The sequence below is a fragment of the Pseudomonas sp. UME65 genome, assembly GCF_014170225.1.
Taxonomy (GTDB): Bacteria; Pseudomonadota; Gammaproteobacteria; order Pseudomonadales; family Pseudomonadaceae; genus Aquipseudomonas; species Aquipseudomonas protegens.
This window is the reverse complement of the sequence record NZ_LZZQ01000013.1, coordinates 592707-649477: the sequence shown is the minus strand read 5'-3', so window position 1 is coordinate 649477 and position 56771 is coordinate 592707. Positions and strand designations below refer to the sequence as shown.

Genomic DNA, 56771 nt, shown 5'->3' with positions numbered 1-56771 from the left:
TGATCATCGACCTGGAAGAAGTGCTGATCACTTCGCTGAGCACCGGCGGTTCGGGCAGCGATGACCGCCTGACCGAAAACATCACCCTGAACTTCGCTCAGGTGATGGTCGAGTACCAGCCGCAGAAAGCCGACGGCACCAAGGACGGCGGCCCGATCAAGTACGGCTGGAACATCCGCTCCAACACCAAGCGCTGATCCGCTTCGGTCGCCGCCCCGTGGCGGCGACCGGCCCGGCCCTCGCGTTGCGCCTGGCGCAACGCGGGGACGGTTGGCCAGGACCGCGTCCTCGTGAGTCTTTGGTTATGCCCCTTTTCGTGACGTCATGCCTGCGCAATCCGATCCTGGAGCGAACCCCTTGGTAACCGACATCGCCGCCCGCGATCGCTTGCAACCCTCCCTGCTGGATCGTCTGACCGACGATGAACCCGGCAACCTCAAAGAAAGCCCGGACAAACGCGTGCTGTCCCTGAGCCAGCTCAAGGCCTCGGTACTGCGCGACCTGGCCTGGCTGCTCAACACCACTTCCCTGCTGGAAGCCGACGCCACCCTGCACACCCCCGCCGGTACTTCGGTGGTCAACTACGGCCTGCCGGCCCTGGCCGGGTACAGCGCTTCGAGCATCGATATCCCGGCCCTGGAGGCGCTGATCCACCAGGCCATCGCCACCTTTGAGCCGCGCATCCTGCGCAGCACCCTGCGGGTACGCGCACGCACCGCGCCCGGGGAAATGAACCACAACGCCCTGAGCTTCGAGATCGAAGGCGACCTCTGGGCCCAGCCGATGCCCCTGCGCCTGCTGCTGCAAACCGACATGGACCTGGAATCGGGCCACGTACGAGTGGTGCACGCCGACTCCCGGAGGCGCTCATGAACCCGCGCCTGCTGGAGCTGTACAACCAGGAACTGCACCACGTGCGCGAAAGCGCCGCGGAGTTCGCCAAGGAATTCCCGAAGATCGCCAGCCGCCTGACCCTGTCGGGCATGGACTGCGCCGACCCCTATGTCGAGCGCCTGCTGGAAGGCTTTGCCTATCTAACGGCCCGGGTGCAGTTGAAGCTCGATGCCGAGTACCCGACCTTCACCCACAACCTGCTGGAGATCGCCTACCCGCACTACCTGGCACCGACCCCGTCGATGACCGTGGTGCAGTTGCAGGCCGATCCCGACGAAGGTTCCCTGAGCAGCGGCTTCACCCTGGAACGCGACACCAGCCTGCGCGCCGCCCTGGGCCGCGATACCCAGACCTGCTGCGAATACCGCACCGCGCACTCGGTGACCCTGTGGCCACTGCAAGTGGCCCAGGCCGAATACTTCGGCAACCCGTCGGCAGTGCTCGGGCGCCTGGCCGCCAGCGAGCCCAGGGCCAAGGCCGGGCTGCGCCTGACCCTGCGCACCGGCGCCGAACTGCCGTTCAACAGCCTGGCCCTGGACGAGTTGCCGCTGTACCTGAACGGCAATGACGAACAGCCGTTCCGCCTCTACGAACAACTGCTGGGCAACGTCTGCGCGGTGTTCGCCCGGGCCCCGGGCGGCGACTGGGTCGAGCGCCTGCCCCCGGACGCCCTGCGCTCGCGCGGTTTCGACGACCGCGACGCGGCGCTGCCGGTGGTGCCCCAGGCCTTCCAGGGCTACCGCCTGCTGCAGGAATACTTCGCCCTGCCCAACCGCTTCCTGTTCGTCGAATTCGCCCAGCTGGGGCGCGCGGTCCAGCGCTGCGCCGGCCAGGAGCTGGAGCTGATCGTGCTCTTCGAGCGCTTCGACCAGAGCCTGGAAGGCAGCGTCGGCACCGCTCAGTTCGTGCCCTTCTGCACCCCGGCGATCAACCTGTTTCCCAAGCGCCTGGACCGTATCCACCTGTCCGACCGGGTCAACGAGCACCATGTGATCGCCGACCGCACCCGACCGATGGATTTCGAGGTCCACTCGCTGACCGCCATCAGCGGCCACGGCACCGGCCCGGAACAGCCGTTCCTGCCGTTCTACGCCGTGCGCGATCCATCCCGCTACGGCCGCGACCAGTCCTACTACATCGTCCGGCGCGAGCCGCGGGTGCTGTCCAGCGACCAGCGTCGCAACGGCCCGCGCTCCACCTACATCGGCAGCGAATCCTTCGTCAGCCTGGTGGACAGCCAGCAGGCGCCCTATCGCCACGACCTGCGCCAGCTCGGGGTCAGCGCGCTGTGCACCAACCGCGACCTGCCACTGTTCATGAACACCGGCAACGGCAAGACCGACTTCACCCTGGCCGACAGCGCCCCGGTACAGGCCATCCGCTGCCTGGCGGGCCCGAGCCGGCCGCGCCCCAGCCATGCCCACGACGGCAAGGCCTGGCGCCTGATCAGCCAGCTATCGCTGAACTACCTGTCCCTGAGCGAACAGGGCCAGGGCGCGGCGGCCCTGCGCGAACTGCTGCGGTTGTACGGCGACAGCAACGACGCGGCCCTGCAGTTGCAGATCGAGGGCCTGCGGGAAGTCAGCAGCAAGGCGGTGACCCGGCGCCTGCCGATGCCCGGGCCGATCGTCTTCGGCCGGGGCCTGGAGATCACCCTGGAGTTCGATGAAAACGCGTTCCGCGGCACCGGGGTGTTTCTGCTCGGCGCGGTATTCGAGCGCTTCCTGGCACGTTATGTGTCGATCAACAGTTTTACCGAGACGGTGATCCGTACCACCGAACGCGGCGAGATCATGCGATGGAAAGCCAAGCCCGGACGTCGTCCGACTCTTTGAATACGCTGACGGCGATGCACGCCGAGCCCTGGGAGTACGACTTCTTCCAGGCCCTGCGGCGTATCGAATGCCTGTCGCCGCAACTGCCGCGCTTCGGTCACTCCGTGCGCCTGGCGGACGATCCGCTGCGCCTGGGACAGCAGGCAGACTGCAGCTTCGCCCCGGCCACCCTGGCCTCGGTCACCCCCGGCAGCGACGGCGCCGCGACCCGCCTGGAGCAGTTCTTCTTCGGCCTCGGCGGGCCCAACGGGCCGCTGCCGCTGCACATCACCGAATACGTGCGCGAGCGCCAGCGCAACAACGCCGACAGCACCAGCAAGCGCTTTCTCGATGTGTTCCACCACCGCCTGCTGAGCCTGTTCTATCGGGCCTGGGCCGAAGCCCGGCCGACGGTGAGCCACGATCGCCCGGACGACGACTACTGGTCGGCGCGGCTGGCGGCGCTGTCGGGCCGGGGCATGCCCAGCCTGCTCAAGCAGGGTCTGATAGCCGACACCGCCAAGCTGCACTACAGCGGCCACCTGGCGGCTCAGACCCGCTACCCGGACGGCTTGCGGGCGATCATCAGCGAGTATTTCGGCCTGCCGGTGCAGATCGAGGAATATGTCGGCCAGTGGCTGGAGTTGCCCGAACGCAGCCGGGTCGGGGTGCAATCCCATCAACTGGGGGTGGATTTCTGCCTGGGCAGCCACGTCTGGGACCGCCAGCACAAGTTCCGCATCCGCCTCGGCCCGATGAAACTGGACGACTACCTGGGGATGCTGCCCGACGGCCAGCAATTCCAGGAACTGGTGGCCTGGGCCGCCGAATACCTGGGCTTCGAGCTGGACTGGGACCTGAACCTGGTCCTGCTCAAGGACGAAGTGCCCAAGCTGCAACTCAACGGCCGCCAGCGCCTGGGTTTCAACACCTGGCTCGGCCAACCCGGCAGCGATGCCAAGGATCTAATACTGGCCCGGCACTACGCCGACCTGGCCACTACCTCACGTACACCAAGGAGCACAGAGCATGGGTGAAATCAGTCGCGCGGCGCTGTTCGGCAAACTCAACAGCGTTGCCTACAAAGCCATCGAAGCCGCCACGGTCTTCTGCAAATTGCGGGGCAACCCCTATGTGGAACTGGCCCACTGGTTTCACCAGTTGCTGCAACTGACGGACTCGGACCTGCACCGCATCATCCGCCAGTTCAACCTGGAGCCGGCGCGCCTGGCCAAGGACCTGACCGAGGCCCTGGACCGCCTGCCCCGGGGCTCGACCTCGATCACCGACCTGTCGTCCCACGTCGAGGAGGCGGTGGAGCGCGGTTGGGTCTACGGCAGCCTGATGTTCGGCGAAAGCCAGGTGCGCACCGGCTACCTGGTGATCGGCATCCTCAAGACCCCGAGCCTGCGCCATGCATTGCTGGGGCTGTCCCGCGAGTTCGACAAGATCAAGGTCGAGACCCTGTGCGAGCGCTTTGACGAATACATCGGCGACTCGCCGGAAAACGCCCTGAGCGCCAGCGACGGCTTCAGTGCCGGTGCGGTGCCCGGCGAAGCCAGCGGCGCCATGGCCCCCAGCGCCCTGGGCAAGCAGGAAGCCCTCAAGCGCTTCACCGTCGACCTCACCGAACAGGCCCGCAGCGGCAAGCTCGACCCCATCGTCGGCCGTGACGAAGAGATCCGCCAACTGGTGGACATCCTCATGCGCCGCCGGCAGAACAACCCGATCCTCACCGGTGAAGCCGGGGTGGGCAAGACCGCGGTGGTGGAAGGTTTCGCCCTACGCATCGTCGCCGGCGACGTGCCGCCGGCGCTCAAGGACGTTGAACTGCGCAGCCTCGACGTCGGCCTGCTGCAGGCCGGCGCCAGCATGAAGGGCGAGTTCGAACAGCGCCTGCGCCAGGTCATCGAGGACGTCCAGGCCTCGCCCAAGCCGATCATCCTGTTCATCGACGAAGCCCACACCCTGGTGGGCGCCGGTGGCGCCGCCGGCACCGGCGACGCGGCCAACCTGCTCAAGCCGGCCCTGGCCCGTGGTACCCTGCGCACCGTGGCCGCCACCACCTGGGCCGAGTACAAGAAGCACATCGAGAAAGACCCGGCCCTGACCCGGCGCTTCCAGGTGGTGCAAGTAGCCGAACCTTCGGAAGACAAGGCGCTGCTGATGATGCGCGGCGTGGCCTCGACCATGGAACAGCACCATCAGGTGCAGATCCTCGACGAAGCCCTGGAGGCCTCGGTCAAACTGTCCCATCGCTACATTCCCGCGCGCCAGTTGCCGGACAAATCCGTCAGCCTGCTGGATACCGCTTGCGCCCGCGTCGCCATCAGCCTGCACGCCGTGCCGGCCGAGGTGGACGATAGCCGCCGGCGCATCGAGGCCCTGGAAACCGAGCTGCAGATCATCGCCCGGGAACAGGCGATCGGCGTTGCCATTGGCAACCGCCAGGTCAACAGCGAGAACCTCCTGACTGCCGAGCGCGAGCGCCTGGCCGAGCTGGAAAGTCGCTGGGCACAAGAGAAGACCCTGGTGGACGAACTGCTGGCAACCCGCGCCCAATTGCGGGAAAACGTCGGCCTAGTGGACAGCGACGTCGGCGACGACAGCCACGGCCTGCGGGAAAAACTGGTGGACCTGCAACAGCGCCTCAGCACTCTGCAAGGCGAGACCCCGCTGATCCTGCCGACCGTGGACTACCAGGCCGTGGCCTCGGTGGTCGCCGACTGGACCGGCATTCCAGTGGGGCGCATGGCCCGCAACGAGCTGGAAACCGTGCTCAACCTGGACCAGCACCTGAAGAAACGCATCATCGGCCAGGACCACGCCCTGCAGATGATCGCCAAGCGCATCCAGACCTCCCGCGCCGGCCTCGACAACCCCAACAAGCCGATCGGCGTGTTCATGCTGGCCGGCACTTCCGGGGTGGGCAAGACCGAAACCGCCCTGGCCCTGGCCGAAGCCATGTATGGCGGTGAGCAGAACGTCATCACCATCAACATGAGCGAGTTCCAGGAAGCCCATACCGTGTCCACCCTCAAGGGCGCCCCGCCGGGCTATGTCGGCTACGGCGAAGGTGGCGTGCTCACCGAAGCGGTACGGCGCAAGCCCTACAGCGTGGTGCTGCTGGACGAAGTGGAAAAGGCCCACCCGGACGTGCACGAGATCTTCTTCCAGGTATTCGACAAGGGCGTCATGGAAGACGGCGAAGGCCGCATGATCGACTTCAAGAACACCCTGATCCTGCTCACCACCAACGCCGGCACCGAGCTGATCGCCAACGTCTGCAAGAACCCGCAGGCGGTGCCCGAGCCGGAGGAAATCGCCAAGGCCCTGCGCCAGCCACTGCTGGAGATCTTCCCGCCGGCACTGCTGGGGCGCCTGGTGACCATTCCCTACTACCCGCTGAGCGACGAGATGCTCAAGGCCATCACCCGCCTGCAACTGGGGCGGATCAAGAAGCGCGTGGAAAGCACCCACAAGGTGGATTTCGATTTCGACGACGAGGTCATCGACCTGATCGTCTCGCGCTGCACCGAGACCGAAAGCGGCGGGCGGATGATCGACGCCATCCTGACCAACAGCCTGCTGCCGGACATGAGCCGCGAGTTCCTCAACCGCATGCTCGAAGGCCGCGCCCTGGCCGGGGTGCGCATCAGCCAGCGCGACAACGAACTGCACTACGACTTCAGCGAGCCGGCCTGACCCCACGCCCTGCGCAGGAGCTGGCTTGCCAGCGAAGCGACCGCCACGGTGATGGACCTGGCGCCTTCGCGAGCACGCTCGCTCCTGCAGGGGGCTGACCTGGCACACCACGCATTCAACGAGACTGACGATGTTATTTCAGCAATCCACACGACTGGCACAGGTCAACTGCCCCCTGGGCCCGGACGTCCTGCTGCTCAAGAGCCTGGGCGGCGGCGAGGAGCTGGGGCGGCTGTTCGACTACCAGCTGCAACTGGCCTCCAGTGACGCCAACATCGACCTCAACCAGTTGCTGGGCAAGCCCATGGGCCTCAGCGTACAGCTGGACGGCGGCGGCCAGCGGTACTTCCACGGCATCGTCGCGCGCTGCAGCCAGAACATCGACACCGGCCAGTTCGCCAGCTACGAGGTGACGCTGCGCCCCTGGCTGTGGCTGCTGAGTCGCACCTCCGACTGCCGGATTTTCCAGAACCTGAGCATCCCGCAGATCATCAAGCAGGTGTTCCGCGACCTGGGCTTTTCCGATTTCGAAGACGCCCTGAGCCGCCCCTACCGGGAGTGGGAGTACTGCGTGCAGTACCGCGAGACCAGCTTCGATTTCGTCAGCCGGCTGATGGAACAGGAAGGTATCTACTACTTCTTCCGCCACGAGAAGGACCGCCACGTGGTGGTGCTGGCCGACGCCTATGGCGCTCACAGCAGCGTGCCCGGCTACGCCTCGGTGCCCTACTACCCGCGAGACGAGCAGCAGCGCGAGCGCGACCACATGTTCGACTGGCACCTGGCCCAGGAGGTGCAGCCCGGCTCGCTGGAGCTCAACGACTATGATTTCCAGCGCCCCAGCGCCCGGATCGACGTGCGCTCGGCCATGCCGCGGCCCCACAGCGCCGGCGACTACCCGCTCTACGACTACCCCGGCACCTACGTGCAGAGCAGCGACGGCGAGCACTATGCCCAGACCCGTATCGAGGCCCTGCAAAGCCTGCATGAGCGCATCGAGCTCAGCGGCAACGCCCGGGGGTTGGGGGTGGGCAACCTGTTCAGCCTCACCGGCTTCAGCCGCCAGGACCAGAACCGCGAATACCTGATCGTCAGCATCCGCTACTACCTGGTCCAGGAAAGCCTGGAGAGCGGCGCTGGCGGCGGTTCGGCGCAGTTCGAGAGCCACCTGACCTGCATCGACGCCCAGCAGAGCTTCCGCCCCCTGGCCACCACCCACAAGCCCATGGTCCAGGGCCCGCAGACCGCGCGAGTGGTGGGCCCGGCCGGGGAAGAGATCTGGACCGACCAGTACGGCCGGGTCAAGGTGCACTTCCACTGGGACCGCCACGACCAGTCCAACGAAAACAGCTCGTGCTGGATTCGCGTGTCCCAGGCCTGGGCCGGGAAGAACTGGGGCTCGATGCAGATCCCGCGCATCGGCCAGGAAGTCATCGTCAGCTTCCTGGAAGGCGATCCCGATCGCCCGATCATCACCGGCCGGGTCTACAACGCCGAACAGACCGTGCCCTACGACCTGCCCGCCAACGCCACCCAGAGCGGCATGAAGAGCCGTTCGAGCAAGGGCGGCAGCCCGGCCAACTTCAATGAAATCCGCATGGAAGACAAAAAGGGCGCGGAGCAGCTGTACATCCACGCCGAGCGCAACCAGGACATCGTGGTCGAGGTCAACGAAAGCCATTCGGTGGGCAACAACCGCAACAAGAGCATCGGCCACGACGAGTACGTGACCATCGGCAACAAGCGCACGCGCATCGTTCAGCACGTGGATGAGCTGCGGGTCGGCGAGAAGAAGCTCGACAGCGTCGGCCAGAGCTATGTGATCGAGGTCGGCGAGCGCCTGCGCCTGGTATGCGGGGCCAGCATCCTGGAGCTCAACGCCAGCGGCCAGATCAACCTGTGCGGGGTCAACATCAGCGTGCATGCCTCGGCCGATGCCCAGATCAATACCGGTGGCGTGCTGCACCTGAACAACGGCGGCGGCCCGGGCACCACCACCGAGGGCCAGGGTGTGCAGGGCGCCATCAGCGCCAAGGCCAAAGCCCCCTTTTCCGCCCCCAAAGGCTAATGAACGGACGCCCTTGTCATGACCTATCGCCTCAATGAATTGCAGTTCCAGCTGCCTGCCGGCGAACTGCAGGACGCCTCGATCAATATCCTCAAGTTCCCGGCCCTGGGCACTTCGCTGATCGTCAGCCGCAGCCTGCTGGGGGACGGCGAAACCCTGGAGAGCAACCTGGCCAGCCAGCTGCAGCGGCTGGAGCAGCAAGTCCAGGACCTGCGCTGCCAGGCTCCGCAACCGGTGCAGCTGGGCCCGGCCCAGGACATCCAGGGCCTGGAGCTGCGCAGCCAGTTCAACAAGGGCAAAGAACAGGTGTTCCAGTTCCAGCTGGCCCTGGTGCTGCCCGGCACCCGACAGATGCTCGCCATGAGCTACGTCAAGGCACAGAAGCTCGGCGACGCGGAAGCCGCCCATTGGGCGCAGATCAAGAACACCCTGGTGCTGGGCTGAGGCAGGGCCATGTCTGACGCACTGTGGGCCGCCCGCCTGGGCGACGGGCTGGAACACACCTCGATGATGGCCGACATTCTCGGCGGCGTGCTGGAGGTGGCGGCCAACGTTGCCATCGGCGCCCTGGCGACCATGGCAGTAGCCGCGGCGGCAGGCATCACCGTGGCCACCGGCGGCCTCGGCGCCTGTGTGCTGGGGCTGGTGGTGGGCGTCGTCGTCGGCGTGGTCATGAGCAAGACCGGAGCCGACAAGGGCCTGAGCAATTTATGCGAGGGCATCGCCAACGCCCTGTTCCCGCCCTCGATCCAGGCCACCATCGCCAGCGGCTCGAAAAAGGTCCTGACCAACAACAAGCCGGCGGCCCGCGCGGCCGGCATCGCACCGCCGACACAGATCAGCGGCGACGGCGCCGAAGAAGGCGAGGCCACCGACACCCCGTCGGCAACGCCCGAGGAAGGGCCCGGTTTCCTCGACATGGCCAAGGAGTTTTTCTCGCAGATGTGGCGGCCCACCGTGGCCTCCCCGGCGCCAGGCTCCCAGACCAAGGAACTGGACCTGGTGACCTGCACCAAGCACCCGCCGATGCCGGTGCAGTATCTGGCTGAAGGCTCGGAAAAGGTCAGCATCGACGGCCAGCCGGCAGTACGCAGCGGCGACCGCAGCACCTGCGATGCCAAGGTAGTGTCGGCCGGGCCTATCTCCCCGAACGTGACCATCGGCGGTGGCTCGGTGGTGGTGCGCGAGATCCGTAGCGGCAAGACCCCGGGGGTGGGCCTGGCGGTGACCGTGCTGATGATGCTCAAGGGCGGCAAGGGCAAGTTCCTCAGCAACCTGCCGTGCATGCTGATGGCCGGGGTCAATTCCTTTGTCGTCAGCCAGGCCACCAATGCTTTGACCCAGGCCGTCGTCGCCTCGACCCACCCGGTGCATGCAGCCACCGGGGCCAAGGTGCTCGGAGCCGACGACGATCTGGATTTCACCCTGCCCGGGCTGATGCCCATCGAATGGCAACGCTTCTACAACAGCCGCGACGAACGTCGTGACGGCCTGCTCGGGGCCGGCTGGAGCTTGCCTTACGAGATCAGCGTCCAGATCGAGCCCCACCCCGAAGGGGGCGAGCGCCTGCTCTACATTGATGAGCAAGGACGCCGCATCGACATGGGCTCCATTGCCCTGGGTGCAGGAGCCTTCAGCCCCGGTGAAGGCTTGAGCGTGCGACGCAACGAGAACGGACAGTTGCTGATCGAAAGCAGCGACGGTATCTACCGTCTGTTCGAGCCGCTGCCGGGCGACTCCTCGCGGCTGCGCCTGAGCCAGCTGGGGGACCGCAACGACAACCGTCTGCACCTGGAGTACGACTCGTCCGGACGCCTCTGGCTGCTGCGTGACACCTTTGAACAGGCGCAGCTCGAACTGAGCTACAGCACGCTCTGGCCCGGTCGGATTGCCCAGGTCGAACGGCTGTACCCCGACCAGCAACGGGAAGTGCTGGTCAGCTACGACTACGATGCGGCAGGAGACCTGGCACAGGTGCGCGATAGCGAAGGCCAGGTACAGCGTCGCTTCGCTTATGACGCCGGCCACCGGATGACCGAACATCAATTGGCCACCGGGCTGCGCTGCTTCTATCAATGGACACAATTTGCCGACCAGCAGTGGCGAGTGACCCGTCACTGGACCGACGAAGGCGATAGCTATCAGTACGACTATGATCTGGAGGCGGGAATCACCCAGGTCACCGACAGCCTGCAACGCCTCAGCCGCCGCCGCTGGAACAGCCAGTTGCAGATCGTCGAGTACACCGACAACCTCAACCAGACATGGGCCTTCGAGTGGAACGATGAGCGCCAACTGCTCAGCGCCACCGACCCCTTGGGAGGGCGCTATGCCTATAGCTACGACGAAACCGGCAACCTGATAGCCGAGACCGATCCTCTGGGGCACAGCCATTCGACCTTGTGGCTGGAGCACTGGTCGCTGCCACAGACCCTGACCGATCCCGCCGGAGAAAGCTGGCACCTGCGCTACGATCCCCGGGGCAACTGTATCGCCGAAGTAGACCCGCTGGGCCAGGTGACCCAGTACCGCCATGACGCGCACGGCCAGGTGGTGGAGATCATCGATGCCGCGGGAAGAAGCCGGAAGATGCGCTGGAACTCGTCCGGGCAACTGCTTGAACACCTGGACTGCTCGGGCTATCCAACCCGCTTCGAATACGATCGACGCGGCAACGTGAAAGCCATCATCGATGCCCATGGCGAGCACACCCGGTTCCATTACGACTGCCAGGGACGGTTGCTGAGCAGTCAACTGGCCGATGGGCGCGCCGAGCATTTTCAACGCAGCAGCAACGGTCAGCTACAGGGCTACACCGACCCTTCCGGCTACACCACGCTCTACCAGTACAACCGGCGCGGGCAGATACGCCAGCGCATCGACGCTCACGGCCGACAGGTCCGGTTCGACTATGACGCGTACGGACGGCTGCTGGCGCTCACCAACGAGAACGGCGAAAGCTATCGCTTTGCCTGGGACGCCGGCAACCGCTTGAGCGAACAGCAGGACCTCGACGGCAGTGCCAAACGCTATGGCTATGACCTGCTGAACAACGTCGTCGAACTCCAGTCCCACCCCGCCCCTTATGGCACCGGGCTGAGCGCCGTGCCCGTGCAACCTATCGCGCCGATCATCCACCGGTTCGAGCGCGATGCCGTGGGACGGCTGCTGGCCAAAATCACAGACGATGGCCGCAGCCAATACACCTACGACCCCTTGAACCAACTGACCGCCGCCAGCTTTACCGACAACCTCGGCAACCAGCAGGCACTGAGTTTCAGCTACGACGCCCTGGGCCAATTACTCGAAGAACACACCGTGGCCGGCAGCCTGATCCATCGATACGACGAACTGGGCAATTTGACTCAGACCCAGCTACCGGACAAGCGTTGGCTCAACCGGCTCTATTACGGCAGCGGCCATCTGCACCAGATCAATCTCGATGGCCAGGTAGTCAGCGACTTTCAACGTGACCGCCTGCACCGTGAGATGCTGCGTACCCAGGGTCAGATCAGCACTCGCAGCGAATACGACCGTTGTGGCCGCCTGCGCGCACGCCTGCAGCATTCCAGCCTGCTGGCAAACACCTTGCCAACAGCCCCGGAGCGACACCTGGAGTACGACGATAGCGATAATCTGGTGGGCCTGGCCGAGCGACATGCCACCGGGCAACATCGGCAACTGTTCCATTACGACGCGACCGGGCGAATCATTGCCAGCCAGGACGGCCTGCAGGGCCAGAAAGAAACCTTCGCCTATGACGCCGCCGCCAATTTGCTTGATGGCCCGAAGGCGGGCGCCGGGCTGGTGGTGCACAACAAATTGCTGACCTACCAGGACAAGCGCTACCGCTATGATGCCTTCGGGCGAATGATTGAAAAACGCAGTGGTCGGCGAGGCGTGCAACGTTTTGCCTACGACGCCGAACACCGGTTGATCGAAGTGCGCAATCAGACCTCCAGCGGCGAAACCCTGGTCAGGATGCGCTACGACGTCTTGGGTCGCCGCATCAGCAAGAGCGAGTACGACAGCCAGGGCAACCTTCTGGGTGAAACGCGATTCGTCTGGGATGGCCTGCGGCTGCTGCAGGAACAGCGTAATCAACAGACCAGCCTCTATGTCTATGAAGACCTGGGACATGCGCCCCTGGCGCGGGTCGACGGCCTCGGCGCGCAGCAGAAGATCCGCTACTACCACAACGACCTGAATGGCCTGCCTCAACAGCTTTGCGAGCCTGACGGCCATAGCGTCTGGCAGGCCCGCTATCAGGTCTGGGGCAATACTGTCGAAGAAATACGCGAGCCCTACTACATCGAGGAACAGAATCTCAGGTTCCAGGGCCAGTACCTGGACCGCGAGACTGGATTGCACTTCAACACGTTCCGTTTCTACGACCCGGATATCGGGCGCTTCACCACGCCGGACCCCATCGGCCTGGCCGGAGGCTTGAACCTTTATCAGTACGCTCCCAACCCAATCGGTTGGATCGATCCGCTGGGCTGGATCTGCAAATCGGCCTACAGCGGCAGAAGGGGCACTACAAAAGCCAAAGCGGACCTCGAGAGGAACGGTTTCACTGTGGTAGGTGAAGAATTGACCATGAAGGTCAAACACCCTGTCACCCAGAAGTCCTATCGCATCAGGGCAGATATCATCGCCAAGGACAAAGCCGGCAACTACCACGTGTTCGAAGTCAAAAATGGCAGCGGCAAACTGACCAAGAACCAACAGGGATCGGGAATGTTCGACATGAGCAATCCGGCCAATACGAACGGTGGCCTGGGCGGTGGCCTGATCAAACCGTCGGGCGCTACCCAGGGCCAGTTCGAAGTTGCGACCAAAACCGCCAGAGGTACCCAGTTCGGTGGCAATGGCGCACAGCATTCGGCCACCTTCTGGCTTCTTCGCTATTGAACGAGTAATCGAGAAATGAAAGCAGACACCAAGGAATTGCGCAGCAACTTTGAAAAGGCGCTCCAGCTTTTTTTGAAGAGCGAGCTCTCGGGTTACCCCGGAGTAAAAGTCACCAAGAACAAAGTGGTGGTTGCACAGAAAGAATCGGGCGCCGTGGCGACCCTGCATTTCGAATACCTGGCCAACACCCGCGCCTACGAAATCATCATCTTCGTCGAACACCCGGCCCTGCAGGCCGAGATCGACCAGATAAACCCGCCCTACCCGTCCAACCTGGCCAATCCGAAATTTATCTACAGCTTGTCGACGGTCAGTGAAAAAGCTGCCTGCCCGCTACTGCCCGTGACAGAGCAAGGTATTGAAAATACCTGCCAGGTGATTCTGCGCCAGCTCCAGGATGTTCACCTGCCTATTCTGTTCAACCTCTTCAGCGTCAGCCCCGCGCTGGTGAGCGATGTCATAGACAGGCCAAAGTATTACTCCTATCCGGTCCCACTGATTTTTATCGCCTTGAAAACCAACAAAATCAAACCGGACGACGAAACGCTAGCGAAGATCATGAGCGAGCAGACCCTGGGCTACACCGGTCATCAGGACCTGAAAGAGTCGTTCAACAAGCAACTACTGGCAGCACTGAACTGAGCGCCTGTTGGAGGCCGGGTCAAATCGCCGAGCCGCGATTCTTGCCCGGCTTGATGATCAGCAACGCGTCCAGCTCGCGCTTTCTGGCGCGGCTGATGAACGCCAGCGCGGCCTGCAGATCCTGTTCGAACTGTTCGAAGGTCGCGCGCTCGATGGCGTAGTACTCCTCGTAGTCGACCACCCCAAGGCTCACCGGAAAGGTCAGGTAGTACTGGCCGGTGGATTCCTCGATGCCCATCGAGAACATCTCCTCGCGACTGACGAACAGATCGTTGAACTTCATGTCGGTTCCTAGAGTTCGGCTACCGGGCAATGCGCCTCAGGGCAGGTTGACCGATCAGGCTTTCGAAGGCTGCGGCTTGAGGCTCTGCATGGCCTGTTTCCAGGCTGGCTCATGATGCACCAGGTCGTTGACCGTGGTGGTCAGGGTGGTGATCAGCACGGCCGGCTTACGCTCGATGAAGACCTGGCGCAGCATCAGCTCGCGCCCTTCGCGTTTCCAGCTGTAGTCCAGCAGCACGGCGGCATGGCCCTGCATGTCGAAGTCCCAGCGCTTGATCAGGTTGAAACCTGGCAGTTGCTGCTCGGCAGCCTTCAGCTGCGCGGCGACATAATCGGCAAAGGCGGCGTCGCCCTGGCTCGGGTCGCGGCTGATGACGAAGCTGGCTTCCTGGGCACCGCCAACGGCTGGCAGCTTGAAGATATTGATGCTCTGGTCCTGCCAGGCGTCAGGAATATCGAGATCGGCTTCTTGAATGCGGTAGGTGGACAAGAGTTTGGCGTTCCATGCTGAAAGGGTGATTCGGAGAGTGGCAAATATTCAGGCAACGGCCGGCAACAATCAAGGAACCACTCGGCAACTCTGCGCAGCGGCCGTGGCCCCTCAACGCGCTTCCAGGCAGGACGCGTAGGCACGGGCGAAGCCTTGATCGAACTTGAGGGCCTGGGGCTCTTCGGGATCGATGCTGACGTTCCACAGGGCCTGCTGCGGCACGTCGTAGCGGACCCAGCCGATGATCCCGCTGCCGGAGGTTTCGTAGAACAGCTGCAGGCTCAGTTGGTCGCCATCGTCGCGGTCGATCAGCAGCTTGAGGTGCTCCGGGGTGGTGAAGTCGCGGTAGGGAAAATCGCTGCTGCGCACCAGTTCGGTGAGGTAGCCGTAGCAACCCTTGCCCGGGTTCGATTCATCCGCCAGGGCGGGCGTGGCCGCGCAGGCGATCAGCAGGCCCAGGCCTGCCAGGTTCAGGTACCGCATGATTGCCCCTTGAGGGTGAGGGTTTCGACCTGGTCGTTCATCTCGATGCGCGCCAGCACCTGGCGGTCGTGAGACTCCTGGTACTCGCTGAAATTGTTGCGCTTGAGGATGTTCAGGGTGACCCGGATATGAGCGCCGGTGCTCTGGTACTCGCTGCGTTCCGGGCCCTGGGCGGCGCCGGTGAGTTCCACCAGCTGGCCGGCGGTCTTGAGGTAAAGAAAGCGCTGGTCCACTTCCACCAGCAGGCGCGGAGCCCTGGGCGCCACGCTGTAGTCCTCGCGGGCCAGGGAATAGCCGCAAAGCCAGGCGCCGGAACTGTCGTATTTCTGGCTGTGGAACCAGCTGAGGGCCTCGCGATAGCCGATCTGCTCCAGTCGCGAGTCGTTGCCGGCAGCGGCCGATGACAGGCCAAGGCTGAACAGGCAGCCCACGACCAGGGCAACTAAACCGGGGCTTGCCAGGCCGTGCAGCAGGGCGGCCCATGAAAGGGGGCTGTCAGTGGGGCGGGTCATCCTTGGCCTTAGATCAAAAATCGAACGATCGCGCATCCTAGCCACGCCAAAGCGGCTTCGCAAGAACATCTGCGGGCAAACGGCAGGCAAAAAAATAGGCACCCGATGCGCTCGGCGTGCCTATTTCCCCTGCGTGCTCCCGCTGCCGGGAGCCCGCTCAATGCTTATGGGTTGACGCTGTCTTTCAGCGACTTGCCCGGTTTGAATGCCACGGTGTTGCTGGCCTTGATCTTTACCGGCTCGCCGGTCTGCGGGTTCTTGCCGGTGCGGGCGCCACGGTGGCGTTGCAGGAAGGTGCCAAAACCAACCAGGGTGACGCTGTCTTTGCGGTGCAGAGCCCCGGTGATCTCTTCAAGAATGGCGTTGAGCACGCGATTGGCCTGCTCTTTGGTCAGGTCCGCTTTTTCAGCAATGGCTGCGGCGAGTTCTGGTTTACGCATAGTGTGAAGCCTCTTTGACGGTTTTTTGTTGTTATGTCCGTGCTGTTCACGGGAACAGCGCCCAAGGCGCCGCAGGCTCTACGCTGCGGCAGACGGGTGTGAGGATGGCACGCGCTTGAGAGTGGCGCCAGTCTCCCCGCGACCTTTGTGAGGGCAAGAACCGGGTTATTCCGACAGAACGACCGGTATTTAAGCCAGCAGCGCAGGAAGTTCCTTGTTCAGGGCCAGTTTTTCCATCACCGCGGCCCCGGTCAGGGCGTAGCCCAGCAACTGGCCTTCGGCGTTGCGGCACAGGACCTTGATGTCGGCCCCCTGCCCTTCTGCAGTCCATACGCCTTCGGCGCCACGGGGCGGCGGCGACACCACCAGGGGGCAGACCGGAGTCTTGACGGTGATCGGCATCGGCCCGTAGCTGACCGCCGTCGGCTTGCCCGCCAGGGTCTGCGCCAGCGCCCGGGCGCAGCTCATCAGCGGCATCACGTACAGCAGGTTGAGACCGTCGACCTCGGCGCAATCGCCCAGGGCATAGATATTGGCGTGGGAGGTTTTCAGCTCGCGGTCCACCACCACTCCGCGATTGACCACCAGCCCGGCGGCAGCCGCCAGGTCGATGCGCGGGCGCAGGCCGATGGCCGAGACCACCAGGTCGCAGGCGATCACCTGGCCATCGGACAGGTGGGCTTCCAGACCGTCGGCGCTGCGCTGCAGGCGGTTGAGCACCGGGCCCAGGTGGAAGCGCGCGCCCAGGCTCTCCAGCCCGGCCTGGACCGCCGCCGCTGCGGCCGGGTGCAGCAGGGTCGGCATCACCTGCTCGCAAGGTGCCACCAGGTCCACGCTGTAGCCGCCGAGGATCAGGTCATTGGCGAACTCGCAGCCGATCAGCCCGGCGCCCAGCAGCAGCACCCGACGCTTGCCGGCCGCGGCGCTGCGAAAGCGCGCGTAGTCTTCCAGGTCATTGATGGGGAAAATCAGTTCGGATGCGTCGCCCTGCACCGGCACCCGCACGGTTTCCGCGCCCCAGGCCAGGATCAGGTCGCGATAGGCCACCGCTTCCTCGCCGATCCACAGACGCTTGTGGCCCGGGTCGATGCCGCTGATGCGGGTGTGGGTGCGGACCTCGGCCTTGAGCTGCTCGGCCATGGCGCCGGGCTCGGCCATGCTCAGGCCGTCGGCGTCCTTGTTCTTGCCGAAGCCGGTGGACAGCATCGGCTTGGAGTAGGAACGGCCATCGTCGGCAGTGATCAACAGCAGCGGCGTCTCGCTGTCGAGCTTGCGAAACTCCCGGGCCAGGTTGTAACCCGCCAGGCCCGTCCCCACGATCACTACCGGTGCGCTCATTCCCTGCTCCTTGTTATTGGTTGTTCAAGCCACAAAAGTCGATCAAGCGATCTCGATCATTTCGAAATCCATCTTGCCCACGCCGCAGTCCGGGCAGAGCCAGTCCGCGGGTACATCTTCCCAACGGGTACCCGGCAAAATACCGTCGTCCGGCCAGCCTTCCGCTTCGTTGTAAATCAGGCCGCAGACCACACATTGCCACTTTTTCATTGATGCATTTCCTCAAGGGTTCAGGCTTCGCCGGTGGGTCGGTCGATGGATCGACTCTAGAAGGCCACGCTGATCAGCGTCCGGCACTGGGGTTTTTTACTGATCACTACCGGCAGATGCAAGCACGTTCGTGCCGCCGGGCGTCCTGGATCAATCAAAACCGGCGATCGCCATGCTAAGCTCGCCGCCTCATTTGCTGCCAATACTGACCCACTGTGCCGCACTCAATGCCCCCCGCCCCGGCCCCCACCTGGCTGGTGCAAAGCCGTTTGTCCCCCTTCCCCGGCACAGCCGTTGCCAACTGGCTGTTCGATGAAGGGTCGCTGACCCGGCGCCTGACCCGGCTGTCCCACAACGCCTTCAGCGTCACCCCGCTGGTGCAAGAGTGGCAAACCCTGCGCAACGACGAATGCGCCGCCCTGGGCCTGCCCGAACAGAGCGAAGGCTGGGTGCGCGAGGTGTACTTGCGCGGGCACGGCCAGGCCTGGGTGTTCGCCCGTAGCGTCGCCGCCCGCAGCGCCCTGCTCGAAGGCGGCCTGAATATCGACGAACTGGGCAGCCGCTCCCTGGGCGAGTTGCTGTTCTGCGACCAGGCCTTTACCCGCCAGCCCATCGAAGTCTGCCGCTACCCCCGGCACTGGCTGCCCGCTGCCGTTGCCGACAACGGCCTGTGGGGCCGTCGCTCACGCTTTGACCGCGGCCCCCTGAGCCTGCTGGTGGCGGAAATCTTCCTGCCCAGCCTGTGGACCGCCATAGACGCCCGACCGGAGGCCTGCTGATGTACCTGAGCCTGCTCAAATCCCTCAATCGCCTGCACCCGCGGGCCTGGGACTTCCTGCAACTGGCGCGCATGGACAAGCCCATCGGCATCTATCTGCTGCTATGGCCAACCCTGGTGGCGCTGTGGATCGCCGCCGAGGGCCAGCCGTCCCTGAGCCATGTGCTGATCTTCACCTTCGGGGTGGTGCTGACCCGCGCCGGCGGCTGCGCCATCAACGACTTCGCCGACCGCAAGGTGGACGGCCAGGTCAAGCGCACCGACCAGCGGCCCCTGGCCACCGGCAAAGTCAGCGCCAAGGAGGCCCTGATACTGTTCGCGGTGCTGATGGGCGCCGCCTTCCTGCTGGTGCTGTGCACCAACGCCACCACGGTCTGGCTGTCGTTCGGCGCCCTGGCCCTGGCCGCCTGCTACCCCTTCATGAAGCGCTACACCTATTACCCGCAGGTGGTACTGGGGGCGGCGTATTCCTGGGGCATCCTGATGACCTTCACCGCGCAGAACGGCGAACTGCCGGCCACCGCGTGGCTGCTGTACATCGCCAACCTGCTGTGGACCGTGGGCTACGACACTTACTACGCCATGACCGACCGTGACGATGACCTGAAAATCGGGGTCAAGTCCACGGCGATCCTGTTCGGCGATGCCGACCGGGTGATCATTCTCACCCTGCAGGGCTTGTCCCTGGGTTGCCTGCTGCTGGCCGGGGCACGGTTCAATCTGGGGGGCTGGTTCCACCTGGGGCTGGCGGTGGCGGCGGCGTGTTTCGCCTGGGAGTTCTGGTACACCCGCGATCGCGACCGGATGAAGTGCTTCAAGGCCTTCCTGCATAACCACTGGGCGGGCCTGGCGATCTTTGTCGGGGTGGTGCTGGATTACGCGTTGCGCTAGACCGTCAAGCAAGGCCCTATGGGCCTTTTCGCAGCTTTGCCAGGGCTCGGCAGCGGCTACAGAGATCGGTGTAGCCGCTGCCGCAAGCTGCGAATGGCCCGGAGGGCGGCGGGAGGTCAGTCGGATTTCGCGACCTTCCAGGCGCCGTCCATCTTGCCTTCGCCGGTCATGTCACCGGCCTTCTTGTCCATCACGAAGCCATACAGCGGCTTGCCGTCGTAGGCCCACTGCATCTTGCCGTCGTCACGCTTGATCACCGTCCACTTGCCCATGGCCTTGTCACTGCCCTCGGCCATCAGCGGCGGCCAGTTGGCAGCGCATTTGTCATTGCACATGGACTTGCCGTCGGCATCCTTGGCAAAGGTGTAGAGGGTCATGCCCTTGTGGTCTACCAGCACGCCGTCCTTGCTCATTGCCGGGTCGGCGGCCATGGCGAATGTCGGCAGGGCCAGGACAGCGCCTACCAGCAGGACTTTCAACGATTGCTTGAACAGAGTCATGGAAACCTTCTTTTGTGGTTGTCAGGAATCGGACTCAAAGCTTAGTCCACGAAGCAGCACCCCGCCCCGCGACCTGAAATACTGTCACACGACTGCAATAATTCCGTTATCTAATGCGGCGCAAGACAGTTAAATGACAAGAGGTTCAAGCATGGTTGGCAGAAGCATTCTGATCGTTGACGACGAAGCGCCTATTCGCGAAATGATCGCCGTTGCGTTGGAAATGGCCGGCTATGACTGCATGGAGGCAGAGAACTCTCAGCAGGCCCATGCCATCATCGTCGACCGCAAGCCGGACCTGATCCTGCTGGACTGGATGCTGCCCGGCACTTCCGGCATCGAGTTGGCGCGGCGCCTCAAGCGCGACGAGCTGACCGGGGACATCCCGATCATCATGCTCACCGCCAAGGGTGAAGAGGACAACAAGATCCAGGGCCTGGAAGTCGGCGCCGACGACTACATCACCAAGCCGTTCTCCCCCCGCGAACTGGTGGCCCGCCTCAAGGCCGTGCTGCGCCGTGCCGGCCCTACCGATGGCGAAGCGCCAATCGAAGTCGGCGGCCTGCTGCTGGACCCCATCAGCCACCGGGTGACCATCGACGGCAAGCCCGCGGAAATGGGCCCTACCGAATACCGCCTGCTGCAGTTCTTCATGACCCACCAGGAGCGTGCCTACACCCGTGGCCAGCTGCTGGACCAGGTCTGGGGCGGCAATGTGTACGTCGAGGAACGCACCGTGGACGTGCATATCCGCCGGCTGCGCAAGGCCCTGGGCGATGCCTACGAGAATCTGGTACAAACCGTGCGCGGCACCGGCTATCGTTTTTCCACCAAGGCCTGACGGCAGCGGCAAGCGACAAGCGGCACGCCGATGAGTGACCGCTTCAACACTTGCAGCTTGGAGCTGCGCCACCCTCCACGGACGTGTTTCAAGTGAATCAAAACTGGCATGGCACCCTGATTCGCCACATGTTGCTGTTGATCACCGGCTGCCTGCTGGTGGGCCTGATCAGCGGCTACTACGGCTGGAGCCTGGCCGCTGGCTTAGGGCTCTACCTGGCCTGGACCCTCAAGCAGTTGCTGCGCCTGCACGAATGGCTGCGCCTGCATCAACCCGACGAAGCGCCCCCCGACGGTTATGGCCTGTGGGGCGAGGTGTTCGACAGCATCTACCACCTGCAACGCCGCGATCAGCGGGTGCGCGGGCGCCTGCAGGCGGTGATCGACCGGGTCCAGGAGTCCACCGCGGCCCTTAAGGACGCGGTGATCATGCTCGACAGCGACGGCAACCTGGAATGGTGGAACCGCGCCGCCGAGACCCTGCTGGGGCTCAAGACGCCCCAGGACAGCGGCCAGCCGGTGACCAACCTGGTGCGCCATCCGCGCTTCAAGGAATACTTCGAGCAGGACAGCTACGCCGAGCCACTGGAAATCCCCTCCCCGGCCAACGACCGGGTACGCATCCAGCTCTATATCACCCGCTACGGCAACAACGAGCACCTGATGCTGGTGCGCGACGTGACCCGCATCCACCAGCTGGAACAGATGCGCAAGGACTTCATCGCCAACGTCTCCCACGAGCTGCGCACGCCGCTGACGGTGATCTGCGGCTACCTGGAGACCCTGCTGGACAACGTCGAGGAAGTGAACCCGCGCTGGAGCCGCGCCCTGCAGCAGATGCAGCAGCAAGGCGGACGCATGCAGACCTTGCTCAACGACCTGCTGTTGCTGGCCAAGCTGGAGGCCACGGACTACCCGTCGGACAACCAGCCAGTGCCCATCGACGTGCTGCTGCAATCGATCAAGAGCGACGCCCAGGCGCTGTCCGGGGAACGCAACCAGCGCATCACCCTGGAAGCCGATGCCTCGGTACAACTCAAGGGCAGCGAGGCGGAGCTGCGCAGCGCCTTCTCCAACCTGGTGTTCAACGCAGTGAAATACACCCCGGCCGAAGGCAATATCCGCATTCGCTGGTGGGGCGACGAACAGGGCGCGCACCTGAGCGTGCAGGACTCGGGGATCGGCATCGACAACAAGCACCTGCCGCGCCTCACCGAACGCTTCTACCGGGTGGATTCGAGCCGCAACTCCAACACCGGCGGCACCGGCCTGGGCCTGGCCATCGTCAAGCATGTGCTGCTGCGCCACCGTGCGCGCCTGGAGATCAGCAGCGTGCTGGGCCACGGCAGCACCTTCACCTGCCATTTCGTTCCGGCCCAAGTGAAGAAAAACCGCACCCAGAGCCTGACCGACCAGCGCTGACAGCCACTCGCCCCTAGGCAATTGCCCTGTCAGCCGCTACATTGCGTAACTTGTGCCTGCCTTTCAGGCACCGCATTTCCTTCCTTTTCGAATACACGGAACCCGCAAAACTCCATCATGGACCCTTCCCCTGGTTTTACCCTCGCGTCTCTTTTCGCCGACTTCGGCATGATTCTTTTTGCTCTGATCCTGGTCCTGCTCAACGGCTTTTTCGTTGCGGCGGAGTTCGCCATGGTCAAGCTGCGCTCGACCCGGGTCGAGGCCATTGCCCACAAGAACGGCTGGCGCGGGCAGATCCTGCGCACCGTGCACAGCCAGCTCGACGCCTACCTCTCGGCCTGCCAACTGGGCATCACCCTGGCCTCCCTGGGCCTGGGCTGGGTCGGTGAGCCGGCCTTCGCCCATCTGCTGGAGCCGCTGCTGGGCGCCCTGGGCGTGAGCTCTCCGGAAGTGATCCGCGGCGTGTCGTTCTTCACCGCGTTCTTCATCATTTCCTACCTGCACATCGTGGTCGGCGAGCTGGCGCCCAAATCCTGGGCGATCCGCAAGCCGGAGCTGCTGTCGCTGTGGACGGCGGTGCCGCTGTACCTGTTCTACTGGCTGATGTACCCGGCCATCTACCTGCTCAACGCCAGCGCCAACACCATCTTGCGCATCGCCGGGCAGGGCGAGCCCGGCCCGCACCACGAACACCACTACAGCCGAGAAGAACTCAAGCTGATCCTGCACTCCAGCCGCGGCCAGGACCCCAGCGACCAGGGCATGCGCGTACTGGCCTCGGCGGTGGAAATGGGCGAACTGGAAGTGGTGGACTGGGCCAATTCCCGGGAAGACCTGATCAGCGTCGAGTTCAACGCGCCGCTCAAGGAAATCCTCGCCCTGTTCCGTCGCCACAAGTTCAGCCGCTACCCGGTCTACGACAGCGAGCGCAACGAATTCGTCGGCCTGCTGCACATCAAGGACCTGCTGCTGGAACTGGCGGCCCTGGACCACATTCCCGAGTCGTTCAACCTGGCCGAGCTGACCCGCCCGCTGGAGCGCGTATCCCGGCACATGCCGCTGTCGCAGTTGCTGGAGCAGTTCCGCAAGGGCGGCTCGCACTTCGCCCTGGTGGAAGAAGCCGACGGCAAGGTCATTGGCTACCTGACCATGGAAGACGTGCTTGAAGTGCTGGTGGGCGATATCCAGGACGAACACCGCAAGACCGAGCGCGGCATCCTGGCCTACCAGCCGGGCAAGCTGCTGGTGCGCGGTGACACCCCGCTGTTCAAGGTGGAACGCCTGCTGGGCATCGACCTGGACCATATCGAGGCCGAAACCCTCGCCGGCCTGGTGTACGAAACCCTGAAACGGGTGCCGGAAGAGGAAGAAGTACTGGAAGTCGAAGGCCTGCGCATCATCATCAAGAAGATGAAGGGACCGAAGATCATCCTGGCCAAGGTGCTGATGCTGGATTGACGGCCCTTTCGCCGCCAAGCCGGCTCCTACGGGCAGGTTATTGGTTGCCCAGGGCAAAATTCGGCAAATCTCCCAGGGGCTGGTTGAACTGATAGGGAATCGACACCAGCCCCAACCCGGTATTGCGCTGCACCACGAAATGCAGGTGCGGCCCACTGCTGTTGCCGGTGTTGCCCGACAGCCCCAGGGCGCTGCCCACCGCCACTCGCTGGCCCTCCCGCACGCTGACCGACCCCTGCTTGAGGTGCAGGTACACGCCCATGGTGCCGTCGTCGTGCAGCACCCGGACGAAATTGCCCGCCGGGTTATTGCCCCGCCCGTTCTGGGCGTTCTCGGTCTTCACCACCACCCCGCCCCGGGCGGCAATGATCGGCGTCCCCACCGGCATGGCGATATCCATCGCATAGCGGCTCTTGGGGCTGAAATGGCTGTATTGGCCATTGGCGCCCTGGGTCAGGCGAAACGGCCCGCCACGCCAGGGCAGCGGATAGCGATAGGCCTGGGTGGCGCCTGCCGGATCCCCCAGGGAATAACGGAATCTGGGGGCATAGCTCAGAGGCTGGTCGGCGCGAATCGCCGTGAGCAGCGCCAGGCGCTGCCTGCTGCGTGCCGGCAGCACCTGGCGGATCGGCTGCCCCGGAGCGCCGCTGACATTGTTCAACCCGGCAAAGCTCAACTCCACTTCCACCGGGGCATACAGGTCATTGCGCACATACACCGCATCCACCCCCCTGTGCTTCTGGATATCCAGGCGCACCTGGCGCTCAAGGTGCTCCACCATGCGGTCGCGGAACACGAACTCCTGGGCCCCCGGCGAAGGCCGGTCGCTGTAGGAGACCACGCCATTGGCGTCGATGGACTTGTACACAGTCATCGCCGCCAGCGACGTGGCGGCTAAAGACAATCCACAGAAAAACAGCAGGCGCACAAACATTCGGCAGCTTCTTGGCAGAGGGTGGAATCACGCTAGCAGCCTGATATGGAGCTTGTATGAATCAGGCGGGCGCCAAGGGTTCAATGCCGCCAGCGTCGAAGTGGATGTCCACCCCCAGTTGCGCCGCCTCGCAGAGGTTGACCAGCGCATCGAGGGAGAACTTGTTGATCTTGCCGCTGAGCACATCGTTGAGCCGGGGCTGGGTGATATTGAGGCGCCTGGCCGCCTCCTTCTGCGACACCCCCCAGGCCTGCACGGTCTTGCCCAGTTCCAGCATCAGCTTGGCCCGCAGGCGCATGTTGGCGGCCTCCTGGGGGGTGGCTTCAAGGGCATCCCAGACACTGGCAAAGCGCTGGTTGATCGGTTGGTCAGTCATGGCGTGAACCTGCTTGCTGAAATCTGGCACGAGCCAGCTCGATATCCCGCGCCTCGGTCTTGCGGGTGGTCTTGCGCACCGCGTGCAACACATAAATGGCCGCGGCCCGCCGGACCACATGGAACAACCGAAACGCCCCGGAGTCCTCATGAATCCTGATCTCGAAAACGCCCGGGCCAATGGTTTTCACCGACCTGCAATCGTAGGGCTGTTCGCCCTGCTGCAGCAGATCCAGCTGGAAACCGGCGGCCCGACGGGCATCTTCAGGGAATGCCCTGAGATCCCGCAGCGCGCTCCCGACAAACACCACATCCTTGTGCCTGGGCATCGAACCTCTCCTGTTAATGACCAGGAACAAGGCTAATCAACACGGCCAGGACCGGTCGCGCCGGGTTGTTTCAAGGCATGGCCGCAAGGAGTGAACAAAAGAGCGCGCCACCTGAAATCTATATCCAAACAGATATAAATCAAGCGCAAAGAAATTAATCTGACGTACGGCGGAAAGTACCGAGGGGGGCGGAGCACGCCTTGTAGCTTGAGGGTTACGGCCTATGTTGCGAGTTGCTCGCTCGATAGCGGGATGACGCAGCAGCCCGCCTCGGCGGCCGGCAAAAGCCCGCAGTGGGAAAGTGTTTTCAGCAGATTTCCGCAGCCTCCCATCACCGCAGGAGCCGGCTTGCCGGCGAAGAGGCCTTCAAGCCTTGTGCTGCCCTTGCGGGCGCCTTCGCTGGCAAGCCAGCTCCTACACAGCAAGAGGGTGTTCTCGCGGCTTACGCACCTGCCGCCGCAGGAACCGGCTTGCCGGCGAAGAGGCCTTCAAGCCTTGTTCTGCCCTTGTGGGCGCCTTCGCTGGCAAGCCAGCTCCTACACAGCAAGAGGGTGTTCTCGCGGCTTACGCACCTGCCACCGTAGGAGCCGGCTTGCCGGCGAAGAGGCCTTCAAGCCTTGTGCTGCCCTTGCGGGCGCATTCGCTGGCAAGCCAGCTCCTACAGCGAGGCGGCCGGCAAGGATCAGGCGCCTGGAACGAAGTGCTTCTGGGCGGTGCCGCGGGCGATCAGGCGGGAGATGTAGTCGAGCTTCTGGGCATCCTGGTCCACGAAGCGGAAAGTCAGCTGCAGCCACTCGCTGTCCGGCTTGGGTTCAAAGGCCACCACCGCATGCAGGTAGCCATTGAGCCGCGCCACTTCGGCGTTGTCGCCCTGCTCCAGGTCCAGCACCGCGCTCTCCAGCACCTGGGGCAGGCTGTCGGTGCGCTTCACCACCAGCAAGGCTTCCTTGATGCTCAGGGCCTTGATCACACACTGCTGGTTGCCGCTGGACAGCCGCAGTTGGCCCTGGCCACGACCACCACCGGCCGCTGCCGCAGGCGCCGGGGCCTTGACCGGAGGGCTGTTGAGCAAACCGCGGGCCGGCGCTGCTGCCGCTGGAGCTGGAGCCGGGGCGGCAGCCGCCGGTTTGGCGAACGGATTGACCGGAGCGGAAGCCGCCCCCACCACCGCCGGCTTGCCGCCAGTCAGGGCGCTCAGGGAGTCGTTGCCAAAGGCCGAGTTCATCTTGGTCGGCGCGCTGTTCATCAAGGTGTCGAGCTTGCCGACCTTGTTCAGCGCCTGCTTGACCTTGGTCAGCAGCTGTTCGTTGGTAAAAGGCTTGCTCACATAACCGGAAACCCCGGCCTGGATCGCCTGCACCACGTTTTCCTTGTCGCCCCGGCTGGTGACCATGATGAACGGCATGGCCTTCAGCGCATCTTGCTCGCGGCACCAGGTCAGCAGCTCAAGGCCGGACATTTCCGGCATTTCCCAGTCGCAAAGGACCAGGTCGAAGGCTTCACGGGCGAGCATCGCCTGGGCCTTCTTGCCATTGATCGCGTCTTCGATCTTGATGCCAGGGAAGTAGTTGCGCAGGCACTTCTTCACCAGGTCACGAATGAACGAAGCGTCATCCACCACCAACACACTTACCTTACTCATCGACCACCCCTTTAAAAATCCCGGCAAGCATAACGCTGGCTGATGGCACTTTGCCAAAACTCTTCAGTCACGCCGGGACTTTTCGTTCGCGGGTGCTGCTTTTCAATTTCCAGGAGCACAAACAAAAACGCCCGGCCAAAAGGCCGGGCGCTCTTCTCGGGCACTCTTACTTATCGTCAGTTTCATCCGGAACATTAGCGGATTCGCCACTGGTACCTTCAACTTCCTGCTTCATGCGCTTGAGCCCAAGGTGACGAACATCGGTGCCGCGCACCAGATAAATCACCAGCTCGGAAATGTTGCGCGCGTGGTCGCCGATCCGCTCCAGCGAGCGCAGCACCCAGATAATGCTCAGAACCCGCGAGATAGAGCGTGGGTCTTCCATCATGTAGGTGGCCAGCTCACGCAGCGCGGTCTTGTATTCGCGGTCGATGATCTTGTCGTACTGGGCCACCGAAAGTGCCAGGTCGGCATCGAAGCGGGCAAAGGCGTCCAGGGCATCGCGCACCATGTTGCGCACCTGGTCGCCGATATGCCGCACTTCCACGTAGCCACGCGGGGCCTCGCCCTCTTCGCAGAGCTGGATGGCCCGGCGGGCGATCTTGGTGGCTTCGTCGCCGATGCGCTCCAGGTCGATCACCGACTTGGAGATGCTGATGATCAAACGCAGGTCCGAGGCCGCCGGTTGGCGACGGGCGAGAATGCGCAGGCATTCCTCGTCGATATTGCGTTCCATCTGGTTGATCTGGTCGTCGATCTCGCGCACCTGCTGGGCCAGGCCGGAGTCGGCCTCGATCAGCGCTGTGACCGCGTCATTGACTTGCTTCTCCACCAGCCCGCCCATGGCCAGGAGGTGGCTGCGTACTTCTTCCAGCTCGGCATTGAACTGCTGGGAGATGTGATGGGTTAAGCCTTCCTTCGAAATCATCGTGTTCGCTCCGCGAAAGTTGCAAGCTTCAAGCCGCAAGCTTCAAGCAGTTAAATAGTGATCCGGATGTCGCGCACCGCCTCTGTTGCGCCGCGTGAAACCTGCGGCTGGCAGCTGCTTTCTAGCCATAGCGCCCGGTAATGTAGTCTTCGGTCTGCTTCTTCGCCGGGTTGGTGAACAGCGTGTCGGTATCGCCGAACTCCACCAGTTTGCCCATGTACATGAAGGCGGTGTAGTCGGAAACCCGCGCCGCCTGCTGCATGTTGTGGGTCACGATGACGATGGTGAACTTGGACTTGAGCTCATAGATCAGCTCCTCGACCTTCAGGGTCGAGATCGGGTCCAGGGCCGAGCAGGGTTCGTCCAGCAGCAGCACTTCCGGCTCCACGGCGATGGTCCGGGCGATCACCAGACGCTGCTGCTGGCCGCCGGACAGGCCCAGGGCCGAATCATGCAGGCGGTCCTTGACCTCGTCCCACAGCGCCGCGCCCTTGAGGGCCCATTCCACGGCTTCGTCGAGCACGCGCTTCTTGTTGATGCCCTGGATGCGCAGGCCGTAGACCACGTTTTCATAGATGGTCTTGGGGAACGGGTTGGGCTTCTGGAACACCATGCCGACCCGGCGACGCAGCTCGGCCACGTCTTCGCCCTTGCGATAGATGTTGTTGCCGTAGAGGTTGATCGCACCCTCTACGCGGCAGCCGTCCACCAGGTCGTTCATGCGGTTGAAGGTCCGCAGCAGGGTCGACTTGCCGCAACCGGACGGGCCGATGAAGGCGGTCACGCGCTGCTTGGGGATGTTCATGCTGACGTCGAACAGCGCCTGTTTCTCGCCGTAGTACAGGCTCAGGCCGGGCACTTCGATGGCCACGGTTTCCTGTTCCAGGCTCAGGCTCTGCTTGTCGCGGCCCAGGGCGGACATGTTGATGCCATGAGTGTGTGCTTCGTGTTGCATGGGATGCTCCCTGTGCTACCAATTCGTTTGTCGTGAACCGCAGGCATCAGGCCAGCGGCGACATCATTCTGTTTGTAGGAGCCGGCTTGCCGGCGAAGAGGCCTGCAGGCCTTGTGTTGCCCTTGCGGACGCCTTCGCTGGCAAGCCAGCTCCTACGCAAGCCAGCGTCCACACAAGCCAGCCGATCAGCTGTCCAGTGCCTTGTATTTTTCACGCAGGTGGTTACGGATCCACACCGCCGACAGGTTCAGGGTGGCGATCACCAGCACCAGCAGCAGCGCGGTGGCGTACACCAGCGGCCGCGCCGCCTCGACGTTGGGGCTCTGGAAGCCGACGTCGTAGATGTGGAAGCCCAGGTGCATGATCTTCTGGTCCAGGTGCAGGTACGGGTAGTTGCCGTCCAGCGGCAGCGACGGCGCCAGCTTCACCACACCCACCAGCATCAGCGGCGCCACTTCACCGGCAGCGCGGGCGACCGCGAGGATCATCCCGGTCATCATCGCCGGGCTGGCCATGGGCAGAACGATCTTCCACAGGGTCTCGGCCTTGGTCGCACCCAGCGCCAGGGAACCTTCGCGCACGGTGCGGGGAATCCGCGCCAGGCCTTCTTCGGTGGCCACGATCACCACCGGCACCGCCAGCAGCGCCAGGGTCAGGGAAGCCCAGAGCAGGCCCGGGGTGCCGAAGGTCGGCGCCGGCAGCGCTTCGGGGAAGAACAGACGGTCCACGGAGCCGCCCAGCACGTAGACGAAGAAGCCCAGGCCGAACACACCGTAGACGATGGCCGGAACCCCCGCCAGGTTGTTCACCGCAATGCGGATCACCCGGGTCAGGGTGTTCTGCTTGGCATATTCACGCAGGTAGACCGCTGCCAGCACGCCGAACGGAGTGACGATCATGGCCATGATCAGGGTCATCATCACGGTGCCGAAAATGGCCGGGAAAATACCGCCCTCGGTGTTGGCTTCGCGCGGGTCATCGCTGAGGAACTCCCAGACCTTGCTGAAGTAGAAACCGATCTTGGTAAAAGTGCCCATGGCGTTCGGCTGGTAGGCGTGTACCACCTTGCCCAGGCCGATCTCCACTTCCTTGCCGTTGGCATCACGGGCGGTCAGGCTGTCGCGGTTGAACTGGGCGTGCAGGTCGCTCAGGCGCGCCTCGATGTCCTGGTAGCGGGCATTGAGTTCGGCGCGCTCGGCATCCATGTCGGCCTGGGCCGCGGCATCCAGCTTGCCGTCCAGCTCCAGCTTGCGGCCGTGCAGGCGGATGCGTTCCAGGCCGGCGTTGATGGCGCCGATGTCGGATTTCTCCAGGGTCTTGAGCTGGGCGGCCAGCTTGTTCACCCGGTCGATCCGCGCTTGCAGCTCGGGCCAGGCGGCTTCGCCTTCGGCGATCACCTTGCCGCTTTCCTTGACGTTGACCAGGTAGCCGTAGAAGTTGCCCCACTCACGGCGCTCGATGGCCATCAGCTCTTTGGGGTAGCTCTGGTTGGTCAGCCACTCGCCGACGATCCAGGTGAAGTCGTTGCCGTTCAGGTCACGGTTGCCGACCTTGATCAGCTCGCGGGTCATGAACTCCGGGCCCTGGTCGGGCACCGGCAGGCCGGCACTCTTCAGGCGCGCCCGGGGCACTTCTTCCTTCTGCACCACTTCACCGATGACCAGGTGGTTGGCCTGGCCCGGAACGTCGTAGTTGGCATGCACCAGGTCGGCTGGCCAGAAGTGGCCGAGGCCACGCACGGCGATCACCGCCAGCAGGCCGATGGTCATGATGACCGCGATGGACACCGCGCCACCGCTGATCCAGACGCCAGGGGCGCCGCTCTTGAACCAGTCTTTTAGGGAGTTCTGTTTCACAGACTTCTACCTTTCTTAAAGCGACGAGTATTTCTTGCGCAGACGCTGACGGATCAGCTCGGCGAGGGTGTTCATGACGAAGGTGAACAGCAGCAGCACCAGCGCCGAGAGGAACAGCACGCGGTAGTGGCTGCCGCCGACTTCCGATTCGGGCATTTCCACCGCGACGTTGGCGGCCAGGGTGCGCAGGCCTTCGAACAGGTTCATTTCCATGACCGGGGTGTTGCCGGTGGCCATCAGCACGATCATGGTCTCGCCCACGGCGCGGCCCATGCCGATCATCAGCGCCGAGAAGATCCCCGGGCTGGCGGTGAGGATCACCACCCGCGTCATGGTCTGCCACGGCGTGGCGCCCAGGGCCAGGGAGCCCAGGGTCAGGCCCCGCGGCACGCTGAACACGGCGTCTTCGGCGATCGAGTAGATATTCGGGATCACCGCAAAGCCCATGGCCAGGCCCACTACCAAGGCGTTGCGCTGGTCGTAGGTGATCCCCAGGTCGTGGGAGATCCACATGCGCATGTCACCACCGAAGAACCAGTTTTCCATGAACGGGCTCATGTACAGCGAGAGGAAGCCGACGAAGATGATCACCGGGATCAGGATCGCGCTCTCCCAGCCGTCCGGCACTTTCAGGCGCAGCGACTCGGGCAAACGACTCCAGGCGAAACCGGCCACCAGGATGCCGATCGGCAGCAGGAGCAGCAGGCTGAAGATGCCCGGCAAGTGGCCTTCGACATAGGGCGCGAGGAACAGGCCGGCGAAGAAACCGAGGATCACCGTCGGCATCGCCTCCATCAGCTCGATCACCGGCTTGACCTTGCGGCGCATGCCCGGGGCCATGAAGTAGGCGGTGTAGATCGCCGCCGCCACCGCCAATGGCGCCGCCAGCAGCATGGCGTAGAACGCCGCCTTCAGGGTACCGAAGGTCAGGGGCGAGAGGCTCAGTTTGGGTTCGAAATCGGTGTTGGCCGCGGTGGATTGCCAGACGTATTTAGGCTCGTCGTAGTTCTCGTACCAGACCTTGCTCCACAGCGCACTCCAGGACACTTCCGGGTGCGGGTTGTCGAGCACCAGGGGCTGCAGCTTGCCGCCGGCCTCGACGATCACCCGGTTGGCCCGTGGCGACAGGCCGAACAGGCCCTGGCCGTCTACCACCTGGTCCACCAGCAGGGTGCGGTGGGCGGTGCTGTGGAACACCCCGAGCTTGCCGGCGGCGTCCAGGGCAACGAAGCCCTTGCGACGCTCTTCGGCGGTGATTTCAACAATGGGCGCAGTGCCCATCTGGAAGGTGCGGATCTGCTTCAGGCGCAGCTCGCCGTCCGGGTCGCGGGCCATGAACCACTGGGCCAGGCCGCCCTTGGAGGTCCCGATGATCAGCGAGATGCCGCCCACCAGCTGGGTGCTGGCGGTGACTTCGGTATCGGCGTCTTCCAGCAGTTTGTAGCGACCGTTGAGGCTCTTGTCCCGCAGGCTGAAGACGTCGGCCTGGGCGCGCCCGTTGATCACGTACAGCCACTGCTGGCGCGGGTCGATGTACATGGCCTTGACCGGCTCGGTCATCTGCGGCAGCTCGATGCGGCTCTGCTCGCTGGTGACCTCGCCGGTCATCATGTTTTCTTCGCGGGTCAGCTTCAGCACTTGCAACTGCGAAGCGGTAGAACCGGCAACGATCAGCGACGAATCGGTGGCATTGAGGTTGACGTGCTCCAGCGCACCGCCCTGCTCGTTCAGGGTGATGGGGGTTTCGCCGTAGGGGTACTCGATGGCCGGCGAGATGGTCTTCTTGCCGTCCGGGTAGCTGACCTTGTAGGTATGACGGAACACCAGGGCCTGGCCGTTGGACAGGCCGACCACCACCAGCGGGTTGCCGGGCTGGTCCTTGCCGATGGAGGTGACGCTGGCGCCCGCCGGGATCGGCAGGTCGACCTTGCGCAGCTCGGCGCCACTATCGATGTCGAAGAACAGCGCCTGGCCCTTGTCGGAGACACGCATGCCAACCTGGTTCTGCTCTTCCAGGGAGAACATCAGCGGCTTGCCGGCGTCCTGCATCCAGGCGGGAGTCAGAGGGTCCTTGGCGGTCAGCTCGGCACCCTGGAACAGCGGCGCAACGACATAGGCGAGGAAGAAGAAGATCAGGGTGATAGCACCCAGTACCGCGAGGCCGCCGACAAGGACGTACCAACGGGTCAGGCGGTCTTTGAGCGCGCGGATGCGACGCTTGCGTTGCAGTTCAGGCGTATTGAAGTCAATGCGCTTGGGGGGAGAAGTCGTAGTCATGGTGGAGTTGGCCAGATCATTCATGCGCACACCCTAGCGATCCTGTATGACAGAAAGATGACAATGCAGTGACGCAACAAATCCGCCGCATGGCAGGGCCGGCAGCGGACAGAAAATGAGGTTGCAGGAGCCGGCAGGCCGACGAACCAGCCTTGAGCCTGGGTCGCCATTTCGGGCGCTTTGCCTGGCAAGCGGAACGCCGCCCGGCCAGCTCCTACGAAAACGAGAGGGTCCGGGGAGCCCGGACCTTCGGAGGCGGCTTATGCGCCTTCTTTCAGGCCCAGGTCAGCCAGTGCCTTGGCGGCCACCTTGGCTGGCAGTGGGATGTAGCCGTCTTTGACGACCACTTCCTGGCCTTGTTTGGACAGGACCAGTTTCACGAACTCGGCTTCCAGCGGGGCCAGAGGCTTGTTCGGGGCCTTGTTGACGTAGACGTAGAGGAAGCGCGACAGCGGGTACTTGCCGTTCAGGGCGTTTTCTTCGGTGTCTTCGATGAAGTCGGTGCTGCCTTTCTTGGCCAGGGCCACGGTCTTCACGCTGGCGGTCTTGTAGCCGATGCCCGAGTAGCCGATGCCGTTCAGCGAGGAGCTGATGGATTGCACCACCGACGCCGAACCAGGCTGTTCGTTGACGTTAGGCTTGTAGTCGCCTTTGCACAGGGCTTCTTCCTTGAAGTAGCCGTAGGTGCCGGATACCGAGTTGCGACCGAACAGCTGAACCGGCTTGTTGGCCAGGTCGCCCTTCACGCCCAGGTCGCCCCAGGTCTTCACTTCTTCCTTGGCGCCGCACAGACGAGTCGAGGAGAAGATCGCGTCGACCTGTTCCATGGTCAGGTGCTGGATCGGGTTGTCCTTGTGCACGAACACCGCCAGGGCGTCCACGGCCACCGGGATAGCGGTTGGCTTGTAGCCGTACTTCTGCTCGAAGGCCGCCAGTTCCGTGTCCTTCATCTTGCGGCTCATCGGGCCCAGGTTGGAGGTGCCTTCGGTCAGCGCGGGTGGCGCGGTGGCGGAGCCGGCGGCCTGAATCTGAATGTTGACGTTCGGGTATTCCTTTTTGTAGTTCTCGGCCCACAGGGTCATCAGGTTCGCCAAGGTATCGGAACCGACGCTGGACAGGTTGCCCGACACACCAGTGGTCTTGGTGTAGCTCGGGATAGCAGGGTCAACAGCGGCAACCGCGTGGGCAGTCGCAACGCCAGCGGCGACAAAGGTCATTGCCGCCATCAAACGCTTCAGTTTCATGCCTTACTCCTAGCAGATAGGGTGTGTTAAGTCGGGGCCAAGTATCTGTAGGCCGTGTGAACACTCTATGTCCGGAATATGACAATTAGATGAAAGGCCAGCATTCCTGAACGGAAGCTGGCCTTTCTTTGTTCGGCGATAAAAACCTCTGTAGCCGCTGCCGCAGGCTGCGATCGACCCGCAGGGTCGCGGCGCCCTTCAGCTCATCAGCAGGGCCTGCGCAGCGGCTACAGGGTGGTGGTCAGCGGCCCTTGGCCCACAGGTACAACCCCACCAGCAGGCCGATGCCGCAAATAATTGCAACATAATAGGCCGGGCCCATGGGGCTTTCCTTGAGCAGCCAGGTCACCACCATCGGCGTCAGGCCACCGAAGATCGCGTACGCCAGGTTGTAGGAAAACGACAGGCCGCTGAAGCGCACCACTGCCGGGAACGCCTTGACCATCACATAAGGCACCGCACCGATGGTGCCGACGAACAGGCCGGTCAGGGCATACAGCGGAAACAGCCACTGCGGGTTGTCCAGCAGGCCGTGATAAAAGGTCCAGGAAGTGACCAGCAACAAGGCGCTGCCGAACACGAACACCTTGCCCGCACCAAATCGGTCCGCCAGGGCACCCGAGGCCACGCAGCCCAGGCTCAGGAAGATAATGGCCAGGCTGTTGGCCTCCAGGGCGGTGATGGCCGGGAATTTATAGACGGTCTGCAGCACGGTGGGGGTCATCAGGATCACCACGATGATCCCGGCGGACAGCAGCCAGGTCAGCAGCATGGAAATCACGATCGCCCCGCGGTGATCACGCAGCACCGTGCGCAGCGGCAGTTCCTCGGCCAGGGCCTTGCGCAGTTGCAGTTCGGCGAACACCGGGGTTTCGTGGAGCAGGCGGCGCAGGTACACCGAGAACAGGCCGAACACCCCACCCAGCAGGAACGGGATCCGCCAGGCGTAATCCGCCACTTCCACCGGGGTATAGATGCTGTTGATCGCAGTGGCCACCAGCGACCCCAGGAGAATCCCGGCAGTCAGGCCCGAGGTGAGGGTGCCGCAGGCATAGCCGATATGCCGCTGGGGCACGTGTTCGGAAACGAACACCCAGGCCCCGGGCACTTCACCACCGATGGCCGCCCCCTGGATCACCCGCATCAGCAACAGCAGGATCGGCGCCCACATGCCGATCTGCGCGTAGGTCGGCAACAGGCCCATGATCAGGGTCGGCACCGCCATCATGAAGATGCTCAGGGTGAACATCTTCTTGCGCCCCAGCAGGTCGCCAAAGTGAGCCATGACGATCCCGCCCAGGGGCCGCGCCAGGTAACCGGCCGCGAAGATCCCGAAGGTCTGCATCAGGCGCAGCCACTCGGGCATGTCCGCCGGGAAGAACAGCTTGCCGACCACGGTGGCAAAGAACACGAAGATGATGAAGTCGTAGAACTCCAGCGCCCCGCCCAGGGCAGACAGGGACAATGTCTTGTAGTCACTACGGGTCAGCGGACGGGCGGGTTGCGCAGGCTGCGCGGCGCTCGAGGGCACAGTGGTCATGGCAAGGGCTTCTCTTATTAGTCGGTTCTGGAAGCCGCAACAGCGCTGGTTGGGGCCTGGCAGGTTCGGCACGATAGCAAATTGTTCGAATGCGTACACAGCGGCGCACAAATGACTCACAAATTTGCGAACTGGACGGGTCGTCGCGGAGTCTATCGACCGATATACTCGCAGACCTCGAAGCGCAAAGCCGCTTCTGGCAAGGGTTGCTGTGCGAAAACGCTGCTGCGCGCCCCTGGCCCTGGCCAGCGCCAGTCGATTTCGCAGAGTTTCCCTTTAGCACGCCTTAGAAAGAACGTGACGAACGTAGTATGTTCGGGCTGAATCGTTTTTCCTGAAGACGGCTATTCACCTGAAGTACCCATGAAGCGTCACGGGTCAGAGGCCCCCCGGCATGATAGAACTCGAACAAGAAGATCCAATCCCGCAAGGCGACCTGGCCTTGCAAATCACCGCACTGCCCCGTGAAACCAACGGCTTTGGCGATATTTTCGGCGGCTGGCTGGTCGCGCAGATGGACCTGGCGGGCACCGCCATGGCCAGCCGCGTGGCCGGTGGCCGGGTGGCCACGGTGGCCATCGACCGCATGGCGTTCCTGGTGCCGGTGGCGGTGGGCGCGCAGCTGTCCTTCTATACCCAGACCCTGGAGATCGGCCGCAGCTCGATCCAGATGATGGTGGAAGTGTGGAGCGACGACCCGCTGTCCAGCGAATGGCGCAAGGTCACCGAGGCGGTGTTCGTATTCGTCGCCATCGATGGCAGTGGCCGCACCCGCTCGGTTCCGCCGCGCGCGCGCTAAACCTGATGACCGTTCTGCGGTCCATAGCAGCCCACACCTTGCGAACGAGAACAGCAGCATGCCTACGCCCCAGGTCGAAACGGTAAAACTGGATGAACTGAACTGCTGGCGCATCCGCCACGGTGACGCCGAACTGCTGGTGGCCCAGCAGGGCGCGCACATCCTCAGTTATCAAGTGGCCGGGCAACAGCCGCTGATCTGGCTCAACGACGAGGCCGTGTTCAAGCGCGGCAAGAGCATCCGCGCCGGGGTGCCGGTGTGCTGGCCCTGGTTCGGCAACTTTGCCCGCAACCCGCAGGCGGTGCAGGCCATGCGCCAAGGCACTGACCCGGCGCCGGCCCACGGCCTGGTGCGGGCCACCGACTGGGAACTGCTGGGCATCGAAAGCCAGGGTGACAGCCTGCTGGTGGAGCTGCGCCTGCCCTGCCCCGCGGGTGGTTTTCCCGGCTGGCCCCATCAAGTGGAACCGCGCCTGAGCATCCGCCTCGACCAGCAACTGCACATCAGCCTCAGCAGCCACAACCTGGGCACTGAAAGCGTGAGCATCAGCCAGGCGCTGCACAGCTACTTCGCGGTCAGCGATGTGCGCCAGGTGCAGGTCGAAGGCGTGGACGGGCTGAGCTACATCGAAACCCTGGAAGACTGGAAGACCAAGGTCCAGAGCGGCAGCCTGCACTTTACCGGCGAGACCGACCGCATCTACCTGAACGCCCCGACGCAGCTGGAGATCGTCGATCCGGACTGGCAACGGCGGATCCGCCTGCGCAGCGAAGGCTCGCGCACCGCGGTGATCTGGAACCCCTGGATCGACCGCGCCGCCCAATTCAGCGACATGGCCGACGACGGCTGGCAGCGCATGCTGTGCATCGAGACCGCCAACGTGATGGACGACATCGTCACCCTGGCCCCGGGCGCCAACCACACCCTGAGCGTCAGCATCAGCGCCGACCCGCTCTGACCCCCACCTGCCCCGTAGGAGCTGGCTTGCCAGCGAAGAGGCCCTCAAGACCGCGTTCGCCGGCAAGCCGGCTCCTACCGTTCAGCGGCGTTCAAATGCGCCGCTTCAGAGATCCGATTCCTTGACCACCCGCACCTTCGCCGCATCCAGGGCGTAGGCGGCATCGGCCAGGTCGTTGCTGACTTTCTCGATCTTCAGGGTGCCGGTCACCCACAGCGGCGTGTAGATGTCGTCCAGCTTCAAGCCCTTGGGAAAACGCACCAGCACCAGCTGGTTGGGCGGCGGTGGCGGCACGTGGATGCAGGCGCCCGGGTACGGCACCAGGAAGAACAGCGTGCTGCGCCCCTTGGCATCGGCTTCCAGCGGCACCGGATAACCGCCGATGCGGATCTGCTTGTCATTCATGGCCGGCACGGTCTTGGTGGAATACATCACCGCCGGCAACCCCTTGCTCTGCTTCAGGCCGCCCTTTTCGGTGAAGGTGCCATTGGCTTCCGGGGAGTTGTGGTCGATTTCCGGCATCTGCTCCAGGGCCTTCTGGTCCGACTTGGGCATCAGCTCCAGCCAATCGGTTTCCGGCAGTTCGCCAGCCTGGGCCAGGCCGCAGCCCAGCAGAACAAAGGTCAATAGAAGACGGCGCATGTGAGGGTGGCTCGGTCAAAAGGGAAGGACGGGAAAACCCGGGCATTCTAGTGCCCAGACCGTCAGATGCGTTGAAGTTTCAGATGAAGAAAAAGGCTCCCCTCCGCGCGGACGGCAGAGGGGGCTTGTAGCGTGGTTCAGCTCTTCTTGACGAAGCCGTAGATCACCAGCAGGACGATCGCGCCCACCAGCGCACCGATGAAACCGGCGCCCTGGCCAGCCTGGTAGATACCCAGCGCCTGGCCGCCATAAGTGGCCGCCAGCGAACCGCCGATACCCAGCAGGATGGTCATGATCCAGCCCATGCTGTCGTCTCCCGGTTTGAGGAAGCGCGCCAGCAGACCAACGATCAAGCCGATGAAAATGGTTCCAATAATGCCCATGGCTGTTCCTCTGTAAGGGGGGATCAAGCCAAAGCCTAGCCAGCACTTTGGCATCCTGCTATCAGAGAACGGCGAGAAACGAAGGTTCCCGCCAGCCGGAGGATTTGTTACTCGGCGATCAGCGCTTGCACCTTGAGGATCTGCGCTTGCAGGGTCGCCTGATCGGCGCAGCGCAGGTTGGCGTGGCCGACCTTGCGACCGACCTTGAAGGCCTTGCCGTAGTGATGCAGGTGGCAGTCGTCGATAGCGATGACCTTGTCCACCGGCGGCACTTCGCCGATGAAGTTGATCATGGCGCTCTCACCGACCTTGGCCGTGGAGCCCAGGGGCAGGCCGGCCACCGCCCGCAGGTGGTTTTCGAACTGGCTGCACTCGGCGCCTTCGGTGGTCCAGTGCCCGGAGTTGTGCACCCGCGGAGCGATCTCGTTGGCCTTGAGGCCGCCGTCCACTTCGAAGAACTCGAAAGCCATTACGCCCACATAATCCAACTGCTTGAGTACGCGGCTGGAGTAGTCCTCGGCCAGGGCCTGCAACGGGTGATCGCTGCTGGCCACCGACAGGCGCAGGATGCCGCTGTCGTGGGTGTTGTGCACCAGCGGGTAGAAACGGGTTTCACCGTCACGGGCGCGCACGGCGATCAGCGAGACTTCACCGGTGAAGGGCACGAAGCCTTCCAGCAGGCAAGGCACGCTGCCCAGTTCGGCGAAGGTGCCTTCGACGTCGGCGGCGCTGCGCAGGACCTTCTGGCCCTTGCCGTCGTAACCCAGGGTGCGGGTCTTGAGCACGGCCGGCAGGCCGATGCGCGCCACGGCGGCGTCGAGATCCGCCTGGGACTGGATGTCGGCGAACTCCGGAGTAGGAATCCCCAGGTCCTTGAACATGCTCTTCTCGAACCAGCGATCGCGGGCGATGCGCAGTGCTTCGGCGCTCGGGTAGACCGGCACGAACTGCGAGAGGAAGGCCACGGTTTCCGCCGGCACGCTCTCGAATTCGAAGGTCACCAGGTCCACTTCATCGGCCAGCTGGCGCAGGTGGTCCTGGTCGCCGTAGTCGGCCCGCAGGTGTTCACCGAGGGCGGCGGCACAGGCGTCCGGCGCCGGGTCGAGGAAAGCGAAGTTCATTCCCAGCGGAGTCCCCGCCAGGGCCAACATGCGGCCCAGCTGGCCGCCACCGATTACACCGATCTTCATCGTCAACAACCTCAGGCGACGCGCGGGTCTGGATTGTCCAGGACGCTGTCTGTCTGTTCAGCACGGAATTTTTTCAGCACCGCATGGAACTGCGGGTGCTTGGCGCCCAGGATGCTCGCCGAGAGCAGCGCCGCGTTGATCGCGCCGGCCTTGCCGATGGCCAGGGTGGCCACGGGGATGCCGGCCGGCATCTGCACGATGGACAGCAGCGAATCCACGCCCGAGAGCATCGACGACTGCACCGGCACGCCCAGCACCGGCAGGTGGGTCTTGGCCGCGCACATGCCCGGCAGGTGCGCCGCGCCGCCGGCACCGGCGATGATCACCTCGATGCCTCGCGCCTCAGCCTCATCGGCGTACTGGAACAGCAGGTCCGGGGTGCGGTGTGCGGAAACCACCTTCACCTCGTAAGGGATGCCGAGCTTTTCCAGCATATCGGCGGTGTGGCTAAGGGTGGACCAATCGGACTTGGAGCCCATGATCACGCCAACCAGTGCACTCATCGTCGTGCCTCTTCTCTCTGGGCGCCCGCAGGCGCGTCAAAAACAACAAGCCACGCGAAATGCGTGGCTTAAATTGTACGAATTATGGCCAGGCGAACCGGCCGAAGGCCGCGCAGTATACCGAAAAAGGCGCGTTAAACGCACTTTCGCCGACCATCTGCAAAACAAAGTATTTCCGGCGCAAAACCCCGGTTTTATTGACTCCAAGGTCAATCCCACCCCCCCCTCGCAGGCGCTGGCTTGCCAGTGAACAGGCCCACTCTGCGATCACCGCCCTCCCGGCCGACGCCTTCGCCGGCAAGCCGGCTCCTACAAAAAAACCTGCGCCTATCTCCCGTAGGAGCTGGCTTGCCAGCGAACAGGCCCACTCTGCGATCACCGCCCTCCCGGCCGACGCTTTCGCCGGCAAGCCGGCTCCTACAAAAAAACCTGCGCCTATCTCCCGTAGGAGCTGGCTTGCCAGCGAAGAGGCCCGCCCTGCAATCACCACCCTCCCGGCCGACGCTTTCGCCGGCAAGCCGGCTCCTACGTGGCCGCAGCTTGCGCGGCAGCGCCTTCCAGCTTGCGCCAGAGCAAGCGTACGTTGGCCTTGCGCACCAGGGCGCAGCGGTACAGGCGGATCTCCAGCGGTACATGCCATTGCGCGCCGCCGCACACCACCAGTTCACCCCGGGCCAGTTCGGCGCGCACGCTCAGTTGCGGCACCCAGGCAATTCCCAGGCCTTCCAACGCCATGCTCTTGAGACTGTCGGCCATGGCGGTCTCATAAACCGTGGTGAAACGCAGGTTGCGCTGGCGCAGCAGCAGATTCACCGAACGCCCGAGGAAAGCCCCGGCGCTGTACGCCAGCAACGGCACGCTGGCCTCGCCCTCCAGGTCGAACAACGGCTTGCCCTGGGCATCGGCGGCGCACACCGGGAGCATCTCGGTGTGCCCCAGGTGCAGCGAGGGGAAGATTTCCGAATCCATCTGCAGGGCGGCATCCGGGTCATAGAAGGCCAGCATCAGGTCGCAACCGCCTTCACGCAGGGCATGCACCGCATCGCCGACGTTGGTGGCCACCAGCCGTGTGGCGATGTTCAGCCCTTCGTTGCGCAACTGGGCGATCCAGCGCGGGAAGAAGCCCAGCGCCAGGGAGTGGGCCGCCGCTACCTGCATCACTTCACCCTGCCCGCCTTCCAGGTGGTGCAGGTGGCGCACCACCTCGCCGAGCTGTTCGACCACGGTGCGCGCGGTCACCAGGAACAACTGCCCCGCTGCCGTCAGCTCCACCGGCGTGCGCGAGCGGTTGACCAGGGTCAGGCCCAGGGCCGCTTCCAGGCTGCGGATGCGCCGGCTGAAGGCCGGCTGGGTCACGAAACGTCGCTCGGCAGCCTGGGAAAAGCTGCGGGTGGCGGCCAGGGCACTGAAGTCCTCGAGCCATTTGCTTTCCAGATTCATCACGTCCTCCCGGACACGCACCATTTTAGGTCACACGCTCGCCGGCAACCCGGCGTCACACCGGCATTATGCCGAATATGCATAGCCCAGTGTTTAACAGCATTGGCCCAAAAAATCCCTTCGGCCTAGGATTCGCAGCGTTCCCGGCACAGACCGGGTCCCTACCGAGATGATCTCCGTCATGTCCTCCGCTGCATCTTTCCGCACAGAAAAAGACCTGCTTGGCGTACTCGAAGTACCGGCTCAAGCGTATTACGGCATCCAGACCCTGCGAGCGGTGAACAACTTCCGCCTCTCCGGCGTTCCGATTTCGCACTACCCAAAACTGGTCGTGGCCCTGGCAATGGTCAAGCAGGCAGCTGCTGACGCCAACCGCGAACTGGGTCATCTGAGCGAAGCCAAGCATGCAGCCATCAGCGAGGCTTGTGCCCGCCTGATCCGCGGCGACTTCCACGAAGAGTTCGTGGTGGACATGATTCAAGGCGGCGCTGGCACTTCGACCAACATGAATGCCAACGAAGTCATCGCCAACATCGCGCTGGAGGCCATGGGCCACAGCAAGGGCGAATACCAGTACCTGCACCCGAACAACGACGTGAACATGGCGCAGTCCACCAACGACGCCTACCCGACCGCGATCCGCCTGGGTCTGCTGCTGGGCCACGACGCCCTGCTGGCCAGCCTCGACAGCCTGATCCAGTCGTTCGCTGCCAAGGGTGAAGAATTCAGCCACGTCCTGAAAATGGGCCGTACCCAGCTGCAAGACGCCGTGCCGATGACCCTCGGCCAGGAATTCCACGCCTTCGCCACCACCCTGGGTGAAGACCTGGCTCGCCTGAAGACCCTGGCGCCGGAAGTGCTGACCGAAGTCAACCTGGGCGGCACCGCCATCGGTACAGGCATCAACGCCGACCCGCGCTACCAGCACCTGGCCGTACAACGCCTGGCCACCATCAGCGGCCAGCCGCTGGTACCGGCGGCCGACCTGATCGAGGCCACCTCCGACATGGGCGCCTTCGTGCTGTTCTCCGGCATGCTCAAGCGCACCGCGGTCAAGCTGTCGAAGATCTGCAACGACCTGCGCCTGCTGTCCAGCGGCCCACGCACCGGCATCAACGAAATCAACCTGCCAGCGCGTCAGCCCGGCAGCTCGATCATGCCCGGCAAGGTCAACCCGGTCATCCCGGAAGCGGTCAACCAAGTGGCGTTCCAGATCATCGGCAACGACCTGGCCCTGACCATCGCGGCCGAAGGCGGCCAGCTGCAACTGAACGTGATGGAGCCGCTGATCGCCTTCAAGATCTTCGACTCGATCCGCCTGCTGCAACGCGCCATGGACATGCTGCGCGAGCACTGCATCACCGGCATCACCGCCAACGAAACCCGTTGCCGCGAACTGGTGGAGCACTCCATCGGCCTGGTCACCGCGCTGAACCCGTACATCGGCTATGAAAACGCCACCCGTATCGCCCGCATCGCCCTGGAAAGTGGCCGTGGCGTACTGGAACTGGTGCGCGAAGAAGGCCTGCTGGACGACGCCATGCTCGACGACATCCTGCGTCCGGAAAACATGATTGCCCCGCGCCTGGTTCCGCTGAAAGCCTAACCGCCGCGACCCCGAAACATGCAACACCGCTCACCAGGTTGAGGGACTAGACACCTCTCACCTTTTGAGGGCTTGGAGATACGTCTCCAGGCCCTTTTTTTTGGCTCCTCACAAAGTCCCGGAAACCCAGAAGCAAGACCGCCTATTTTTCAGCGCCGCCCCTTGATGGAGCGCCGTGATAGCGCGGAAGCTGTGCACATTTTCGTTTATGACAGACGCAGCGCTGCCCCTTCTCCCCCTTCATCTTTCGAAATGGCGAGCGGGATGGAGAGTGGCGAACGTGTGAATCCAATTTGAACGTATTGGCAAGACCCCCTCCCGGACCGAGTGCGGGTGACACGCCCCAACACCACAGCGGACGGCTCACACCCACAATCGTCAATCGGTATGCAGCAGACAGTAACGAATAAGTGCCTGCTCGACGCTTTGCTTATCCCGCAGCACCAGCCCAATCACGATCGCCTGATCCGCATCCACGATTTCGTAGAACACCCGGTATCCATCGGTGTTGAGCTCACGGTAATGCAAGATGCCCAGGTCGCTTGCTTGAGGGCTGACTGGGTAGCCTAGCGGGGCGGACAAGAGCTTGTCCTGAAGAGCGTCAATCACAGCTTCCAACCGCTCAAAGGCAGACTTAAGGTCGCTATAGTCGGCCAGATGCACAATCTGGTCTTCAATGCTTTGCTGTGCGGTTTCGGTGTAGCGGATTGTCAGTGTTGGCATCTACCCCACCTTTTTTATTTGTGGGCAAACCTCTTGCTTAAGCGGGCCTTCAGCTCATCAGTCGAACAATGCTTGCCTTGGGCGTACTCGCGCGAACTGACTGCGAGCAATTTCACCAACGCCACTGCCTCGTCGCGGCGCTTACGCTCAACGTAAGACTCGACAACGTAAACAGGCACACCGTTTTGCGTAACGACCATTGGCTCCTCTAACGGCAGATCGGAGGCATATCGTTTTAAAAAGCTGACCGTTTCAACTCGCATGAGTGAAACCTCCTACATTTGGCGACGTGCTCGCCGCCCTGCTACGAACTGATCCTGTGCGACTTCGCCGCTCAGGATGCCTAACGCTCACTATGCAAGATCGCAATCATCCTGCCGGCTTAAACCCTACACTATATTCAGCCCAAATATAGACCGATTATCGAATCTTGATTTCACTGAATATCACATCATTTTTCTGCTCCTATGATTGACCGGTGTGCCGTTTTTTTTTCTGGAAAAAAGCTGCGATTTGTCAGGCGATGCCGCTCCGCAACGAAGCAGAATCTCTTTGTTTTGTAGGGCAAATCCGAGAGAATCCCCCACGCCTTTGAGCGCCTTGTACCCCTTCGAACGATCAGGCAGTCTCCCGGTGCCGCTGCCAAATCAGCGGCCCGGATGTGGAAGTTCGGACCTGAGTAAGCATGAGCGCTCATGAGCATGGCTCGACGTATTTTCGTTGGCATCGCTTTATGGCGGTTGTGCGCGGGACACCTTCGGGTGTGCTGGGTTACTCAGTCCCGGTCTTCCACACCCTCGCACAACTGCCACCCCTCATGTGGAAGTGAGCTCGGCAGTCCGTTAACTACTGAGTGAGTGACCGTCATGAAAAAGCTCGTCCCCGATCCACCCTTGCCCACCGATCATCCGCGCCGCGACCCGGAGCTGGACCGCGCCAACGCCAACCTGCTGGCCGCCTTGCACGGCACCCGTCATCGCCCCTTCGGCCTGCGCGATGGCCGGGGCCACCCGCTGTTCGCCGTGCAACCCCAGGTGAATGCCGAAGACGCCCTGATGCACGTCTCCTTACTGCTCAAATGCGCCGAAGAGGTGTCCGATGAAATCACCGAACGGGCCAGCGGCATCGAACGCGGACTGATCTGGTCCATGGTGCATTCCGTGGAAATGGCCCGCGCCGTGGTGGACGCCCTGCTCGACGGCGCCCGCCCCGGCCCCGCCTAAAACACCACCCCGTAGGAGCTGGCTTGCCAGCGAAGAGGCCCGCCCTGCCTTCGCCGACATCCCGGCCAACGCCTTCGCCGGCAAGCCGGCTCCTACAACCCCAAACCGCGTACATCCCGTAGGAGCTGGCTTGCCAGCGAAGAGGCCCGCCCTGCCTTCACCGGCATCCCGGCCGACGCCTTCGCCGGCAAGCCGGCTCCTACAGGTCTTGCGAACGTCATGGGGCCCTTGTTTTAAACCAGCACAATCCATCGCCCAAGGTGGATAATCGCTCCTCCCAAACATCCGCCATCCCCGAGGCACCGCAGTCGATGGACCCGACGCACACCCAAGCCCTGCAACAGCTACGCAAGCTGATCCCCATCGGCCTGCGCCATGCCCAGGCCCTACTCGCCCGCTGCGCCAATAATCCGCAGCAAGCCGCCGAGCTCTACAAAGCCGAGCTGTTGCAGGTGCTGGTAGACAAATCCGGCCTGCCCGCCGAGCAAGCCCGGGAACACTTGCTCAACGCCGGTTACGACCTGAACCGCGCCCTGCACGCTATAGAAGAAGCGCGCTTCACCCTGACCCAGCGCATCCTGCGCAAGCATCACCGGGACAAGGGCCAGGCCCTGGACCTGATCGCCCAGGCCATCGAAGCCGCCGAGCAACTGCCGCGTCAGTTCTGGCTGGATTTCCAGCGACTGGAAAAACTGCCCCCTGCGCTGCGCTGCTTCATGGTGCTCCACGAATGGCTGGCCTTCGAGGGCTGGGAAGGCTTCGATAGCGCCCTGCACTTTCATCTGCCCCAGGCCATCGCTCAGTTCAGGCTCCTGCATCTGGACGCCCTGGCGGACACCCTGGAGCAGGCCGATCAGCGCCAGCAGCAGCTACGAGCCGCCCACGCTGGGAGCGAAGGCCCTGTCGATCTGGCCATGCGCATCAACCAGGACCCGTTCTTCAACCGCTGCCAGGACCACTTCAACCAGCAGCGGCCGCAGCTGGACGAGCGCCTGTACCAGTGGGTGGAGCAACATCTGGAGCAGTTTCCAGCCTGAACAGCCGCTCGGCGTTGGCGCACACGCCGCTGCTCAACACACCCCAGAAGCCGGTAGACTGCCGCCCTCACCGAACACGGACCTCGGATTCAGCCCCCATGGAATTGCACTACCGCATCACCCCCGCCCACACCGAAGCCTGGATTGCCGAACCGCTGAAGCAGGAATTGCTCAAGGATGATCAGCAGCATGTCCAAGCCATGACCACATTTGCCCGGTGGCAAAGCCGCTTGATCGGTCCCGTGATGTTCACCCTGTGTCTGATCGGCGGCTGCCTGTCGATCTATTTCCCCGAGCGAACCTTCACCCCGGAGAAGGTCATCGCCATGGTGGCGTTCGCCTTGATCTTCATCCCCCTGTGGTGGCGCTTTTCCGGACGCTGGATCAAGCACCTGCAAGCCCGGATTGCCGCCACCCCAATCAAGCCCCAAGCGCCGCTGCGCGGGTTGAGTCAGCGCCTGATCGAAACCCGGTTGCGGGCCGTCGAAGGCACCTATTGCCTGAACTTCGACGACCAGGGCTTCACCCTGCTCAACACCCGTGGAGGTCAGAGCAGCCTGGCCTGGAAGCAGATCGCAAGCGTGCAGGAAATTCCCGACTTCTACCTCGTGGCGGACGCCGATATGGAGCGCCAAGGCGTGGCCTGCTTCATCGCCAAACACACTGACCTGATGCCCACCGAGGCCTACCAGCAGGGGCTGCAAGCCTTCCTGAGCCAATGCCCGGCGGCACTGCCAGCGCACTAACCGCCTCTCTCAACGCCAGCCCCGACGCCCACACACACGGAATTTGCATGCACACATCAGCGTCCTCCCCCCGCCCGGCCCGCGCCCTGGCCATCCTCGGCACCGGCCACGCCCTGCCGCAGCGGGTGGTCACCAGTGCCGAGCTGGACCGCCAGCTCGGCCTGGAAACCGGCAGCGTGGCGCGCATCAGCGGAGTGCAGCAGCGCCACGTCGCCGATCCTGCGGACACCGCCGCCAGCCTCGGCGCCAGCGCCGCGCGCCAGGCCCTGCAAGCGGCGGGCCTGGCGCTGGATCAGTTGGACCTGATCGTCTGCGCCAGCGGCACCATGGATCAGGGCATGCCCTGCAATGCGGCGCTGCTGCAACGGGAGCTGGGCCTGGGCCAGTCAGGCATTGCGGCCATGGACATCAACGCCAGTTGCCTGGGCTTTATTGCCGCCCTGGACACCCTGTCCTGGCCGATCCAGGCCGGGCATTACCGGCGCGTGCTGCTGGTGTGCGCCGACATCGCCTCCTGCGGCCTGGACTGGCAGCAGGTGGAAGTCTGCGGCATCTTCGGCGACGGTGCGGCAGCGGTGGTGCTGGAAGCGGGCGACGGCGGCCCGAAGATCCTCGCCTCGCGCCTCAGGACCTACGCCGAAGGCGCCGCGCTGTGCCAGATCCCCGCCGGCGGTTCGCGCTTTCATCCGCGGCGCATCCAGGTGCCGTTCGAGCCCCTGACCAGTTTCACCATGCAGGGCAAAGGCGTGTTCCGCCTAGCGGCCAAGCACCTGCCCGAACTGATGGACGACTTGCTGCAGCAAGCCGCGCTGTCCCTTGCGCAGATCGACTGGATCATCCCCCATCAAGCCAGCCAACAGGCCATGCAGCATGCGGCCAAACGCCTGAGCCTGGGGCCGGAGAAAGTCGTCGATATCTTTGCCCGGCATGGCAATCAGGTGGCGGCGTCCCTGCCCACCGCTCTGGACATCGCGGTGCGCGACGGGCGCATTCAACGCGGACAAACCCTGATGCTGATCGGCACCGGCGCGGGCCTGTCCCTCGGCGGCATGATCCTGGAGTTTTGATGAAGATCCTGGTCACCGGCGGTACCGGTTTTATCGGACGGCATCTGGTCTGGAAGCTGGCCGCCGAAGGCTGCGAGGTGCAGTTCAGCGGGCGCAACCCCGAGGCGGCGGCCGAGGTGATTGCCCACAGCCCGGCGCCGGTGCGCTGGCTGCCCCTGGAGCACGGCAGCCCGCTGGCCAAACGCCTGCTGGCCGATGCCAGCCGCGAGCATGACGCCATCGTGCATTGCGCCGCCTTGTCTTCACCCTGGGGTTCGCCCCAAGCGTTTGCCCGGGCCAACCTCGACTCCACCGCCGAGGTGATCCACGCCTGCGGCAAGAACCGCATCCCGCGGCTGGTGCATATCTCCACCCCCAGCCTGTATTTCAACTTCAGTGATCGCCTGGGCATCCGCGAAGACCAGCCGCTGCCGCCACCGGTGAACGACTACGCCCGCAGCAAGGCCCAGGCCGAAACCCTGCTGGCAGACGCCAAGCTGCCCGAATGCGTGATCCTGCGCCCCCGGGCGGTGTTCGGCCCCTGGGACGCAACCCTGATGCCGCGCCTGCTGCGGGTGATGCAACGGGGGGCGATTCCACTGATGCGCGGCGGCCAGGCACAGCTGGACCTGACCTGCGTCGACAATCTGGTGCACGCGGTGTGGCTGGCCCTGACCCGGCCCCTGCCGCGCCCGCTGTGCGTCTACAACCTGAGCAACGGCACACCCCTGGCCTTCAAGGACCTGCTGCAACAGATGGCCGAGCACTTCCGCCTGCCGCTGCGCACCCGTCGCCTGCCCTGGCCTCTGGTGCATGGCGTGGCGCGCCTGCTGGAGCTCAAGGCACGGCTGGGCAACGGCGCCGAACCCTTGATCACCCGCTACGGCGCAGGCGTCCTGGCCTTCAGCCAGACCCTGGACATCAGCGCCATCCAGCGCGAGCTGGGCTACCACCCGGTGATCACCCAGGAACAGGGCTTTGCCCAGCACGCCCAATGGTGGTTGGCCCAACAGAGACAAAAACCATGAGCCGCAGCGTCAGCTTGAAGATCCTGCGGGCCGGCTGGTGCCAGCACCTGGAATGCATGGCCGACCGTGGTGGACGCCTGGCGCCGGTGCAATTTCCGGCGCTGTGCGGGCTGATCCAGCACCCGGAGCACGGCTGGATTTTGTACGACACCGGCTACGCCGAGCACTTCTTCCAAGCCACCCGCGCCCTGCCCGAGCGCCTGTACCGCAGCGCAGTGCCGGTGCAGTTGCCGGTGGTCGAGCAGTTGGGGGCGCAGCTGCATGAGCTGGGCATCGGCCCGGGGGATATCCGCCATGTGATCATTTCCCACTTCCACGCCGACCATATTGCCGGGCTGCGGGATTTTGCCAACGCGCGTTTCATCGCCCTGGAAGCCGATTACCGGCACATCGACAGCCTGCGCGGCCAGCGTTGGCGCGCCACCCTTGGCGGCCATCTGCCGGGCTTGCTGCCGGACGACTTCAGCGCCCGCCTGCGCCTGGCCGAAGCCAGCCCCAGCTGTGCGCTGCCAAGCTGGATGGCGCCCTTCGAGCAAGGCCTGGACCTGTTCGGCGATGGCAGCCTGATCGGCGTGCCGCTGCCGGGGCACAGCAAAGGCCAGCTGGGCCTGTTCATCCCCGACGCCCAGGGCCGGCCGGTGTTCCTGGTGGCCGACGCCTGCTGGTCGGTGCCGGCCTGCCGCGCCGAGCGCCTGCCCGCTGCACCGGCACTGTGGTTTGCCAGCGCCGACCGTCAGCAATACGTGCGTACCTACAGCGGCCTGGGCCAGCTGATCCGCCGCGAACCGGCGGTAGCAGTGCTGCCGTCCCATTGCACCCAGGCCTGGGAGGCGTTCGCCCATGAACAGTGAGCGTCTTGTGGGCACCCTGCGCAGCATCGGCGCCTTCGTGTTCAGCCGCTACGCCCTGCGCTTTCGCCGCCGCGAGCGGCTGGAAGCCTGGCAGGCCCGGCGCCTGCGGCACTTCATGGCCAAAGTCCTGCCCCGTGGCCAGCGCTTCAACGGGCTGACCCAAGACGGCCTGCACAACTTGCCGCTCATGGACAAAGCCACCCTGATGAGCGATTTCGCTGCCTTCAACACCCGCGCCCTGAGCCTGGAACAGGTGTTGCCGGTAGCTCTGCAGGCGGAGCGTTCCCGAGACTTCAGCCCGACCCTGGGGGACATCACCGTGGGCCTGTCCAGCGGCACCTCGGGGGCTCAGGGGGTGTTCCTGGTCAGCAGCGTGGAACGCCAACGCTGGGCCGGCATCCTGCTGGCGCGCACCTTGCCCCGGGCGCTGTTGCCCCGGCTGCTGTGCCCCTGGCTGGCGCCGCTGCGGATCGCCTTTTTCTTGCGGGCCAATAGCCGCCTGTACACCACCCTGGCCAGCCGCCGCATCGACTTCGCCTTTCATGACCTGACACTGGGCCTGACCGCCTCCCTGCAACGCCTCAACCAACAGAACCCGGACGTGCTGGTGGCCCCGGCCACGGTGCTGCGGGGGCTGGCCCAGGCGGCTCTGGCCGGGCAGCTGACGATCCGCCCACAACACATCCTGTCGGTGGCCGAAGTGCTGGAAAGCACCGACGCCGAACTGGTGCAGCAAGCTTTCGGGCGCAAGCCGCAGCAGATCTATCAGGCCAGCGAAGGCTTTCTCGGCTACACCTGCGAGGCCGGCACCCTGCACCTGAATGAAAGCCACCTGCACATCGAGCCGCAATGGCTGGACCCTGAGCGCACGCGCTTTCAGCCGATCATCACCGACTTTTCCCGGCGTACACAGTTGATCGTGCGTTATCGCCTCAACGACATTCTGCGGGTGGCCAGCGCACCCTGCCCCTGCGGCCGTGCGGAGCGGGCCATCGCCGCCGTGGAAGGCCGCGCCGACGAGATCCTCTGGCTGCCCCGGCTCGACGGCCAGCAGCTGGCACCGCTCTACCCCGACGTATTGCGCCGGGCGCTGCTGATGCTCGGGGCGGCGCTTGAGGAATACCAAATTCACCAGCGCGGGCTGCTCTGGCAGATCAACCTGCACACCCGCGGCGACTACCACGGGCTGTGCCAGCGCTTGAGCGAAGCCCTCGCCGAGCTCTGCGCGCAACAAGGGCTGCAGGCGCCGCAGCTGAGCTTCGGCCACTGGCAGGCACCGCCGCCCCAAGCGAAAAGACGCCGCCTGCTGATGCTGCAACTGCCCGAGGGACTGCCATGCGTGTATTGATTCTCGGCGCCCGGGCCCCGGCCTGTCTGGAATGGGCCCGGGCCTTTAGCCAAGCCGGCTGGACAGTGACCTTGGCCGACTCCCTGGCCCAACCCCTGAGTCGCTTCAGCCGCGCCGCCGAGCACTTCGTGCGCCTGCCGGAGCCGCGCCACGACCCGGATGCCTGGATCGAAGCCCTGGCCGAGGTCATCCGCCAACAGGCCATCGACCTGCTGCTGCCCACCTGCGAAGAGGTGTTCTACCTGGCCCACGGCCTGGAGCGCCTGCGGCCTTTGTGCCGGGTGTTCACCAGTGATTTCGAGCTGCTGCACCGCCTGCATCACAAGGGCGATTTTGCTGCCATGACCCAGGGCTGGGACGTGGCCGCGCCGCCGACCCAAGTGCTGCATGACCCGGCCGCGTTGCAAGCGCTGGCCGCCGAGCACGACGCCCTGGTGTTCAAGCCGGCCTATTCGCGCTTCGCCTCCCAGACCCTGATCCGCCCGAGCCCGGCGCAACTGGCGAAAGTGCGGCCCAGTAGCGATGCGCCCTGGGTGGCCCAGCGCTTTGTCCCCGGCCAGGAGTACTGCAGCTTCAGCGTACTGGTGGACGGCCAGTTGCGCGCCCACAGCAGCTATCAGCCGCGCTACCGGGTCGGGCGCGGCTCGGGGATCTACTTCCACAGCTGTGCCCCGGCGCCGATCCGTGCGTTTCTGGAGCAGTTCGGCCGGGCCACCGGCTACACCGGGCAGGTGGGTTTTGACTTTATCGAAGACCAGCAGGGCCGCTTCCACGTGCTGGAGTGCAACCCCAGGGCCACCAGCGGCGTGCACCTGTTCGACGACCAGCGCGTGCAGTTGGTAGCGGCGCTGGGCAGCGAAGCCGACGCAGCACTGGAGGCGACCCTGGAACCGCGGATGATCGCCCTGGCCATGCTGCTTCTGGCGGCGCCGCAACGGGCCTTGAGCCGCGAGTTCTGGCACGACTACCAACAAGCCCGGGACGTGATCGTCCAGGACGGCGATCGCGGTCCACTGACCGCCCAGTTGCTGAGCCTGAGCGAGATCATCGGCCGCGCCCTGACCCGCCGCTGCGGGCTGCTGGCCGCCTCCACCGCCGATATCGAATGGAACGGCCAACCCCTGGGAGCGCCGCGCCGATGAAACTGTTGCTGCCCGAGCAACTGGCCCTTGAGCCCCCGACCGCCGGCGACAGCCACGCCCGGCAGTACGTGCGCACCTGCGCCGGCGGCGCGCTGATCGGCAACGTCAGCACCGCCCTGGCCCTGCTGGACACCGGCCATCATCAGTTCCCAGTGAGTATCAACCACGGCCACGACCCTGTGGATAACTGCTACGTGGTCTCGCCGCAAACCGCCTACAGCGGCTACGCCCGGGAAGAACTGCAGCGCCTGAAACGGCCCTGGCTGGCCTGGCCCTTGAAGCTGCTGACCCAGGGCGTGGACCGGCTCCTGAGCGCGGCCAAGGTCGACCGTTTGGTGCAGGTCAACAACTGGCTGCTGTCGACCAATCTCTACCCGGCCGACTGGGATGGCGCGGATTTGCCGGCGATCACCGAACTGCTGCGCCGGGAATTTCCCGACCACGGCTTCGGTTTCCGCTCGCTCAACGACTTCAGCAACCTCGAACTGCGAAAGCGCCTGCAAGCCCTGGGCTACCTGGCAATTCCCAGCCGTCAGGTGTACCTGTTCGACGGCCGCGAGGGCGAAAATTCAACCTTCCTGCGCCACCACAACACCCGCCTGGATGCCACCCTGCTGCGCCGCAGCCCTTATACGGTGGTGCCCGGCAGCGAATTGAGCGAAGCCGACTTCCAGCGCATCGAGCAGCTGTACAACCTGCTCTACCTGGACAAATACAGCCGCCTGAACCCCCACTACAGCGCCCAATGGCTGCAACGCGGGCAGGCCGAAGGCTGGCTGGATGTGCGCGCCCTGCGCAACGCCGAAGGGCGCATTGACGGCGCCCTGGGCTGGTTCGCCAACAGCGCGCTGATCAGCACCCCCATCGTCGGCTACGACACCGCCCTGCCCCAGCGCGCCGGCCTGTACCGGCAACTGACCAGGCTGTGCCTGCAAGAGGCGGTGAACCGCCGTCAGGTGCTCAATTTCAGCTCCGGCGCCGCCGCCTTCAAGCGCCTGCGCGGCGGCCAGCCCGAAATCGAATACAGCCTGATCCACGTCGCCCACCTGCCCTGGTCGCGGCGCCTGGTGTGGCAACTGATGGGCCTGCTGCTGCAACGAATCGGCGTACCGCTGATGAGGAAGCTCAAACTGTGAACAGTCACGCGGGCTGGTGGCCCGTCGCCCTGAGCCGGCAGCTGCACAAGCAGCCCCTGGCCTGCACCCTGCACGGCGTACCGCTGGTGCTGTTTCGCGATGCCGACGGCGCCGCCGCCGTGCTGCCGGACCGCTGCCCCCACCGCTTTGCGCCACTGAGCGCCGGCCGGGTGCGCGACGGGCAGATTCAGTGCCCCTACCACGGCTGGCGCTTCGACCCCCAGGGCCGTTGTACTCAGCTGCCCGGCCAGGAGCAGCAGCGGTGCAGCCAGCCCTTGTTGCAACCGCTGCACAGCTGCGAAGCCCAGGGGCTGGTGTGGGCCAGCCTCGCCAGCGAGCGGCCGAATGCCCCGCCGGTGGCCGCCGCCGAGCAGGCCCAGGCCCTGGATGTGTTCTGGATCAGCGACCGGGTGCGCTGCAGCTTGCAGGACGCTGCGGAGAACTTCCTCGACGGCTTCCACACCCACTTCGTGCATGCCGGCTGGATTCGCCACGACCGCCAGCGCCAGCGGATTCGTGCCTGGGTGCATCAGCTCGAAGACGGGGTTGAGGCGCAGTACAGCGAAGAAGGCACCCAATCTGGGCTGATATCGCGGCTGTTCGAAGGCGAGCGCGGCCTCAGCATGGGCCGCTTTCGCCTGCCGGGGCTGGCGGAAATCGAATACCGCGACCGTCAGGGCCGGCTCAACCTGCTGGTGAGCGCCTGGCTGAGCCCGGCCGCCGAGGGCGAACTGCGCCTGTTCGCCCGCATCGCCACGGCCCGCGGCCGCCTGCCGGGCTGGCTCAAGCGCGCTGTGCTGCAGCCCTTGTTCAAGGTGATCCTGAAACAGGACCGGCAGATCCTGGAAAAAGTCAGCGCCAACCAGCAGCGCTTCGCCCAGGTGCCGCTGCGCTGGCACCGGCCTACCCCTCTGGACAGCTCGCTGGATCTGCTGGGGCCGTGGATTCGCCAGTTGCTGGAGCAAGGTGAAATGCACGACTTCCAAGAACGCCGAGAGGAATTCTGGCTGTAATCCCGTAGGAGCCGGCTTGCCGGCGAACAAGCCCTGAAGACCGGCGCCGCTCAAACGGGCCCCTTCGCTGGCAAGCCAGCTCCTACGGCTTGGCAGCAATATCAAAGGGATGCTGCGGGCCTCTGTTCGCGGGGTTTTGCGGGGCATCGCAAGAACCGATTCAGCCCCCCGTACAGCCTGCCGTTCCTCGGCTCGACGCGCTACATGCAGACGGCGAGCCCGCGCACCGGTATAGTGCGCCCCCTCTTCACGTGGTCAGCCGTCGGTAACGAGGCTCAAACCCACGGGAAACCCGAACTAATAACAACCCGCGAATAGAGAACCGGGACGAACAATCGCCCCACCGCTTTGCCGTGCGTGCAATCAGCGGTGTAACAGAATGTTTCCGTCCGCTCTGCTTTTGCCTACACAAAAAACAGCGAGGAATAATCCATGCTCGAAGTCATCAACGACTTCCTCTCAGGGAAAGTGCTGATCGTGCTCATTGTCGGGCTCGGCAGCTACTTCACGATCCGCTCGCGTTTCGTTCAATTGCGCCACTTCCTCCACATGTTCGCGGTGTTCCGCGACAGCCTGAAAAGCAGCGGCGGTCAGCTCAGCTCGTTCCAGGCGCTGATGCTCAGCCTCGCCGGCCGGGTCGGCGCAGGCAACATCGCCGGTGTCGGTATCGCCGTGACCCTGGGCGGCCCTGGCGCGGTGTTCTGGATGTGGGTGACCGCGCTGGTCGGCATGTCCAGCAGCTTCTTCGAATGCACCCTGGCCCAGGTCTACAAACGCGCCGACGGCGACGGCCTGTACCGCGGCGGCCCGGCCTACTACATCGAGCACGGCCTGAAGCGCAAAGGCATGGCGGTGGTGTTCTCGATCCTGCTGCTGGTCACCTACGGCTTCGCCTTCATCGGCCTGCAGTCCTACACCGTGACGCACTCGCTGCAGGACGCCTTTGCCTTCGACCCAAGCCACACCGGTATCGTCCTGGCGGTACTGCTGGCCATCACCTTCATCGGCGGCATCAAGCGCATCGCTGCGGTGTCCGACCTGCTGGTCCCGATCAAGACCCTGGCCTACATCGCCGTGACCCTGTACGTGATCGGCACCCAGATCGAACAAGTGCCGGCCATGCTGGAAACCATCATCAAGAGCGCCTTCGGCCTCGACCCGGCCTTCGGCGGCCTGCTCGGCAGCGCCATCGTCATGGGCGTGAAGCGTGGCGTGTTCGCCAACGAAGCGGGCCTGGGCAGTGCGCCCAACGTCGCCGCCGTGGCCGCCGTGAAGCACCCGGGCGCCCAGGGCGTGGTCCAGGCCTTCAGCGTGTTCCTCGACACCTTCGTGATCTGCACCTGCACCGCGCTGCTGATCCTGCTGTCAGGCTTCTACACCCCGGGCTTCGAAGGTGACGGCATCGTCCTGACCCAGAACTCGCTGGCCGCCGTGGTCGGTGACTGGGGTCGCCTGTTCGTCAGCGTCGCGCTGTCGCTGTTCGTCTTCACCTGCATCCTCTACAACTACTACCTGGGCGAGAACAGCCTGCAGTTCCTCACCCGCAACCGCACCGTGCTGATGCTGTTCCGCGGCCTGGTGCTGGCGCTGGTGGTATGGGGTTCGATGCAGGACCTTTCGACCGTGTTCGCCTTCGCCGACATCACCATGACCTGCCTGGCCTTCGTCAACCTGGTGGCCCTGGCCATGCTGTTCAAGGTCGGCCTGCGCGTGATGCGCGACTACGACGAGCAGCGCCGCGCCGGCGTCGCCCAGCCGGTGTTCGACTCGCGCAAGTTCGCCGATCTGGACCTGGACCTGAAGGCCTGGCCCGCCGAACCTTCGGCCCCTGCCCAGGCCGAGCCGCAAGGCGTGCCCGCAGCGCAACGCTGACGGGTGAACGACGGGCGCATCCTCTGCACCCGTCGGTTACAGTGCGATAAATGTGCGAGCGGGCTTGCCCGCTCCCACAGGAACTCACCGTTTCGGAGAATCCTATGAACCCTTCGACCTACCCTGGCACCCAGCACGTCATGGTGCTCTACACCGGTGGCACCATCGGCATGCAGGCCAGCGCCGACGGCTTGGCCCCGGCCTCGGGTTTCGACGTGCGCATGCGCGCCTACCTCGACAGCCAGCCCGAGTTGGTGGTGCCGGCCTGGCGCTTTCGCGAGATGGCGCCACTGATCGACAGCGCCAACATGACCCCCGACTACT

At 64.1% G+C, this 56771-nt stretch carries 54 protein-coding genes (2 of these 54 cut by a window edge); 29 read left to right on the top strand and 25 right to left on the bottom strand.

Features of this window, described 5'->3' with window-relative positions; genetic code table 11:
• The 9 genes from A9971_RS17815 to A9971_RS17775 all read left to right on the top strand — a co-directional run.
• Nucleotides 1–197, top strand: the final stretch of a protein-coding gene (locus tag A9971_RS17815; RefSeq protein ID WP_011064257.1) for a type VI secretion system tube protein Hcp. 292 nt of this gene lie to the left of the window's left edge; 197 of the gene's 489 nt are visible here — the last part of the coding sequence; the start codon falls outside the window, past its left edge; its stop codon occupies nt 195–197.
• A 160-nt stretch (nt 198–357) separates the two neighbouring features.
• Nucleotides 358–873 (top strand): type VI secretion system baseplate subunit TssE, encoded by a 516-nt coding sequence (gene tssE / locus A9971_RS17810; protein WP_011064258.1) that lies wholly within the window; start codon nt 358–360, stop codon nt 871–873.
• Nucleotides 870–2729: a type VI secretion system baseplate subunit TssF gene (gene tssF, locus A9971_RS17805; protein ID WP_011064259.1), complete on the top strand. Its 1860-nt coding sequence runs from the start codon at nt 870–872 to the stop codon at nt 2727–2729. Before tssE ends, tssF begins: the two co-directional genes overlap by 4 nt.
• Complete coding sequence (gene tssG / locus A9971_RS17800; protein WP_011064260.1) at nt 2693–3745, top strand: type VI secretion system baseplate subunit TssG; 1053 nt, start codon at nt 2693–2695, stop codon at nt 3743–3745. The genes tssF and tssG overlap by 37 nt, the downstream gene beginning before the upstream one ends.
• On the top strand, nt 3738–6413 hold the full coding sequence (tssH, locus tag A9971_RS17795; protein WP_011064261.1) for a type VI secretion system ATPase TssH: 2676 nt from the start codon (nt 3738–3740) through the stop codon (nt 6411–6413). The genes tssG and tssH overlap by 8 nt, the downstream gene beginning before the upstream one ends.
• 130 nt (nt 6414–6543) lie before the next feature.
• Nucleotides 6544–8481 (top strand): type VI secretion system Vgr family protein, encoded by a 1938-nt coding sequence (locus tag A9971_RS17790; RefSeq protein ID WP_011064262.1) that lies wholly within the window; start codon nt 6544–6546, stop codon nt 8479–8481.
• 18 nt (nt 8482–8499) lie between these two features.
• Nucleotides 8500–8925 carry a DcrB-related protein gene (locus A9971_RS17785; RefSeq protein WP_011064263.1) on the top strand — a complete coding sequence of 142 codons (426 nt, stop codon included), beginning with the start codon at nt 8500–8502 and terminating at the stop codon, nt 8923–8925.
• A 9-nt stretch (nt 8926–8934) separates the two neighbouring features.
• Nucleotides 8935–13395, top strand: a complete 4461-nt coding sequence (locus A9971_RS17780) for an RHS repeat-associated core domain-containing protein (protein WP_183001243.1) — start codon at nt 8935–8937, stop codon at nt 13393–13395.
• A 15-nt stretch (nt 13396–13410) separates the two neighbouring features.
• Nucleotides 13411–14037 carry a hypothetical protein gene (locus tag A9971_RS17775; protein WP_183001244.1) on the top strand — a complete coding sequence of 209 codons (627 nt, stop codon included), beginning with the start codon at nt 13411–13413 and terminating at the stop codon, nt 14035–14037.
• 19 nt (nt 14038–14056) lie between these two features.
• Here the strand turns inward: A9971_RS17775 and A9971_RS17770 are convergent, their stop codons facing one another.
• From A9971_RS17770 to A9971_RS17740, 7 genes are all read right to left on the bottom strand, one after another.
• Nucleotides 14057–14320, bottom strand: a complete 264-nt coding sequence (locus tag A9971_RS17770; RefSeq protein WP_183001246.1) for a hypothetical protein — start codon at nt 14318–14320, stop codon at nt 14057–14059.
• A 54-nt stretch (nt 14321–14374) separates the two neighbouring features.
• On the bottom strand, nt 14375–14809 hold the full coding sequence (locus A9971_RS17765; RefSeq protein ID WP_015637489.1) for a DcrB-related protein: 435 nt from the start codon (nt 14807–14809) through the stop codon (nt 14375–14377).
• A 111-nt stretch (nt 14810–14920) separates the two neighbouring features.
• Nucleotides 14921–15292, bottom strand: coding sequence for a hypothetical protein (locus tag A9971_RS17760; protein WP_041120416.1), 372 nt, complete (start codon nt 15290–15292; stop codon nt 14921–14923).
• Nucleotides 15280–15804 carry a hypothetical protein gene (locus A9971_RS17755; protein ID WP_041120418.1) on the bottom strand — a complete coding sequence of 175 codons (525 nt, stop codon included), beginning with the start codon at nt 15802–15804 and terminating at the stop codon, nt 15280–15282. Before A9971_RS17755 ends, A9971_RS17760 begins: the two co-directional genes overlap by 13 nt.
• A gap of 164 nt (nt 15805–15968) precedes the next feature.
• Nucleotides 15969–16244, bottom strand: a complete 276-nt coding sequence (locus tag A9971_RS17750; protein WP_011064269.1) for an HU family DNA-binding protein — start codon at nt 16242–16244, stop codon at nt 15969–15971.
• A 189-nt stretch (nt 16245–16433) separates the two neighbouring features.
• Nucleotides 16434–17582, bottom strand: coding sequence for an NAD(P)/FAD-dependent oxidoreductase (locus A9971_RS17745; RefSeq protein ID WP_053154601.1), 1149 nt, complete (start codon nt 17580–17582; stop codon nt 16434–16436).
• Between the two features lie 42 nt (nt 17583–17624).
• Nucleotides 17625–17792, bottom strand: a complete 168-nt coding sequence (locus tag A9971_RS17740) for a rubredoxin (protein WP_011064271.1) — start codon at nt 17790–17792, stop codon at nt 17625–17627.
• Between the two features lie 215 nt (nt 17793–18007).
• Between A9971_RS17740 and A9971_RS17735 the strand changes: the two genes are divergently transcribed.
• Nucleotides 18008–18571 carry a chorismate lyase gene (locus A9971_RS17735; protein WP_123431120.1) on the top strand — a complete coding sequence of 188 codons (564 nt, stop codon included), beginning with the start codon at nt 18008–18010 and terminating at the stop codon, nt 18569–18571.
• Nucleotides 18571–19461: a 4-hydroxybenzoate octaprenyltransferase gene (gene ubiA / locus A9971_RS17730; protein ID WP_011064273.1), complete on the top strand. Its 891-nt coding sequence runs from the start codon at nt 18571–18573 to the stop codon at nt 19459–19461. The genes A9971_RS17735 and ubiA overlap by 1 nt, the downstream gene beginning before the upstream one ends.
• Nucleotides 19462–19577: 116 nt before the next feature.
• Here the strand turns inward: ubiA and A9971_RS17725 are convergent, their stop codons facing one another.
• A complete protein-coding gene (locus tag A9971_RS17725) occupies nt 19578–19961 on the bottom strand; it encodes a hypothetical protein (RefSeq protein WP_011064274.1) in 384 nt (127 codons plus the stop codon).
• Nucleotides 19962–20112: 151 nt separating this feature from the next.
• Between A9971_RS17725 and phoB the strand changes: the two genes are divergently transcribed.
• The 3 genes from phoB to A9971_RS17710 all read left to right on the top strand — a co-directional run bounded on the left by phoB (nt 20113) and on the right by A9971_RS17710 (nt 23681).
• A complete protein-coding gene (gene phoB / locus A9971_RS17720) occupies nt 20113–20802 on the top strand; it encodes a phosphate regulon transcriptional regulator PhoB (protein ID WP_003177195.1) in 690 nt (229 codons plus the stop codon).
• A gap of 128 nt (nt 20803–20930) precedes the next feature.
• Nucleotides 20931–22223 (top strand): phosphate regulon sensor histidine kinase PhoR, encoded by a 1293-nt coding sequence (gene phoR / locus A9971_RS17715; RefSeq protein WP_220803088.1) that lies wholly within the window; start codon nt 20931–20933, stop codon nt 22221–22223.
• Between the two features lie 117 nt (nt 22224–22340).
• On the top strand, nt 22341–23681 hold the full coding sequence (locus tag A9971_RS17710; protein ID WP_011064276.1) for a hemolysin family protein: 1341 nt from the start codon (nt 22341–22343) through the stop codon (nt 23679–23681).
• A gap of 37 nt (nt 23682–23718) precedes the next feature.
• On the opposite strand, the gene A9971_RS17705 is transcribed toward A9971_RS17710, so the two are convergent.
• The 10 genes from A9971_RS17705 to A9971_RS17660 all read right to left on the bottom strand — a co-directional run bounded on the left by A9971_RS17705 (nt 23719) and on the right by A9971_RS17660 (nt 35761).
• Nucleotides 23719–24615 carry a M23 family metallopeptidase gene (locus A9971_RS17705; protein WP_011064277.1) on the bottom strand — a complete coding sequence of 299 codons (897 nt, stop codon included), beginning with the start codon at nt 24613–24615 and terminating at the stop codon, nt 23719–23721.
• A 61-nt stretch (nt 24616–24676) separates the two neighbouring features.
• A complete protein-coding gene (locus A9971_RS17700; RefSeq protein WP_011064278.1) occupies nt 24677–24991 on the bottom strand; it encodes a helix-turn-helix domain-containing protein in 315 nt (104 codons plus the stop codon).
• Nucleotides 24984–25319 carry a type II toxin-antitoxin system RelE/ParE family toxin gene (locus tag A9971_RS17695; RefSeq protein WP_183001247.1) on the bottom strand — a complete coding sequence of 112 codons (336 nt, stop codon included), beginning with the start codon at nt 25317–25319 and terminating at the stop codon, nt 24984–24986. Before A9971_RS17695 ends, A9971_RS17700 begins: the two co-directional genes overlap by 8 nt.
• A 682-nt stretch (nt 25320–26001) precedes the next feature.
• Complete coding sequence (locus tag A9971_RS17690) at nt 26002–26961, bottom strand: response regulator (protein ID WP_019093932.1); 960 nt, start codon at nt 26959–26961, stop codon at nt 26002–26004.
• A gap of 166 nt (nt 26962–27127) precedes the next feature.
• A complete protein-coding gene (phoU, locus tag A9971_RS17685; RefSeq protein WP_011064281.1) occupies nt 27128–27889 on the bottom strand; it encodes a phosphate signaling complex protein PhoU in 762 nt (253 codons plus the stop codon).
• 121 nt (nt 27890–28010) lie between these two features.
• The gene (pstB, locus tag A9971_RS17680; RefSeq protein ID WP_011064282.1) at nt 28011–28844 is read right to left on the bottom strand and encodes a phosphate ABC transporter ATP-binding protein PstB; all 834 of its coding nucleotides are present in this window, start codon (nt 28842–28844) and stop codon (nt 28011–28013) included.
• A 185-nt stretch (nt 28845–29029) separates the two neighbouring features.
• Complete coding sequence (gene pstA / locus A9971_RS17675; RefSeq protein WP_011064283.1) at nt 29030–30700, bottom strand: phosphate ABC transporter permease PstA; 1671 nt, start codon at nt 30698–30700, stop codon at nt 29030–29032.
• A gap of 15 nt (nt 30701–30715) precedes the next feature.
• Nucleotides 30716–32749 carry an ABC transporter permease subunit gene (locus A9971_RS17670; protein WP_169892551.1) on the bottom strand — a complete coding sequence of 678 codons (2034 nt, stop codon included), beginning with the start codon at nt 32747–32749 and terminating at the stop codon, nt 30716–30718.
• Between the two features lie 488 nt (nt 32750–33237).
• Nucleotides 33238–34221: a phosphate ABC transporter substrate-binding protein PstS gene (locus tag A9971_RS17665; protein ID WP_011064285.1), complete on the bottom strand. Its 984-nt coding sequence runs from the start codon at nt 34219–34221 to the stop codon at nt 33238–33240.
• Nucleotides 34222–34462: 241 nt separating this feature from the next.
• Nucleotides 34463–35761, bottom strand: a complete 1299-nt coding sequence (locus A9971_RS17660; protein ID WP_019094638.1) for an MFS transporter — start codon at nt 35759–35761, stop codon at nt 34463–34465.
• Between the two features lie 394 nt (nt 35762–36155).
• Between A9971_RS17660 and A9971_RS17655 the strand changes: the two genes are divergently transcribed.
• Together A9971_RS17655 and A9971_RS17650 are read left to right on the top strand one after the other, a co-directional pair.
• Entirely contained in the window at nt 36156–36560 is a 405-nt protein-coding gene (locus A9971_RS17655; RefSeq protein ID WP_003229628.1) for an acyl-CoA thioesterase, read from the top strand.
• A gap of 58 nt (nt 36561–36618) precedes the next feature.
• A complete protein-coding gene (locus A9971_RS17650) occupies nt 36619–37518 on the top strand; it encodes a D-hexose-6-phosphate mutarotase (RefSeq protein ID WP_183001248.1) in 900 nt (299 codons plus the stop codon).
• 105 nt (nt 37519–37623) lie between these two features.
• Here A9971_RS17650 and A9971_RS17645 read toward each other — a convergent pair whose 3' ends face one another.
• The 5 genes from A9971_RS17645 to A9971_RS17625 all read right to left on the bottom strand — a co-directional run bounded on the left by A9971_RS17645 (nt 37624) and on the right by A9971_RS17625 (nt 41676).
• The gene (locus A9971_RS17645) at nt 37624–38160 is read right to left on the bottom strand and encodes a DUF3299 domain-containing protein (RefSeq protein WP_011064288.1); all 537 of its coding nucleotides are present in this window, start codon (nt 38158–38160) and stop codon (nt 37624–37626) included.
• A 137-nt stretch (nt 38161–38297) separates the two neighbouring features.
• Nucleotides 38298–38543: a GlsB/YeaQ/YmgE family stress response membrane protein gene (locus A9971_RS17640; protein WP_011064289.1), complete on the bottom strand. Its 246-nt coding sequence runs from the start codon at nt 38541–38543 to the stop codon at nt 38298–38300.
• A 107-nt stretch (nt 38544–38650) separates the two neighbouring features.
• Nucleotides 38651–39733: a 5-(carboxyamino)imidazole ribonucleotide synthase gene (locus A9971_RS17635; RefSeq protein ID WP_011064290.1), complete on the bottom strand. Its 1083-nt coding sequence runs from the start codon at nt 39731–39733 to the stop codon at nt 38651–38653.
• Between the two features lie 11 nt (nt 39734–39744).
• Nucleotides 39745–40236, bottom strand: a complete 492-nt coding sequence (gene purE / locus A9971_RS17630; RefSeq protein WP_011064291.1) for a 5-(carboxyamino)imidazole ribonucleotide mutase — start codon at nt 40234–40236, stop codon at nt 39745–39747.
• A 525-nt stretch (nt 40237–40761) separates the two neighbouring features.
• Entirely contained in the window at nt 40762–41676 is a 915-nt protein-coding gene (locus A9971_RS17625) for a LysR substrate-binding domain-containing protein (RefSeq protein ID WP_011064292.1), read from the bottom strand.
• A 181-nt stretch (nt 41677–41857) separates the two neighbouring features.
• On the opposite strand from A9971_RS17625, the gene aspA reads away from it, so the two are divergent.
• Nucleotides 41858–43282 (top strand): aspartate ammonia-lyase, encoded by a 1425-nt coding sequence (aspA, locus tag A9971_RS17620; protein WP_047290036.1) that lies wholly within the window; start codon nt 41858–41860, stop codon nt 43280–43282.
• A gap of 378 nt (nt 43283–43660) precedes the next feature.
• Here aspA and A9971_RS17615 read toward each other — a convergent pair whose 3' ends face one another.
• Nucleotides 43661–44005 (bottom strand): type II toxin-antitoxin system RelE/ParE family toxin, encoded by a 345-nt coding sequence (locus tag A9971_RS17615; protein WP_025131511.1) that lies wholly within the window; start codon nt 44003–44005, stop codon nt 43661–43663.
• Between the two features lie 14 nt (nt 44006–44019).
• Nucleotides 44020–44268: a prevent-host-death protein gene (locus A9971_RS17610; RefSeq protein WP_025131512.1), complete on the bottom strand. Its 249-nt coding sequence runs from the start codon at nt 44266–44268 to the stop codon at nt 44020–44022.
• A 603-nt stretch (nt 44269–44871) separates the two neighbouring features.
• Between A9971_RS17610 and A9971_RS17605 the strand changes: the two genes are divergently transcribed.
• The 12 genes from A9971_RS17605 to A9971_RS17550 all read left to right on the top strand — a co-directional run.
• The gene (locus A9971_RS17605) at nt 44872–45228 is read left to right on the top strand and encodes a DUF6124 family protein (RefSeq protein ID WP_123431125.1); all 357 of its coding nucleotides are present in this window, start codon (nt 44872–44874) and stop codon (nt 45226–45228) included.
• Nucleotides 45229–45539: 311 nt separating this feature from the next.
• Nucleotides 45540–46265, top strand: a complete 726-nt coding sequence (locus A9971_RS17600) for a hypothetical protein (RefSeq protein WP_183001249.1) — start codon at nt 45540–45542, stop codon at nt 46263–46265.
• Between the two features lie 98 nt (nt 46266–46363).
• Nucleotides 46364–47011, top strand: coding sequence for a YcxB family protein (locus tag A9971_RS17595; protein ID WP_123431126.1), 648 nt, complete (start codon nt 46364–46366; stop codon nt 47009–47011).
• Nucleotides 47012–47058: 47 nt separating this feature from the next.
• Nucleotides 47059–48078, top strand: a complete 1020-nt coding sequence (locus tag A9971_RS17590; protein ID WP_174395856.1) for a beta-ketoacyl-ACP synthase 3 — start codon at nt 47059–47061, stop codon at nt 48076–48078.
• The gene (locus A9971_RS17585; RefSeq protein ID WP_183001250.1) at nt 48078–49085 is read left to right on the top strand and encodes an NAD(P)-dependent oxidoreductase; all 1008 of its coding nucleotides are present in this window, start codon (nt 48078–48080) and stop codon (nt 49083–49085) included. Before A9971_RS17590 ends, A9971_RS17585 begins: the two co-directional genes overlap by 1 nt.
• The gene (locus A9971_RS17580) at nt 49082–49936 is read left to right on the top strand and encodes an MBL fold metallo-hydrolase (protein WP_183001251.1); all 855 of its coding nucleotides are present in this window, start codon (nt 49082–49084) and stop codon (nt 49934–49936) included. The genes A9971_RS17585 and A9971_RS17580 overlap by 4 nt, the downstream gene beginning before the upstream one ends.
• Nucleotides 49926–51284, top strand: a complete 1359-nt coding sequence (locus tag A9971_RS17575; RefSeq protein ID WP_183001252.1) for a F390 synthetase-related protein — start codon at nt 49926–49928, stop codon at nt 51282–51284. The genes A9971_RS17580 and A9971_RS17575 overlap by 11 nt, the downstream gene beginning before the upstream one ends.
• Nucleotides 51272–52426 carry an ATP-grasp domain-containing protein gene (locus A9971_RS17570; protein WP_183001253.1) on the top strand — a complete coding sequence of 385 codons (1155 nt, stop codon included), beginning with the start codon at nt 51272–51274 and terminating at the stop codon, nt 52424–52426. Before A9971_RS17575 ends, A9971_RS17570 begins: the two co-directional genes overlap by 13 nt.
• Nucleotides 52423–53562, top strand: a complete 1140-nt coding sequence (locus A9971_RS17565; RefSeq protein ID WP_183001254.1) for a hypothetical protein — start codon at nt 52423–52425, stop codon at nt 53560–53562. The genes A9971_RS17570 and A9971_RS17565 overlap by 4 nt, the downstream gene beginning before the upstream one ends.
• Nucleotides 53559–54575, top strand: a complete 1017-nt coding sequence (locus tag A9971_RS17560) for an aromatic ring-hydroxylating dioxygenase subunit alpha (protein WP_183001255.1) — start codon at nt 53559–53561, stop codon at nt 54573–54575. The genes A9971_RS17565 and A9971_RS17560 overlap by 4 nt, the downstream gene beginning before the upstream one ends.
• Nucleotides 54576–55007: 432 nt before the next feature.
• Nucleotides 55008–56447 carry a sodium:alanine symporter family protein gene (locus A9971_RS17555; protein WP_041120450.1) on the top strand — a complete coding sequence of 480 codons (1440 nt, stop codon included), beginning with the start codon at nt 55008–55010 and terminating at the stop codon, nt 56445–56447.
• Between the two features lie 104 nt (nt 56448–56551).
• Nucleotides 56552–56771 carry the 5' end (the start) of an asparaginase gene (locus tag A9971_RS17550; protein WP_183001256.1) on the top strand. It continues 785 nt past the right edge of the window, so only the first 220 of its 1005 coding nucleotides appear in the window; it begins with the start codon at nt 56552–56554; the stop codon falls past the right edge of the window.

Coding starts and splice junctions, on each gene's coding strand:
- tssF (WP_011064259.1), top strand. CDS start 870: ATGAACCCGCGCCTGCTGGAGCTGTACAACCAGGAACTGCACCACGTG.
- tssG (WP_011064260.1), top strand. CDS start 2,693: ATGGAAAGCCAAGCCCGGACGTCGTCCGACTCTTTGAATACGCTGACG.
- tssH (WP_011064261.1), top strand. CDS start 3,738: ATGGGTGAAATCAGTCGCGCGGCGCTGTTCGGCAAACTCAACAGCGTT.
- A9971_RS17790 (WP_011064262.1), top strand. CDS start 6,544: ATGTTATTTCAGCAATCCACACGACTGGCACAGGTCAACTGCCCCCTG.
- A9971_RS17785 (WP_011064263.1), top strand. CDS start 8,500: ATGACCTATCGCCTCAATGAATTGCAGTTCCAGCTGCCTGCCGGCGAA.
- A9971_RS17780 (WP_183001243.1), top strand. CDS start 8,935: ATGTCTGACGCACTGTGGGCCGCCCGCCTGGGCGACGGGCTGGAACAC.
- A9971_RS17775 (WP_183001244.1), top strand. CDS start 13,411: ATGAAAGCAGACACCAAGGAATTGCGCAGCAACTTTGAAAAGGCGCTC.
- A9971_RS17770 (WP_183001246.1), bottom strand. CDS start 14,320: ATGAAGTTCAACGATCTGTTCGTCAGTCGCGAGGAGATGTTCTCGATG.
- A9971_RS17760 (WP_041120416.1), bottom strand. CDS start 15,292: ATGCGGTACCTGAACCTGGCAGGCCTGGGCCTGCTGATCGCCTGCGCG.
- A9971_RS17755 (WP_041120418.1), bottom strand. CDS start 15,804: ATGACCCGCCCCACTGACAGCCCCCTTTCATGGGCCGCCCTGCTGCAC.
- A9971_RS17750 (WP_011064269.1), bottom strand. CDS start 16,244: ATGCGTAAACCAGAACTCGCCGCAGCCATTGCTGAAAAAGCGGACCTG.
- A9971_RS17745 (WP_053154601.1), bottom strand. CDS start 17,582: ATGAGCGCACCGGTAGTGATCGTGGGGACGGGCCTGGCGGGTTACAAC.
- A9971_RS17740 (WP_011064271.1), bottom strand. CDS start 17,792: ATGAAAAAGTGGCAATGTGTGGTCTGCGGCCTGATTTACAACGAAGCG.
- ubiA (WP_011064273.1), top strand. CDS start 18,571: ATGTACCTGAGCCTGCTCAAATCCCTCAATCGCCTGCACCCGCGGGCC.
- A9971_RS17725 (WP_011064274.1), bottom strand. CDS start 19,961: ATGACTCTGTTCAAGCAATCGTTGAAAGTCCTGCTGGTAGGCGCTGTC.
- phoB (WP_003177195.1), top strand. CDS start 20,113: ATGGTTGGCAGAAGCATTCTGATCGTTGACGACGAAGCGCCTATTCGC.
- phoR (WP_220803088.1), top strand. CDS start 20,931: ATGTTGCTGTTGATCACCGGCTGCCTGCTGGTGGGCCTGATCAGCGGC.
- A9971_RS17710 (WP_011064276.1), top strand. CDS start 22,341: ATGGACCCTTCCCCTGGTTTTACCCTCGCGTCTCTTTTCGCCGACTTC.
- A9971_RS17705 (WP_011064277.1), bottom strand. CDS start 24,615: ATGTTTGTGCGCCTGCTGTTTTTCTGTGGATTGTCTTTAGCCGCCACG.
- A9971_RS17700 (WP_011064278.1), bottom strand. CDS start 24,991: ATGACTGACCAACCGATCAACCAGCGCTTTGCCAGTGTCTGGGATGCC.
- A9971_RS17695 (WP_183001247.1), bottom strand. CDS start 25,319: ATGCCCAGGCACAAGGATGTGGTGTTTGTCGGGAGCGCGCTGCGGGAT.
- A9971_RS17690 (WP_019093932.1), bottom strand. CDS start 26,961: ATGAGTAAGGTAAGTGTGTTGGTGGTGGATGACGCTTCGTTCATTCGT.
- phoU (WP_011064281.1), bottom strand. CDS start 27,889: ATGATTTCGAAGGAAGGCTTAACCCATCACATCTCCCAGCAGTTCAAT.
- pstB (WP_011064282.1), bottom strand. CDS start 28,844: ATGCAACACGAAGCACACACTCATGGCATCAACATGTCCGCCCTGGGC.
- A9971_RS17670 (WP_169892551.1), bottom strand. CDS start 32,749: ATGCAGGACGCCGGCAAGCCGCTGATGTTCTCCCTGGAAGAGCAGAAC.
- A9971_RS17665 (WP_011064285.1), bottom strand. CDS start 34,221: ATGAAACTGAAGCGTTTGATGGCGGCAATGACCTTTGTCGCCGCTGGC.
- A9971_RS17660 (WP_019094638.1), bottom strand. CDS start 35,761: ATGACCACTGTGCCCTCGAGCGCCGCGCAGCCTGCGCAACCCGCCCGT.
- A9971_RS17655 (WP_003229628.1), top strand. CDS start 36,156: ATGATAGAACTCGAACAAGAAGATCCAATCCCGCAAGGCGACCTGGCC.
- A9971_RS17650 (WP_183001248.1), top strand. CDS start 36,619: ATGCCTACGCCCCAGGTCGAAACGGTAAAACTGGATGAACTGAACTGC.
- A9971_RS17645 (WP_011064288.1), bottom strand. CDS start 38,160: ATGCGCCGTCTTCTATTGACCTTTGTTCTGCTGGGCTGCGGCCTGGCC.
- A9971_RS17640 (WP_011064289.1), bottom strand. CDS start 38,543: ATGGGCATTATTGGAACCATTTTCATCGGCTTGATCGTTGGTCTGCTG.
- A9971_RS17635 (WP_011064290.1), bottom strand. CDS start 39,733: ATGAAGATCGGTGTAATCGGTGGCGGCCAGCTGGGCCGCATGTTGGCC.
- purE (WP_011064291.1), bottom strand. CDS start 40,236: ATGAGTGCACTGGTTGGCGTGATCATGGGCTCCAAGTCCGATTGGTCC.
- A9971_RS17625 (WP_011064292.1), bottom strand. CDS start 41,676: ATGAATCTGGAAAGCAAATGGCTCGAGGACTTCAGTGCCCTGGCCGCC.
- aspA (WP_047290036.1), top strand. CDS start 41,858: ATGTCCTCCGCTGCATCTTTCCGCACAGAAAAAGACCTGCTTGGCGTA.
- A9971_RS17615 (WP_025131511.1), bottom strand. CDS start 44,005: ATGCCAACACTGACAATCCGCTACACCGAAACCGCACAGCAAAGCATT.
- A9971_RS17610 (WP_025131512.1), bottom strand. CDS start 44,268: ATGCGAGTTGAAACGGTCAGCTTTTTAAAACGATATGCCTCCGATCTG.
- A9971_RS17605 (WP_123431125.1), top strand. CDS start 44,872: ATGAAAAAGCTCGTCCCCGATCCACCCTTGCCCACCGATCATCCGCGC.
- A9971_RS17600 (WP_183001249.1), top strand. CDS start 45,540: ATGGACCCGACGCACACCCAAGCCCTGCAACAGCTACGCAAGCTGATC.
- A9971_RS17595 (WP_123431126.1), top strand. CDS start 46,364: ATGGAATTGCACTACCGCATCACCCCCGCCCACACCGAAGCCTGGATT.
- A9971_RS17590 (WP_174395856.1), top strand. CDS start 47,059: ATGCACACATCAGCGTCCTCCCCCCGCCCGGCCCGCGCCCTGGCCATC.
- A9971_RS17585 (WP_183001250.1), top strand. CDS start 48,078: ATGAAGATCCTGGTCACCGGCGGTACCGGTTTTATCGGACGGCATCTG.
- A9971_RS17580 (WP_183001251.1), top strand. CDS start 49,082: ATGAGCCGCAGCGTCAGCTTGAAGATCCTGCGGGCCGGCTGGTGCCAG.
- A9971_RS17575 (WP_183001252.1), top strand. CDS start 49,926: ATGAACAGTGAGCGTCTTGTGGGCACCCTGCGCAGCATCGGCGCCTTC.
- A9971_RS17570 (WP_183001253.1), top strand. CDS start 51,272: ATGCGTGTATTGATTCTCGGCGCCCGGGCCCCGGCCTGTCTGGAATGG.
- A9971_RS17565 (WP_183001254.1), top strand. CDS start 52,423: ATGAAACTGTTGCTGCCCGAGCAACTGGCCCTTGAGCCCCCGACCGCC.
- A9971_RS17555 (WP_041120450.1), top strand. CDS start 55,008: ATGCTCGAAGTCATCAACGACTTCCTCTCAGGGAAAGTGCTGATCGTG.